The organism is Microbispora sp. GKU 823 (assembly GCF_002027145.1).
In the GTDB taxonomy this organism is placed as follows: Bacteria; Actinomycetota; Actinomycetes; order Streptosporangiales; family Streptosporangiaceae; genus Microbispora; species Microbispora siamensis.
The window spans coordinates 1-53331 of sequence record NZ_MWJN01000061.1 but is presented as its reverse complement, the minus strand read 5'-3'; the positions used below and the strand labels follow the sequence as shown (position 1 = coordinate 53331).

At 71.5% G+C, this 53331-nt stretch carries 48 protein-coding genes and 1 pseudogene; 20 read left to right on the top strand and 29 right to left on the bottom strand.

The window, feature by feature from the left end:
* Window positions 1-858: ricin-type beta-trefoil lectin domain protein (locus B1L11_RS27845; RefSeq protein WP_179155352.1), on the top strand; the 858-nt coding region annotated here is incomplete at its 5' end.
* Window positions 859-1020: 162 nt separating this feature from the next.
* Here B1L11_RS27845 and B1L11_RS27840 read toward each other — a convergent pair.
* Entirely contained in the window at window positions 1021-1860 is an 840-nt protein-coding gene (locus tag B1L11_RS27840; RefSeq protein ID WP_079317612.1) for an SAM-dependent methyltransferase, read from the bottom strand.
* Between the two features lie 409 nt (window positions 1861-2269).
* Between B1L11_RS27840 and B1L11_RS27835 the strand changes: the two genes are divergently transcribed.
* Both B1L11_RS27835 and B1L11_RS27830 read left to right on the top strand, forming a co-directional pair.
* A complete protein-coding gene (locus tag B1L11_RS27835; RefSeq protein ID WP_079317610.1) occupies window positions 2270-2818 on the top strand; it encodes a GNAT family N-acetyltransferase in 549 nt (182 codons plus the stop codon).
* Between the two features lie 21 nt (window positions 2819-2839).
* The gene (locus B1L11_RS27830) at window positions 2840-3760 is read left to right on the top strand and encodes an alpha/beta hydrolase family protein (protein WP_179155351.1); all 921 of its coding nucleotides are present in this window, start codon (window positions 2840-2842) and stop codon (window positions 3758-3760) included.
* 41 nt (window positions 3761-3801) lie between these two features.
* On the opposite strand, the gene B1L11_RS27825 is transcribed toward B1L11_RS27830, so the two are convergent.
* From B1L11_RS27825 to B1L11_RS55215, 3 genes are read right to left on the bottom strand one after another with little or no spacing between them, the layout of a single operon-like run.
* Window positions 3802-4962, bottom strand: coding sequence for a transposase (locus B1L11_RS27825; protein ID WP_256862946.1), 1161 nt, complete (start codon window positions 4960-4962; stop codon window positions 3802-3804).
* 16 nt (window positions 4963-4978) lie between these two features.
* A complete protein-coding gene (locus B1L11_RS55220) occupies window positions 4979-5239 on the bottom strand; it encodes a transposase (protein ID WP_372974737.1) in 261 nt (86 codons plus the stop codon).
* Window positions 5229-5396, bottom strand: a complete 168-nt coding sequence (locus tag B1L11_RS55215; protein WP_372974736.1) for a transposase — start codon at window positions 5394-5396, stop codon at window positions 5229-5231. Before B1L11_RS55215 ends, B1L11_RS55220 begins: the two co-directional genes overlap by 11 nt.
* Before the next feature lie 129 nt (window positions 5397-5525).
* Between B1L11_RS55215 and polX the strand changes: the two genes are divergently transcribed.
* Entirely contained in the window at window positions 5526-7211 is a 1686-nt protein-coding gene (polX, locus tag B1L11_RS27815; protein WP_079317606.1) for a DNA polymerase/3'-5' exonuclease PolX, read from the top strand.
* Between the two features lie 2 nt (window positions 7212-7213).
* Here the strand turns inward: polX and B1L11_RS27810 are convergent, their stop codons facing one another.
* Complete coding sequence (locus tag B1L11_RS27810; protein WP_079317628.1) at window positions 7214-8038, bottom strand: helix-turn-helix transcriptional regulator; 825 nt, start codon at window positions 8036-8038, stop codon at window positions 7214-7216.
* Between the two features lie 307 nt (window positions 8039-8345).
* Here B1L11_RS27810 and B1L11_RS27805 point away from each other — a divergent pair.
* Together B1L11_RS27805 and B1L11_RS27800 are read left to right on the top strand one after the other, a co-directional pair.
* Window positions 8346-9159, top strand: a pseudogene (locus B1L11_RS27805) (SAM-dependent methyltransferase).
* 280 nt (window positions 9160-9439) lie between these two features.
* Window positions 9440-10993 carry a wax ester/triacylglycerol synthase family O-acyltransferase gene (locus B1L11_RS27800; protein WP_079317604.1) on the top strand — a complete coding sequence of 518 codons (1554 nt, stop codon included), beginning with the start codon at window positions 9440-9442 and terminating at the stop codon, window positions 10991-10993.
* A gap of 67 nt (window positions 10994-11060) precedes the next feature.
* On the opposite strand, the gene B1L11_RS27795 is transcribed toward B1L11_RS27800, so the two are convergent.
* From B1L11_RS27795 to B1L11_RS27745, 11 genes are all read right to left on the bottom strand, one after another.
* Window positions 11061-11660, bottom strand: a complete 600-nt coding sequence (locus tag B1L11_RS27795) for a TetR/AcrR family transcriptional regulator (RefSeq protein WP_256862945.1) — start codon at window positions 11658-11660, stop codon at window positions 11061-11063.
* 160 nt (window positions 11661-11820) lie between these two features.
* Window positions 11821-13431, bottom strand: a complete 1611-nt coding sequence (locus B1L11_RS27790) for a cation acetate symporter (protein WP_079317600.1) — start codon at window positions 13429-13431, stop codon at window positions 11821-11823.
* Complete coding sequence (locus tag B1L11_RS27785; RefSeq protein WP_079317598.1) at window positions 13428-13772, bottom strand: DUF485 domain-containing protein; 345 nt, start codon at window positions 13770-13772, stop codon at window positions 13428-13430. Before B1L11_RS27785 ends, B1L11_RS27790 begins: the two co-directional genes overlap by 4 nt.
* Window positions 13773-13975: 203 nt before the next feature.
* A complete protein-coding gene (locus B1L11_RS27780) occupies window positions 13976-15421 on the bottom strand; it encodes a cation acetate symporter (RefSeq protein WP_079317624.1) in 1446 nt (481 codons plus the stop codon).
* Window positions 15422-15473: 52 nt separating this feature from the next.
* On the bottom strand, window positions 15474-15908 hold the full coding sequence (locus B1L11_RS27775) for a hypothetical protein (protein ID WP_256862943.1): 435 nt from the start codon (window positions 15906-15908) through the stop codon (window positions 15474-15476).
* 18 nt (window positions 15909-15926) lie between these two features.
* Window positions 15927-16676 carry a LytTR family DNA-binding domain-containing protein gene (locus B1L11_RS27770; RefSeq protein WP_079317622.1) on the bottom strand — a complete coding sequence of 250 codons (750 nt, stop codon included), beginning with the start codon at window positions 16674-16676 and terminating at the stop codon, window positions 15927-15929.
* Window positions 16677-16786: 110 nt separating this feature from the next.
* Complete coding sequence (locus B1L11_RS27765; protein ID WP_079317596.1) at window positions 16787-17965, bottom strand: sensor histidine kinase; 1179 nt, start codon at window positions 17963-17965, stop codon at window positions 16787-16789.
* Window positions 17966-18045: 80 nt separating this feature from the next.
* Window positions 18046-18951 (bottom strand): haloalkane dehalogenase, encoded by a 906-nt coding sequence (locus B1L11_RS27760; RefSeq protein ID WP_079317594.1) that lies wholly within the window; start codon window positions 18949-18951, stop codon window positions 18046-18048.
* Between the two features lie 10 nt (window positions 18952-18961).
* Window positions 18962-19408, bottom strand: a complete 447-nt coding sequence (locus B1L11_RS27755) for an HIT family protein (protein ID WP_306291720.1) — start codon at window positions 19406-19408, stop codon at window positions 18962-18964.
* Entirely contained in the window at window positions 19405-20565 is a 1161-nt protein-coding gene (locus tag B1L11_RS27750; protein ID WP_079317592.1) for an acyl-CoA dehydrogenase family protein, read from the bottom strand. The genes B1L11_RS27755 and B1L11_RS27750 overlap by 4 nt, the downstream gene beginning before the upstream one ends.
* Window positions 20565-21083, bottom strand: a complete 519-nt coding sequence (locus B1L11_RS27745) for a MaoC family dehydratase (RefSeq protein ID WP_079317590.1) — start codon at window positions 21081-21083, stop codon at window positions 20565-20567. Before B1L11_RS27745 ends, B1L11_RS27750 begins: the two co-directional genes overlap by 1 nt.
* Before the next feature lie 214 nt (window positions 21084-21297).
* Here B1L11_RS27745 and B1L11_RS47165 point away from each other — a divergent pair, with 214 nt between their 5' ends.
* Window positions 21298-21444, top strand: coding sequence for a hypothetical protein (locus B1L11_RS47165; RefSeq protein WP_179155350.1), 147 nt, complete (start codon window positions 21298-21300; stop codon window positions 21442-21444).
* 227 nt (window positions 21445-21671) lie between these two features.
* On the opposite strand, the gene B1L11_RS27740 is transcribed toward B1L11_RS47165, so the two are convergent.
* Both B1L11_RS27740 and B1L11_RS52095 read right to left on the bottom strand, forming a co-directional pair.
* Entirely contained in the window at window positions 21672-22577 is a 906-nt protein-coding gene (locus B1L11_RS27740; protein WP_079317588.1) for a phosphotriesterase, read from the bottom strand.
* Window positions 22574-22702: a hypothetical protein gene (locus B1L11_RS52095; RefSeq protein WP_256862942.1), complete on the bottom strand. Its 129-nt coding sequence runs from the start codon at window positions 22700-22702 to the stop codon at window positions 22574-22576. Before B1L11_RS52095 ends, B1L11_RS27740 begins: the two co-directional genes overlap by 4 nt.
* A gap of 84 nt (window positions 22703-22786) precedes the next feature.
* Here B1L11_RS52095 and B1L11_RS27735 point away from each other — a divergent pair, with 84 nt between their 5' ends.
* Window positions 22787-23410, top strand: a complete 624-nt coding sequence (locus B1L11_RS27735; RefSeq protein WP_079317586.1) for an ABATE domain-containing protein — start codon at window positions 22787-22789, stop codon at window positions 23408-23410.
* Between the two features lie 73 nt (window positions 23411-23483).
* Here B1L11_RS27735 and B1L11_RS27730 read toward each other — a convergent pair whose 3' ends face one another.
* Genes B1L11_RS27730 through B1L11_RS27720 form a run of 3 tightly spaced genes read right to left on the bottom strand, consistent with a single transcriptional unit; the run spans window position 23484 to window position 25751 of the window.
* Window positions 23484-24488, bottom strand: a complete 1005-nt coding sequence (locus B1L11_RS27730) for a YihY/virulence factor BrkB family protein (RefSeq protein ID WP_079317584.1) — start codon at window positions 24486-24488, stop codon at window positions 23484-23486.
* Window positions 24485-25357 carry a DUF3618 domain-containing protein gene (locus B1L11_RS27725; RefSeq protein WP_079317582.1) on the bottom strand — a complete coding sequence of 291 codons (873 nt, stop codon included), beginning with the start codon at window positions 25355-25357 and terminating at the stop codon, window positions 24485-24487. Before B1L11_RS27725 ends, B1L11_RS27730 begins: the two co-directional genes overlap by 4 nt.
* A 16-nt stretch (window positions 25358-25373) precedes the next feature.
* The gene (locus B1L11_RS27720) at window positions 25374-25751 is read right to left on the bottom strand and encodes a phage holin family protein (RefSeq protein WP_079317580.1); all 378 of its coding nucleotides are present in this window, start codon (window positions 25749-25751) and stop codon (window positions 25374-25376) included.
* 367 nt (window positions 25752-26118) lie between these two features.
* On the opposite strand from B1L11_RS27720, the gene B1L11_RS27715 reads away from it, so the two are divergent.
* The 3 genes from B1L11_RS27715 to B1L11_RS27705 all read left to right on the top strand — a co-directional run bounded on the left by B1L11_RS27715 (window position 26119) and on the right by B1L11_RS27705 (window position 31573).
* Window positions 26119-28593: a glycoside hydrolase family 48 protein gene (locus B1L11_RS27715; RefSeq protein ID WP_079317578.1), complete on the top strand. Its 2475-nt coding sequence runs from the start codon at window positions 26119-26121 to the stop codon at window positions 28591-28593.
* Window positions 28594-28746: 153 nt separating this feature from the next.
* Complete coding sequence (locus tag B1L11_RS27710; protein WP_079317618.1) at window positions 28747-31071, top strand: glycoside hydrolase family 9 protein; 2325 nt, start codon at window positions 28747-28749, stop codon at window positions 31069-31071.
* Window positions 31072-31171: 100 nt separating this feature from the next.
* The gene (locus B1L11_RS27705) at window positions 31172-31573 is read left to right on the top strand and encodes a cellulose binding domain-containing protein (protein ID WP_079317576.1); all 402 of its coding nucleotides are present in this window, start codon (window positions 31172-31174) and stop codon (window positions 31571-31573) included.
* Window positions 31574-31698: 125 nt separating this feature from the next.
* Here the strand turns inward: B1L11_RS27705 and B1L11_RS27700 are convergent, their stop codons facing one another.
* The 5 genes from B1L11_RS27700 to B1L11_RS27680 all read right to left on the bottom strand — a co-directional run bounded on the left by B1L11_RS27700 (window position 31699) and on the right by B1L11_RS27680 (window position 36768).
* A complete protein-coding gene (locus B1L11_RS27700; protein ID WP_079317574.1) occupies window positions 31699-31962 on the bottom strand; it encodes a hypothetical protein in 264 nt (87 codons plus the stop codon).
* 91 nt (window positions 31963-32053) lie between these two features.
* On the bottom strand, window positions 32054-32773 hold the full coding sequence (locus B1L11_RS27695) for an MFS transporter (RefSeq protein ID WP_179155349.1): 720 nt from the start codon (window positions 32771-32773) through the stop codon (window positions 32054-32056).
* A gap of 181 nt (window positions 32774-32954) precedes the next feature.
* Window positions 32955-34469 (bottom strand): bifunctional serine/threonine protein kinase/MFS transporter, encoded by a 1515-nt coding sequence (locus tag B1L11_RS27690; protein ID WP_143737602.1) that lies wholly within the window; start codon window positions 34467-34469, stop codon window positions 32955-32957.
* Between the two features lie 59 nt (window positions 34470-34528).
* The gene (locus B1L11_RS27685; RefSeq protein WP_079317568.1) at window positions 34529-36043 is read right to left on the bottom strand and encodes a cell wall metabolism sensor histidine kinase WalK; all 1515 of its coding nucleotides are present in this window, start codon (window positions 36041-36043) and stop codon (window positions 34529-34531) included.
* Window positions 36040-36768 carry a response regulator transcription factor gene (locus tag B1L11_RS27680; RefSeq protein ID WP_079317566.1) on the bottom strand — a complete coding sequence of 243 codons (729 nt, stop codon included), beginning with the start codon at window positions 36766-36768 and terminating at the stop codon, window positions 36040-36042. The genes B1L11_RS27685 and B1L11_RS27680 overlap by 4 nt, the downstream gene beginning before the upstream one ends.
* A gap of 147 nt (window positions 36769-36915) precedes the next feature.
* On the opposite strand from B1L11_RS27680, the gene B1L11_RS27675 reads away from it, so the two are divergent.
* Genes B1L11_RS27675 through B1L11_RS27665 form a run of 3 tightly spaced genes read left to right on the top strand, consistent with a single transcriptional unit; the run spans window position 36916 to window position 39601 of the window.
* On the top strand, window positions 36916-38289 hold the full coding sequence (locus B1L11_RS27675; protein ID WP_079317564.1) for a ferric reductase-like transmembrane domain-containing protein: 1374 nt from the start codon (window positions 36916-36918) through the stop codon (window positions 38287-38289).
* Between the two features lie 20 nt (window positions 38290-38309).
* Window positions 38310-38879: an FMN-binding protein gene (locus B1L11_RS27670; protein ID WP_079317562.1), complete on the top strand. Its 570-nt coding sequence runs from the start codon at window positions 38310-38312 to the stop codon at window positions 38877-38879.
* Window positions 38876-39601, top strand: a complete 726-nt coding sequence (locus tag B1L11_RS27665; protein ID WP_256862941.1) for an FAD:protein FMN transferase — start codon at window positions 38876-38878, stop codon at window positions 39599-39601. Before B1L11_RS27670 ends, B1L11_RS27665 begins: the two co-directional genes overlap by 4 nt.
* On the opposite strand, the gene B1L11_RS27660 is transcribed toward B1L11_RS27665, so the two are convergent.
* On the bottom strand, window positions 39561-40859 hold the full coding sequence (locus B1L11_RS27660; RefSeq protein WP_079317560.1) for an FAD-dependent monooxygenase: 1299 nt from the start codon (window positions 40857-40859) through the stop codon (window positions 39561-39563). The genes B1L11_RS27665 and B1L11_RS27660 overlap by 41 nt on opposite strands.
* A gap of 86 nt (window positions 40860-40945) precedes the next feature.
* Here B1L11_RS27660 and B1L11_RS27655 point away from each other — a divergent pair, with 86 nt between their 5' ends.
* The 4 genes from B1L11_RS27655 to B1L11_RS27640 all read left to right on the top strand — a co-directional run bounded on the left by B1L11_RS27655 (window position 40946) and on the right by B1L11_RS27640 (window position 47029).
* Window positions 40946-41596: a TetR/AcrR family transcriptional regulator gene (locus B1L11_RS27655; RefSeq protein ID WP_079317558.1), complete on the top strand. Its 651-nt coding sequence runs from the start codon at window positions 40946-40948 to the stop codon at window positions 41594-41596.
* A 469-nt stretch (window positions 41597-42065) separates the two neighbouring features.
* A complete protein-coding gene (locus B1L11_RS27650; protein ID WP_079317556.1) occupies window positions 42066-42626 on the top strand; it encodes a cysteine hydrolase family protein in 561 nt (186 codons plus the stop codon).
* Between the two features lie 716 nt (window positions 42627-43342).
* The gene (locus tag B1L11_RS27645; protein ID WP_256862940.1) at window positions 43343-46147 is read left to right on the top strand and encodes a DEAD/DEAH box helicase; all 2805 of its coding nucleotides are present in this window, start codon (window positions 43343-43345) and stop codon (window positions 46145-46147) included.
* On the top strand, window positions 46148-47029 hold the full coding sequence (locus tag B1L11_RS27640; RefSeq protein WP_079317554.1) for an SWIM zinc finger family protein: 882 nt from the start codon (window positions 46148-46150) through the stop codon (window positions 47027-47029).
* A 3-nt stretch (window positions 47030-47032) separates the two neighbouring features.
* Here the strand turns inward: B1L11_RS27640 and B1L11_RS27635 are convergent, their stop codons facing one another.
* Both B1L11_RS27635 and B1L11_RS27630 read right to left on the bottom strand, forming a co-directional pair.
* Entirely contained in the window at window positions 47033-47962 is a 930-nt protein-coding gene (locus B1L11_RS27635; protein ID WP_079317614.1) for a diacylglycerol kinase family protein, read from the bottom strand.
* Window positions 47963-48080: 118 nt separating this feature from the next.
* The gene (locus B1L11_RS27630; RefSeq protein ID WP_079317543.1) at window positions 48081-50834 is read right to left on the bottom strand and encodes an immune inhibitor A domain-containing protein; all 2754 of its coding nucleotides are present in this window, start codon (window positions 50832-50834) and stop codon (window positions 48081-48083) included.
* A gap of 197 nt (window positions 50835-51031) precedes the next feature.
* Between B1L11_RS27630 and B1L11_RS27625 the strand changes: the two genes are divergently transcribed.
* On the top strand, window positions 51032-52372 hold the full coding sequence (locus B1L11_RS27625) for an FAD-binding oxidoreductase (protein ID WP_079317541.1): 1341 nt from the start codon (window positions 51032-51034) through the stop codon (window positions 52370-52372).
* Window positions 52373-52423: 51 nt separating this feature from the next.
* A partial coding sequence (locus tag B1L11_RS27620; RefSeq protein ID WP_143737600.1) for a serine/threonine-protein kinase occupies window positions 52424-53331 on the top strand: 908 nt, incomplete at its 3' end.

Here is a 53331-nt window from a genome sequence, read left to right as displayed (position 1 = left end):
GACTACAACATCGACAACTGGACCTGGGCCAAGACGCAGGGCGTCTACAACATGGTCAAGGACTTCAAGGCCCGCGGCGTCCCGATCGACTGCGTCGGCTTCCAGTCCCACTTCAACAGCAACAGCCCCTACCCCTCCAACTACCGCCAGACCCTGCAGAACTTCGCCGCCCTCGGCGTCGACGTGGCCATCACCGAGCTGGACATCCAGGGCGGCTCGGCCACGACGTACGCCAACGTGGTCAACGACTGCCTGGCCGTGCCGCGCTGCATCGGTATCACCGTCTGGGGCGTGCGCGACAGCGACTCGTGGCTCGGTGCGAACACCAGCCCGCTGCTGTTCGACAGCAACGGCAACAAGAAGGCCGCCTACAACTCGGTGCTGAACGCCCTCAACGCCGCCACGCCGAGCACCTCGCCCAGCCCCGGCACCTCGCCGAGCCCCGGCACCTCGCCCACCCCCGGTGGCGGGAACGGTACCGGGCCGATCAGGAACGTCGGCTCAGGCCGCTGCCTCGACGTGCCCAACGCCAGCACCACCGACGGCACCCAGGTGCAGATCTGGGACTGCAACGGCCAGACCAACCAGACCTGGACCTACACCTCCGCGCAGGAGCTCCGGGTGTACGGAAACAAGTGCCTGGACGCCGCCGGCACCGGCAACGGCGCCAAGGTCCAGATCTACTCCTGCTGGGGCGGCGACAACCAGAAGTGGCGCCTCAACTCGGACGGGACCATCGTCGGCGTACAGTCGAACCTGTGCCTGGACGCCGTCGGGCAGGGAACCGGCAACGGCACCCAGATCCAGCTGTACTCCTGCTGGGGCGGGAACAACCAGAAGTGGACCTTCACGCAGTGAGCCCGGCGGGGCCGCCGACCCAGGCCGGCTCCACCTGCTGACCCTTTCCCCCTAGCAAGCGATGGCCTCCGGTGCGCGCGACCCGCCGCACCGGAGGCCATCGCCACTTGCCGGCGCGGCCGCCACGCGGGTGGGACCGCACCATGCCTCGTCGTTCCCCGGTCAGGGCTTCGCCGCGACGGCGCCGTAGGCCCAGGCGTGACCCCCGGGAATGCGCTCCCGGCCTTCGTGCTCGTCAGGCCGCCAGCGCACCACCTCGACCACGCCGGGATCGATCACCTGCCAGCCCTCGAAGAACCGCAGCACCTGGTCGAGGGTGCGGGGCACCATGGGCGCGGTGCTGTTGTCGTACGGCTTGGTGAACTCCTCCTCGCGCACCTGGGGGGCGAAGTCGAGCGTGATGTGCGACAGCAGCAGACGGCTGCCCGAGGGCACGGCGGCCTTGAAGGTCTCGACCAGGCCGTACGGGTCCTCCTCGTCGGTGACGAAGTGCAGGACGCCCGCCATGATGACGGCCACCGGACGGTCGAAGTCGATCACGGCCCGGACCTCCGGGTGGGACAGGATCTTCTCCGGCTGCCGCATGTCGGCCTCGATCACCGAGGTCATCCCCTTGGCGCTGCCGCTCAGCAGAGCACGGCCGTGCACCAGGACGATGGGGTCGTTGTCCACGTACGCCACCCGGGCCTCGGGGTTGGCCTGCTGAGCGATCTCGTGGGTGTTGCCCTGAGTGGGGATGCCCGTGCCGATGTCGAGGAACTGCGTCATTCCCGCCTCGGCGGCGAGATGGTGCACCGCCCGGCGGAGGAAGGCGCGGTGGGCGCGAACGCCCTCACGAGTACCCGGCGAAACTTTCAGGAGGTGTTCGGCCGCCTCACGGTCGGCCGCGAAGTTGTCCTTGCCGCCCAGCAGGTAGTCGTATATCCGGGCCGGATGCGGAACCGTGGTGTTGATCTGCGGGACGGGCTTGGCGACCGGCTCGGGGTCCGTCAGCTCTGGCATGAGTGCTCCTTGCTGTTGTCTCTCAGTCGACAGGGGAAACATCAGCGGCCCCGTGACCACGACGAGATGGTGATCAGCGTCGGCGAACCGCCACCGAAACTTTCATGATATTTATAGTAATTTTCGGAGAGACGGTATTCGCCTACCGGGGCCCGGTCAAGCCGGGCGGCCGATCATCGATCGGCTGCGCCCCCGCCCGCATCCAGCCGAGCCCGAAATTTCGAATTTCGCGCCAATCCGCTCACAAAGCGTCAAATGTGGCTTTTGTAGCGGCGATGCGGTCACTTATCGCCAAATTTCGCCTCGGTCGCGCGAAGAAGCTCACGACCGCGCGTTCCGGTCCGCTCTCCCCCGGGCTCGGCCCGTTAACTCGTTGCCGGGTCGCGGGGACGGGCGGCAGGCTGGGCGGATGCTGATCCGACGGGAGAACCCCGGCGACGTGGAGGCCGTCCGCGCGGTCGTCGCCGCCGCCTTCGCGCCCTACGAGGCTGCCCGCAACCCCGACCGGCCGGACGGACTGCCGGTCGAGGTGACGTTGCTCGACGAGCTGCGCGCCGACCCCGGCTGGCTGCCGGAGCTGTCGCTCGTCGCGCCGGCGCCGGACGGCGGGATCGCAGGTCACGTCGTCTGCACGAGGGCCCACGTGGGGACCGTGCCCGTGCTCGGGCTCGGCCCGCTGGCCGTGCACCCCGCCCACCAGCGGCGGGGCGTGGGCTCGGCGCTCGTGCACGCCGTGCTCGGGGCGGCCGAGGCGCTCGGCGAGCCGCTGGTCGCGCTGGTGGGCAGCCCCGCCTACTACGCGCGCTTCGGCTTCGAGCACTCCGAGACGTACGGCGTGACGGCGCCGGACCCGAGGTGGGGCGAGTTCTTCCAGGTCCGGGTGTTCGAGCGGCCGGTCCCGCCGCCGGCCGGGCCTTTCGCCTACGCGGAGCCCTTTTCCAGGGTTGACGCGGGTTGATCGGTATGACATTCAGCTCTGGTGAAGAAGATCCTGACGTGGCTCGTGCTCGTCGTCACGGTGACCGGCTGCCAGGGCACGGCCGAGTCCGCGGCGCCGCCGCCCGTCCGTTCCCCGTCCGCGGCCACGGTCGTCTCACAGGAGGCCGTGGACGGGCGGACGGACAGACTCGTGATCGACTCCCCGGCCGCGGGTGGGCGGCGCTCGGTGTGGGTGCTGAAGCCTGAGGCGTGGAAGCCGGGTTCCACCGGCTGGCGCGCGCTGTACCTGCTGCACGGCTGCTGCGCCGGCGGCGGCTGGGACTGGCTCAGGACGGGCGAGGTGGCCCGGCTGACCGCCCGCCTCGACGCCGTCGTCATCGTCCCCGAGGGCGGTTGGATGGGCTGGTACGCCGACTGGCGCGACGGCCCCGCCTGGGAGACGTTCCACATGACCGAGGTGCCCCGCCTGGTCGAGCCGCGGTACGGCGTCGGGACGCGCCGCGCGGTCGCCGGTTTCTCCATGGGCGGCCTCGGCGCGTTCGTCTACGCGGCCCGGCATCCGGGTGTGTTCGAGGCCGCGGCGTCGTTCTCCGGGGTGCTCGACACCCGCGAGGACGTCCCCGGATACCGGGCGTTCATGGCGGACAACGGCGTGGACACCGAGGACCTGTGGGGCGACCCGAGCGCCTGGCCGGAGCACAATCCCGCCGACCTCGTCGGGCGGCTCAAGGGCGTGCGCCTCTACGCGTCCTCGGGCGACGGCGAGCCCGGTCCGCTGGACCACGGGGACGGCCCGGCCGATCGCACCGAGGCTGCGATCATGCGGCAGAACCTCGACTTCGCCAAGGCCGCGGAGAAGGCCGGGGTGACGGTGACGACGGATTTCTACGGAAACGGCACCCACACCTGGCCGTACTGGATACGTTCGTTCGAACGCGCGCTGCCGCTTCTCCTACCCTGAGACCCGTGACTCCTCCGCTCCCTGAAGGGAGCGGCTTCTCGCTAGGCCGCTTCCGCAGCGTCGCGAAGGGCAAGCCCTGCCCTGAGAATGTTCTTGGCCGCGTTCACGTCGGCGTGCGCGGTATGCCCGCACACCATGCAGCGGAAGGCAGCTTGGGTGACACGGTTCTCCTTCGCGACGTGGCCGCATCGGGCGCACGTGCGGGAGGTGTTGACAGGGTTCACCGCGATCAATTCACGACCGGCGCTTTCAGCCCTGTGTGCGAGGACCTGCAGGAACACCCCCCAACCCGCGTCGAGGATGCTTCGGTTGAGGCCGGACTTCTGTGCGACGTTCCGGCCGGGCTGCTCGACCGTGCCGGACGCACTGCGGGTCATGTTCGCGATCCGCAGATCCTCATGCACGATCACGTCGTAGCCGCGGACCAGCGTGAGCGCCTGCTTGTGCGCGTAGTCCAGGCGCTGCCTGCGCACCTTCGCGTGCAGGGCCGCCACCTGGGCAACGGCCTTGCGGCGGCGAACCGAGCCGCGCGTTTTACGAGCGAGTGCCTGCTGCGCCGCCACGAAGCGGCCGGCGGACCCGGCCAGGTGGCGCGGGTTGTCCAGGTGATCGCCGTCACTGGTCGTGGCCAGCGACGCTACGCCCATGTCCAGGCCGACGGCTGCGCCCGTCTGCCGAAGCGGCTCGGCGGGTACGTCGTCACAGGAAAGGATCACATACCAGCGGGCGCCTTCCCGCTTGACGCTGATCGTCTTCACCCGGCCCTTGACGGGGCGGTGCTGATGCACCCGCACGTGGCCGATGCCCTGAAGGCGGACGAACGTCGCCGTGGGGTGCTCGGGCTGGGAGTCCCACCGGCAGCCGTCGCCGTCCTTGGGCCATTCCACGGTGTCGAACCAGCCGCGCCCCTTGAAACGGGGGAAACCAGGCACGCGCCCCTCATGGACCCGGGCGAAGAACGCACGGAACGCCTTGTCCAACCGCCGCAGCGTGGCCTGCTGGGAGGAGAACGACCACGGGCCCTGACCCTCGGCGTCATCGGCGCGGATGTGCTTGAGGTCCGCCGACTGGTCGCCGTACCGAACCGTCACACCCGCCTTGCGATAGGCGGTCCGCCGGTGCTCCAAGGCGGCGTTGTAAAGCTGCCGGTGATCTTTCAGGCAGGCGGCGAGCGCGGCAGCCTGCTTGGCCGTGGGGCGCAGCAGGAACTTGTACGACCTACGGACGGCCGCCTCCCTTGGGAAGTCGCTCGTACTGCGTCTGGATGTACCGCTGCACCGTCTCGGCCGGCACCGCGCCGGCGGTGGCCACAAAGGAGGACCTCGACCACAACGTGGGCAACTGCGAGCGCAGGCGGGCGAACTCGGCGCGCAGGTGGTGGGAGTTGAAGCCCTTGAACTGGGTGGCCGCGTACGACGGCGAGCTTTTGCGCGACTTGACGAACAACAGCTCGCGGTCGGGCATCACCTCAAGCGCCACGATCTCCCAGCCGTTCGCTCGCCTTGGCGCGGATCAGCTCCTCCAGGCGCGCCTTCACCCGGCCACCGAGGACCGGGCGGCGGTACTTCGGGCACCGCACGACGTGGCACCCGAGGTTGTATCCCGTGCCGGGGTAGGTGCGGACCTGGCGAGTCACACGATCATTATCACAGCACTGTCTGTCCAACCGCAGGTGAAAGGCATCCGCAATGAGCCCAGAGAGAAGAACAGTCAGGGACGGCGTTCCCCCGTCGTCTGAAGGCGCCGGTCCCCTGCAGAGGTTCTGATGGGACGGGCCAATGACGAGGCAGCCGCGGCGCTGCAGGAGTACGCCGAGCTTTTCGCGCTGAACGGCGGAGACGCCTTCCGCGTGCGCAGCTACCAGAAGGCGGCCAAGTCGATCGCGGGATTCCCCGGGGATCTCGGGGAGACCGACGTGCGGTCGATCCCGGGCGTGGGCGAGGCGATCGCCAAGAAGGTCGAGGAGTTCCTCCAGCGCGGCAGCTTCCGCCAGCTCGACGACCTGCGGGGCAAGGTGCCCGAGGGCGTGCGCAGGCTGACCCGGATTCCCTCGCTCGGCCCGAAGAAGGCGCTGTTCCTGTTCCAGGAGCTCGGCATCGACTCCCCCGGCGCGCTGGCCGACGCGATCAGGGCCGGCCGCCTGAAGGGCCTGCGCGGCTTCGGCGCCAAGACCGAGGAGAACCTGCTCAAGGGCATCGAGCACATGGAGCGGTCGGGCGACCGGGTCCACCTCGGCGTCGCGACGGATCTCGCGGAGCGGGTCATCGCCTCGCTGCCCGCCGACCGGATCGCCTTCGCCGGGTCGCTGCGCCGGATGAGCGAGACGATCGGCGACATCGACATCCTCGCCGTCGGCGACCCCGCCCTGATGGAGCTGTTCGCGCGGCAGCCGTACGTCACCGAGATCGTCGCGAAGGGCGAGCGCAAGACCTCGGTCAGGACCGATCGCGGCCTCCAGGTCGACCTGCGGCTGATCCCCGCCGAGTCGTGGGGCGCGGCCATGATCTACTTCACCGGCAGCAAGGAGCACAACGTCCGCATCCGGGAGATGGCGGTCAAGAAGGGCTGGAAGCTGTCGGAGTACGGCCTGTTCGACGGCGACCGGCTCATCGCCTCCGAGACCGAGGAGGAGATCTACCAGGCGCTCGGCATGGCGTGGGTGCACCCGGCGCTGCGCGAGGACGGCGGCGAGGTCGAGGCCGCGCTGCGGGGCGAGCTGCCGCGCCTGGTCGAGCTGCACGACCTGCGGGGCGACCTGCACACCCACACCGACCTCACCGACGGGATCGCCTCACTGGAGGACATGGTGGCCGCCGCCGCGATGCGCGGCTACTCCTACTACGCGGTGACCGACCACGCGCCCGACCTGGTCATGCAGCGGATGACCCTCGACAAGGCCCTCGCCCAGCGCGCCCGCATCGCCGAGCTGCAGGCGAGATATCCGTACATGCGGCTGCTGCACGGCAGCGAGCTGAACATCGCCCCGGACGGCTCGGTGGACTGGCCGGCCGATGTGCTGGCCGGATTCGACGTCTGCGTCGCGTCGGTGCACTCGCACTTCACCCAGTCGCGGGAGGAGATGACCCGCCGTTTCATCGCGGCGTGCGAGAACCCGCACGTCCACGTCATCGGCCACCCCACGACGCGGAAGATCGGCAAGCGGCCGCCGGTGGACGCGGACTGGGACGCGGTGTTCCGCGCCGCCGCCAGGACCGGCACGATCATGGAGATCGACTCCTACCCCGACCGGGCCGACCTGCCCTCCGACCTCGTACGGCTCGCGCGTCACCACGGCGTGAAGTTCTCCATCGACAGCGACTCCCACGCCGTCCCGCATCTGGCCCACCAGAGGTTCGGCGTGGGCATCGCGCAGCGGGCCTGGCTCACCCCGGACGACGTGGTGAACACCTGGCCCCTCGACCGCCTGCTCGCCCACCTGGGCAGGGGCTGACCTCACAGCTCCTCAAGCATCGCGCGCAGCATGGTCACGGTGTCGCGGGCCGACTCGGCCTGCACGCTGAGGTCGTTCATCACCGCCGTGTAGTCGTCCACGTCCTCCTGCTTGTCGAGGTACAGCGCGCTGCTGAGCTGTTCGAGGTAGACGACGTCGGGCAGGTCGGGCTCGGCGAACCGCAGGATGGTGAACGGGCCGCCCACGGCGGGGTGACCACCGGCCCGGAAGGGCAGGATCTGCAGGGTGACGTCCGGACGCGCGGCGGCCTCGATCAGGTGCTCGATCTGGCGGCGCTGCACGGCCCGGCCGCCCAGGGGACGGCGCAGCGCCGACTCGTCCACCACCGACCACAGCCGGGGGCCGTCGGCCTGGTCCAGGAGCCGCTGACGCCGCATGCGCAGGCCGACGCGGCGCTCGACGTCGTGCTCGGGCGTCCCGCGATGCCGCAGCCGGATCGCCGCGCGCGCGTAGTCCTCGGTCTGCAACAGGCTGTGCACGAACTGGACCTCGTACGTGCGGATGGTGGCCGCCGCCTCCTCCAGCCCGACGTAGACCTCGAACCAGCCGGGCAGCAGGTCGTTGTACTGGTGCCACCAGCCGGGGGTGCCGGCTTGCTCGGCGAGCGCCAGCATCGTCTCGCGTTCGCCGCTGTCGACGACGCCGTACAGGGTGAGCAGGTCGGCCACGTCGCGCCGTTTGAAGGGAGTGCGGCCCAGCTCCAGCCGGCAGATCTTCGAGGTGGAGGCGCGGATCGCGTGCCCGGCCTGCTCACGGGTGATGTTCCTGGCCTCCCGGAGCCGGCGTAGCTGGGCCCCGAGCATCATGCGCACCACCGTCGGCCGCCCCGCGGCTGAACCGGCAGTCCGTCCGGAGAAGTCGCCGCCTCCGGTCGAGCCGAGATCATCCCTGTCCTCCCCGATACGGGTCTCGCCGGCGCCGGCCGTACGCCGACGCCTCCGGGACGGGATGGTATCGGGGTGAACGCGACCGTAATCGTGCTTTCAACCCCGGCCGATGTGTTGCGTGCCGGGGCTTGATCGGAAAGGATGGGCGCGACGCGCGATCTGCCACGAGCGGAGATCACTGACGCGGGTGCGGTCGTCTCTCCGTTCCGACCACTCCGAGGCCCCCATGAGTGACACCCCTCCCGCCGACGATCCCGGCGTCCGCAGGATCGACAGCAGCGTGCCGCACTCGGCTCGCGTCTGGAACTACTTCCTCGGCGGCAAGGACCACTACCCCGTCGACAGAGAGGCGGGGGAACGGATCCGCGCCGTCTTCCCCGGGATGGTGGACATCGCCCGCCAGTCCCGGCAGATGCTCGTGCGCACCGTCGGATACCTCGCCGGTGAGGCGGGAATCCGACAGTTCCTGGACATCGGCACGGGTCTGCCCACCGTCGACAACACCCACGAGGTCGCCCAGCGGCTGGCCCCGGCGTCCCGGATCGTCTACGTCGACAACGACCCCCTGGTGCTGGTGCACGCCCAGGCGCTGCTGACCAGCACGCCCGAGGGGGCCACCGACTACATCGAGGCCGACGTGCGCGACCCCGGCCGCATCCTGCGGGAGGCGGCCAGGACGCTCGACTTCGAACGCCCGACCGCGCTGATGCTGATGGGCATCCTCGGCCTGGTGGCGGACTACGACGAGGCGCGGGACATCGTGAGCCGGCTGCTGGCGGCCCTGCCCTCGGGCAGTTATCTCGCGCTCTACGACGGCTCCGACAGACCCGGCGTACGTCGAGGCGCTCGGCCGCTACAACGCGGGCAGCGGCGCCACCCCCTACACACCGCGAAGCCCCGAGCAGATCGAGGGCTACTTCACCGGCCTGGAACTGCTCGAACCCGGCATCGTGTCGGTGTCGCGGTGGCGGTCGGAGGACAACCCGTGGGGCGAGCCCCGCGAGGTGGCCTGCTTCGGCGGCGTCGCGCGCAAACCTTAGCCCGGACGCACCTCGCGGACGACGCCGGTTCCCCCTGCGCCGGTCACGGGCGCGCCTGAACATCCCCCGGCGGCACGTGGGAGAAATGCGGCGGTAACGCGGCGCGGCGATGATGGTCACGGTGCGCAGGCGGGTGATTATCGTGCGCCAGGGATCGCCGCGGGTGCGCGGCTCCCGGCGACGACGCCCGGCGCCGGGGCCGCATCCCAGGTGGCGGTCCCGGGCGGCGGGACCGGCCGCGGACCGGCGGATCGGGCGGCGTGAGCGGGAGGATGACGAGATGCGCCAGTTGACGGCACTCGACGCGCAGTTCCTGAGCGTGGAGTCGGCGACGACCGCGGCCCATGTGGCGGGTGTCGCCATACTCGACCCGTCGACCTCGCCCTCCGGAGCCCTGACCAGGGAGGCCCTGCTCGCCCTGCTGCGTGAACGGCTGCACCTCGCCCCGCCGCTGCGGATGCGGCTGGCCGACGTGCCCTTCGGGCTCGACCGGCCGTACTGGCTGGACGACCCGGACGTGGACCTCGACGCGCACGTGCACGAGACCACCCTCCCGGCGCCCGGCGGGGAACGGGAACTGGCGGCGTACGTGGCGGGCGTCCACGCGCGGCGGCTCGACCGCGGGCGGCCGCTGTGGGAGGCGCACCTCATCCACGGCCTGGAGGGCGGCCGATGCGCCCTCTACACGAAGGTGCACCACTGTGCGATCGACGGCGTGTCGGGCTCGGAGATCCTGACCGCGCTGCTCGATCCGTCACCGCAGCCGCGCCGGGTGGAGGCGCCCCCGGCCCCGGTGTCGCCGCAGCCGCCCGGGCTGCTCACGATGCTCGCCGGGGCGATCACCCGGTCGATCGTCCAGCCGGTGGAGACGCTCTGCTCGCTGGCCCGCGCCGCCGCCGACCTGGACGCGATCCCGGTGGTGGCGGCGCTGCCCGACGCCCGGCTCGTGGCCCAGGCCGCCCGCGCGCTCGCGGGAGACTCGCGCCCGCTGCCCGAGACGCCGCCGCTGGTCGCGCCGCGCACGCCGTTCAACGGCCCGATCTCCGGCATGAGGGAGGTCGCCCTCGGCTCGGTGCCGCTGGCGGAGGTCAGGAGGGTGGCCAGGGCCTTCGGCATGGGCCCGAACGACGTGGTGATGACGCTGTGCGCCTCGGCGCTGCGGCGCTGGCTGCTCGCCCACGACGCGTTGCCCGACCGGCCACTGGTGGCGGCCGTGCCGGTGGCGTTGCGGTCGCCGGGCGCGGGCGGGTCGTCCCGGGACGCCGCGGACGGGCGGGTCGGCAACCGGATCTCGGCGATGATCACGCCGCTGGCCACGGACGTCGCCTCCCCCAGGGAGCGCCTGGCGGCCGTCCGCTCGACGCTGGCCGCCGCCAAGCGGCGCTTCGCCGTCTCCCACCGCACCTGGCTGGACGACGTGTGCGCGATGGTGCCGAACGCCTTCGCGGCGCTGGCCACGCCGGTGGTCTTCCGCCTCGCCGGGGTGGCGGGGGCGGGCGTCAACCTCATCGTGTCGAACGTGCCCGGTCCCCGCCTGCCGCTGTACCTGTGCGGCGCCCGGATGCTCGCCTACCACCCTCTGTCGGTGGTCACCGACGCCACCGGGGGGATCAGCATCACCTGCGCGTCGTACGACGGGCGGCTGGACTTCGGCGTCGTCGCCTGCCCGACCCGGTTGCCGGACGTCTGGAGCATGATCGGCCACCTGCGCGAGGCGATGGACGAACTCCTGGCCCTGCTCGACGACTCCCCGCACGATGCCCCGCAGGGCGACGCGGCTGCCGTACGGCCCCTGGAGGAGCGGCAGGAGCGGGAGGAGATGGTCCCCGCCTGACGACCGTCCGGAGTCGCGCCGGGGGCGGCGCGCGAGACAGGCGCGCCGGGAAGGGGTGCGGCCCGCGTCAGTGCAGGGCGTTGGCGATCAGTTCGGCGACCGCGTCGGGGTCGATGTGATGGCCGGTGAGCAGGGAGATGCTCTCCTGGTACAGCAGGACCGCGGCGAAGGTCGCGGCGGCGGCCTCCAGCCGGGCGGCGTCACCGCGCCCGCCCGGCAGGGCGAGCTCCAGGGCGAACCTGGCCCGGCGGATGATCTCGGTGTTCAGGCGGCCCAGGCGCTCCCGTACGGACAGGTGGGTGTCGGCCTCCCGGAACAGGATGCGCCGCATCGCGGGGGACGCGCGCAGCGGCAGCCTGCGGGCGAGCCGTGACAGCGCGCCGGCCGCGTCGCCGGGGACCGCCTCGACCTCCTCCTCGATCACCACGGTCCGCTCGTCCACCAGCGAGATCAGTACGTCGATCTTGCGGGGGAAGTAGTGGAAGACCAGGCCCTTGGGCACGCCGGCGAGTTCGGCGATGCGCGCGGTCGGCGTGGCCTCGTAGCCGCCGCCCGCGAACAGTTCCTCGGCGGCGTCGAGAATGCGCGTGCGGGCGTCGCCGTCGGGCGGCTGCTTCCTTCTCCGCGAGCGCGACCACGCCTTGGCGGTCTGGAGAGGGCTGTCCACGGACCGAACCATAACCAGAGTGGGTGCCCCAACACCATGACGCGAGGGACAGGGCAGGCATACGCCCGGCCGGCGACCGGGCGTATATGAGTGCGCCGGCTCCCCGGCGGCGGTGGGTGGCACCGCCGGGAAACCGGCGACGTGTGGCCGGGAGCCGGCGTCAGTGACCCGTGGCCCGCTCGGCGCCGAGGCCGGTGAGCGAGCGGACCTCGATCTCGGCGTACTTCGACGCGTTGTACTCCTTGCTCAGGATCGTGCCGAGGTAGCCGCACAGGAAGCCGATCGGAATCGAGAAGATGCCCGGGTTCGACAGCGGGATCAGGTGGAAGTCGGCGTCGGGGACCATCGCCGTCGGCGCGCCGGAGACGACCGGGGAGAAGATCACCAGCACCACGGCGGAGATCAGGCCGCCGTAGATGGCCGAGACCGCGCCCGCCGTGTTGAACCTCTTCCAGAACAGGCTGTAGAGGATCGCCGGCAGGTTGCCCGACGCGGCGACCGCGAAGGCCAGCGACACGAGGAAGGCCACGTTGAGCGACTGGGCGAAGATGCTCAGCGCGATCGCGACCGCGCCGATCACGAACGCGGCGACGCGGGCGACCACTACCTCCTGGCGCTCGGTGGCGGCGCCCCGCTTGAACACATGGGCGTACAGGTCGTGGGCGAAGCTGGAGGAGGACGCGAGGGTCAGGCCCGCGACCACCGCGAGGATCGTGGCGAACGCGACCGCCGCGATGACCGCCAGCAGGACCGTGCCGCCGACGTCGCCGAAGATGTCCTGGCCCACCTTCTGGGCGAGCAGCGGGGCCGCCGTGTTGCCGGCCTTGTCGGCCGCGGCGATCGTCTTCGAGCCCACCAGGGCGGCGGCGCCGAAGCCGAGCACCAGCGTCAGCAGGTAGAACACGCCGATGATGCCGATGCCCCAAAGGACCGACTTACGGGCGTCCCTGGCGGTCGGCACCGTGTAGAAGCGGATGAGGACGTGCGGCAGACCGGCGGTGCCGAGCACCAGCGCGAGGCCGAGGCTGATCAGGTCGATCTTGCCCCAGGTCCCCTGCGCGGCGGTGCCGTACTTGAGGCCCGCGTTGAGGAAGGCGTCGCCCTTGCCGCTCTGGGTGGCGGCGTCGCCGAGCAGCCCGGACAGGTTGAAGCCGAACTTGCCGAGCACCAGCAGGGTGATCAGCGCGGCGCCGACCATCAGCATGACGGCCTTGACGATCTGCACCCAGGTGGTGCCCTTCATGCCGCCGAAGACCACATAGATGATCATCAGCAGGCCGACCGCGATGATCGTCCAGATCTTTCCGGCCTCGGAGTGGACGCCGAGCAGCAGGCCGACGAGCGCGCCCGCGCCGACCATCTGCGCGAGCAGGTAGAAGATGCTGACGACGATCGTGGACACGCCGGCCGCCGTACGGACAGGGCGCGGCGACATCCGGAACGCGAGCACGTCGGCCATCGTGTACTTGCCGGAGTTGCGCATCAGCTCGGCGACGAGCAGCAGCGCCACCAGCCAGGCGACGAGGAAGCCGATCGAGTAGAGGAAGCCGTCGTAGCCCGACAGCGCGATGATGCCGGCGATGCCGAGGAACGACGCGGCCGACATGTAGTCGCCGCCGATCGCCAGGCCGTTCTGCAGGCCGCTGAACGACCGGCCGCCGGCGTAGAAGTCCGCCGCGCTCTTGGTGTTGCGGCTGGCCCAGAACGTGATCGCCAGCGTGAGGGCGACGAAGACCAGGAAGAGGATCGTGGACAGCGTCTCGTGACTCACTTGGCGCCCTCCCCGACCTCGTCGCGGCTCTCGGTCGCGCCGCGCAGTTCGTCGGCGATCGGGTCGAGCTTGGCCGCCGCGTGCCGCGAGTACGCCCACGCGATCAGGAACGTCGACACGAACTGCAGCACACCGAAGACCAGGGCGACGTTGATGTTGCCGAACAACTTGGTGCCCATGAAGTCCCGGGCGAAGCCGGACAACACGACGTAGAGCAGGTACCACACCAGGAAGGCGATGGTCATGGGGAAGGCCCAGGACCGGTAGCGGCGGCGCAGCTCCTGGAACTGCTCACCCGCTTGTATACGCTCGTAGACCGATGGATCGTGCTGGACGGTCACAAGATCTCCTTCGGCAAGTGATCTGGATCACTTCAACGTAGGAGCGCGCCGTGTCCGCCGACGAGTCCCGGGGGCCGCCGAGTCGCCCAGCCGTACCGCCCGCTCGTTCACATGGCGCATCGGTGCGACGAGTGGTCGGTTGTACGCGCCGAGCGGTCACGCACCGCGTTACATGAAACGCGCCGCGCACGCGAACAACAGGACTACATGAAACGCGGTCGCCAGTCGCCCCGGTCGACGTTCAGCGTCTCCGGCGTGTGCAGGCGGACCATCGTGCGCGCCACGCCGCGCGGCACTCTCGACGGCGTCAGCAGCGACACCACCACCATGACCGAGAACGACACGGGCACCGTCCAGGCCGCCGGCTCTGCCAGCAGCGACCCCGCCCACCCGGTGTGCGGGCCGCCGATGATCGTGATCGCCACCGCCGCGCAGGCCAGCCCTCCCCCGGCCAGCAGCCCGGCCATCGCCCCCGCCGTCGTCAGCCTGCGCCACCAGATGCCGAGCACGAGCAGCGGGCAGAACGACGAGGCGGCCACGGCGAACGCCAGCCCCACCACGGTCGCCACCGGCAGCGACCTGGCCACGCCCGCGAGCGCGAACGGCACGAGCACCGCGAGCACGGTCGCGACTCGGAACGCGCGCACCCCGCCGCGCAGGATGTCCTGCGCGATCACCCCGGCGACCGACACCGTCAGGCCCGACGAGGTCGACAGGAACGCCGCGAACGCCCCCGCGGTCACCAGCGCGGTCAGGAACTGGCCCACCGGCCCGCCCACCAGCCGCCCCGGCAGCGCGATGACCACGGTGTCGCTCTCCGGCATGCCGTAGACGTGGCCGAGGTAGCCGTACACCGCGGGCATCAGGTAGAAGGCGCCGAGCAGCGTCAGGACGACGAGCGTGGTGCGGCGGGCGGCCCGGCCGTCCGGATTGGTGTAGAAGCGGACGAGCACGTGCGGCAGCCCCATCGTCCCGAGGAACGTCGCCAGGATCAGCGAGTACGTCTCGTAGACCGGGTGGTCGCGGCCGTGGAGCGGCAGCACCCACTCGTCGCCCGGGGCGAGCCCCGGCCTTCCGTCGGACCACCAGGCCACCAGCATGAACGCCAGCGGAACCGCCAGCGCGGTCAGCTTCAGCCAGTACTGGAACGCCTGGACGAACGTGATCGACCGCATGCCGCCCGACAGCACGTTGGTCGCGACCACCACCGCCACGAGCAGGCTGCCCGTCCACGGCGGCGCCCCGGTGATCGCACGGAAGACCAGCCCGGCGCTCTGGAACTGCGGCATGAGGTACAGCCAGCCGATCAGCACGACGAGCACGCTCGACAGCCGCCGCACCGCCATCGACTCCAGCCGCGCCTCGGCGAAGTCGGGCAGCGTGTAGGCCCCCGACCGCCGCAGCGGCGCCGACACCAGCACCAGCAGCACGAGGTAGCCGCCGGTCCAGCCGACCGGCAGCCACAGCATGTCCGCGCCGAAGGTGAGGATCAGTCCCGCGATGCCGAGGAAGGAGGCCGCCGACAGGTACTCCCCGCCGATGGCCGAGGCGTTCCACAGGGGCGAGACCGTGCGGGAGGCGACGTAGAAGTCCGACGTGGTGCGGGACACCCGGATGCCGAACGCCCCGATGAGGACGGTCGCCAGCATCACCAGGACGACCGCGGCGATCTGGCTCACCCGCGCACCGTCCGTGGTGTCCTCACCGGCGCTCCACGAGGTCGGCGAAGTCGCGCTCGTTGCGCTCGGCCTGCCGCACGTACAGCCAGGCGCCCCCGACGAGCGCGGGGTAGATCAGGCCCGCGAGCACGACCCAGGGCAGCGGCAGCCCGAACAGCTCGGCCGCGCGCAGCTCCGGGGCCAGCAGGAACAGCAGCGGCAACCCGCCCACGACGCAGGCCAGCAGGCTGCACACGAACAACGCCAGGCGGAACTGGGTCCGCACCAGGGAGCCCATGTAGACCTCGCCCAGACGGGTCTGCTCGTCGATCTCCCGGGTGAGCGGGTGCCGCGGCCTGCGGGCCGCCGCCGTGCGCGGACTGGTCACCACCACCCTGCGGGGCTTTCCGGTCGTCGCCGCCCCCTCGCCCTGTCCGCGCGTGCCGGTCGCCGCCGCCCTGCGGGGCTTGCCGGTCATCGCGCCCTCACCGTCCGCTCACCGGGTCTGGCCTCTGCGAGCCCGGCGGACGAGCAGGTCGCGCAGCTCCCGGGTGTGGCGGCGGCTCACCGGGATCTCGGTGTCCCCCACCCGCACCACGCACTTGCCCGAGTCGATGTGCAGCTCGTCGATGTGCTTGACCGCGACGAGGTGGCTGCGGTGGACGCGCAGGAACCCGGCCGAGGCCCAGCGTTCCTCCAGCGTGGCCAGCGGGATGCGGACCAGGTGGCTGCCGGTCGCCGTGTGCAGCCGGGCGTAGTCGCCCTGCGCCTCGACGTAGCGCACTTCGGTGCTCGCCACGAACCGGGTGACGCCGCCCAGCTCGACCGGGATCGTGTCCGCCTGCGGCCCATCCCCAGGATCGCCCCGGCTGCCGCACACCCGGCGGATCGCCTCGGCGAGCCGCTCCGGCCGTACGGGCTTGAGCAGGTAGTCCTCGGCCTTCAGCTCGAAGGCGTCCACGGCGTGGTCCTCGTACGCCGTCACGAAAACGATCTTCGGGGGCCGGGTGAACTGGGTCAGCAGCCGGCCCAGCACCACCCCGTCGAGCCCGCGCATGCGGATGTCGAGGAAGACCGCGTCCACCGGCCTGCCGTCCGCGATGGCGCGGTCGAGCAGCCGGAGCGCGGCGGCCCCGTCGCGGGCGGTGAGCACGTCGCCGATGCGGGGATCCGCGCGCAGCAGGTAGGCGACGTCCTCCAGCGCGGGCTGCTCGTCGTCCACCGCCAGAACCCGCAGACCGCTCACGATCACCCCTTTCACCGACCGATCCCCTAGAGAGTGATGACCGGAACGTGCGGAAGTCAACGCCTCCCCATCACGACCGCATCACGGCTGGGATCGCGGCGATCCTCGACTCAGGTCTGGACGCCGGGGTGATACTTGGGGATCCGCACGGTGACCTTGGTGCCGGCGCCCTCGCCAGTCTCCACCACCAGGCCGTACTCGTCGCCGTAGACCTGGCGCAGCCGCTCGTCCACGTTGGCCACGCCGATGCCGCCCGCGCCCGAGCGGTCCTCCCCGGCGAGCACCCGCCGCAGCCGTTCCGGGTCCATGCCGACGCCGTCGTCCTCGACGGTGATGCCGCACTCCGCGCCCGCGTCCTCGGCGACGATCGCGATGCGGCCCACCCCCGGCTTGGCCTCCAGGCCGTGCCGTACGGCGTTCTCCACCAGCGGCTGCAGGCACAGGAACGGCACGGCCACGGGCAGCACCTCCGGCGCGATGCGCAGCGTGACCTGGAGCTGGTCGCCGAACCTGGCCCGCTCGAGCGTGAGATAGCGGTCGATCGAGCGCAGTTCCTCGGCCAGCGTGGTGAAGTCGCCGTGCCGCCGGAAGGAGTAGCGGGTGAAGTCGGCGAACTCCAGCAGCAGCTCCCTGGCCCGCTCGGGGTCGGTGCGGACGAACGACGCGATGGTGGTCAGCGAGTTGTAGATGAAGTGGGGCGAGATCTGCGCCCGCAGCGCCCGGACCTCCGCCTCCATCAGCATCGTCCGGGACCGGTCGAGCTCGGCCAGCTCCAGCTGGGAGTCGACCCACCGCGCGACCTCCTGCGCCGCCCGCACGAGCCCGGCCGAGGCGTGGTCGCCGTACGCCGCGAGCGAGCCGACGACGCGGTCGTCGGTGGTGAGCGGCACGACGACGGCATGCCTGACGGGGCACTCTGGCCGCGGGCAGTCGAGCGCGAGCACCTGGGTGCGGCCGTCCTTCAGCGTCTCCGCGGCGTGCTCGAACGCCTCGGCCGCGTGGTGGTCGCCCGCGCCGTCGTAGACGAGCAACTCCTCGCCGTTGGTGATGGCGATGGCCGGGGAGCCGAGCAGCTCACGCAGGTGCCGTGACGCCTTGAGGGCCCCGGCCTGGGTCAGCCCGGCGCGCAGCGGCGGCGCGGCCAGCGACGCGGTGTGCAGCGTCTCGAACGTCGCCCGCTCGGCGGGGCTGCTGCCGAGGTCCCGCCGGCCGCGCAGCACCCGCCACAGCACGACGGCCGGCACGGCGACGAGGACGGCGACGACGAGCGCGGTGACGACCGGTTCCACGCCGCCGCAGCCTACTCCCGAGCCGGGTGGGGACGACGCGCCCGGCCCGCAGGGGCGATCGGAGAGAAGGGCGGGGCGGCCTACCGGTCGGAGGTCTGGCGGACGAAGGCGGCGACGGCCTCGCCCAGCTCGCGGCCGGCGTCCTCCTGCAGGAAGTGGCCGGCGCCGGCGATGACGGGGTGGTCGAGCCCGGCCGCGCCGCGCATGGACTTCTTCAGGATCGGCGCCATCCCGCCGGTGATGGGGTCGCGGTCGGAGAACGCGACGAGGAACGGCAGGTCGAGGGTGACGAGCGTCTGCCAGGCGGCGCGGTTGGCGGGAGCGGCCGGGTCGTCGGGGGTGATCGGCACCAGACCCGGCATCGCCCGCGGCCCCGCCTTGAACTCCTCCGAGGGGAACGGCGCGTCGTAGGCCCGCCGTACGGGCTCGGGCAGCGCGGTGACGCAGCCCGACTGGATGAACCGGGCGATGTCGAGCACGGGCGCCTTCTCGACGGCCTCCCGGAAGCGGTGCCACACCTCGGGCATCGGGATGTCGCCGGTCGGCAGGCCGGTGTTGGCGGCGACGACCCGGGCGAAGCGGTCCGGGTGCTCGGCCACGAGCCGCAGCCCGATCAGCCCGCCCCAGTCCTGGCCGACCAGCGTCACGCCGCGCAGGTCGAGCGCGTCGAAGGCGAGCGACCGCGTCCACTCCACGTGCCGGGCGTACGAGTGGTCCTCCGGGCGGGACGGCTTGTCCGACCGGCCGAAGCCCAGCAGGTCGGGGGCGACGGCCCGGCAGCCCGCCTCGGCCAGCACGGCCATCACGTGCCGGTAGAGGAACGACCAGCTCGGCTCCCCGTGCAGCAGCAGCACCGGCGGGCCGTCCGCCGGGCCCGCCTCGACGTACGCCATGCGGGCGCCGCCGATGACCTCGGCGTAGCGGGGTTCGTAGGGGAAGCCGGGCAGATCGGCGAAGCGCTCGTCGGGGGTGCGCAGAAAGTCCATGCCTTGGCCTTTACGTTGTAGATTCACGGGCGGGAGGCTCGTCCAGGGCGGCGCGGATGCGGGCGGCGTAGTCCCCGATCTCGGCGTCGCCGTCGTACTTGACCCGAGGCCAGAAGAAGCCGCGCAGGCCGTCCTTGCGGTTGCGCGGCACGACGTGGACGTGCAGGTGGGGCACGCTCTGACTGATCCGGTTGTTCATCGCGACGAATGTGCCGGCCGCGCCGGTGCCCGCCTCGACCGCCCGCGCGACGGCCTGGACCCGGGCGAAGAACGGTCCGACCTCCTCCGCCGGAAGGTCCGGCAGGGTCTCGACGTGGCCCCGCGGCACGACGAGCACGTGGCCCTTGAACACCGGCCGGGTGTCGAGGAAGGCCGCCGCCACCTCGTCGTCGAGCACCACGTGGGCGGGCCGCTCCCCCGCCGCGATCTCGCAGAACACGCAGCCGTCCACGGTCACCAGCCGAGCGTGGCGTCGCCCTCGACGAGGGCCTTGGCGATGATCAGCCGCTGCACGTCGTTGGTGCCCTCCCCGATCGCCATGAGCGGCGCGTCCCGATAGAGACGCTCGACCACGAACTCCTGCGAGTAGCCGTATCCGCCGTGGACCCGCATCGCCTCCATCGTCACCCTGAGCGCCACCTCCGAGGCGAAGTACTTCGCCATCGCGGCCTCGCTGCGCACCGGCCCCGCCTCCGACCGCACGGCGGCCCAGTACGTCATGAGCCTGGCCGCCTGGATGTCGGTCGCCATGTCGGCCAGCTTGAGCTGGATCGCCTGGAAGCCGGCGATCGGCTGCCCGAACGCCTGCCGTTCGCGGGCGTAGCCCAGGGCCGCGTCGTAGGCGCACTGGGCGACGCCGACCGCCCGGGCGGCGATGTTGAGACGGCCGAGTTCGAGCGCCGACAACACCTGCTGCATGCCGCGCCCCTCAGTGCCGCCGAGCAGCCGCGACGCCGGCACCCGCACGCCGTCGAGGACGACCTCGCACGTCTCGGTGCCCTTGTAGCCCAGCTTGGGCAGGTCGCGGCTGACGGTCAGGCCCTCGCTGCCCGCGTCCACCAGCAGCACCGACATCCCGCGGTGGGCGGGCGTCTCGATCGAGGTCTTCACCAGGACGGGCAGCGGGTCGGCGTGCCGCGCGTTGGTGATCCACGTCTTGGTCCCGGTGACGACGTAGTGGTCGCCGTCGCGGACCGCCCGGGTGGCGATGCCCTGCAGATCAGTGCCCGCGCCCGGCTCGGTCAGCGCGATCCCGGTGCGGCGGGCGCCGGTGGCCAGGTCGGGCAGGTAGTGGCGGCGCTGCTCCTCGGTGCCGTACTTAGCGATCATCCAGGTGGACAGGGAGTGGGAGCCGAGGATGCCCGCCACGCCCATCCAGCCCCGGGCGATCTCCTCGAAGACGAGGGCGAACGACACCCGGTCGAGGTCGAGCCCGCCGTACTCCTCCGGGACGGTGATGCCGAACAGTCCCAGTTGTGCGAACCGCCGGACGATCTCCTCCGGATAGCGCCCGGTGCGCTCCCACTCGGACGCGACGGGGACGATCTCCTTGTCCACGAACTCCCGCAGCGTCTGCCGGAACAGCCGCTGCTCCTCGTTCAGCTCGAAGTCCACTACGCCTCCATCGGGCCGGTCTTGGCGCGCGGGAAGTACCCCTTGTCGTGCGGCGCGTCGCGCCTGTAGACCATCACCGCGCGCCGCCACGACATCACCTCGTCCCCGTCCTGGTTCAGGCCGCGGGTGCGGCAGGTGACGATGCCGGCGTACGGCCGGGACTTCGACTCGCGCTTGTCCACCACGATCGACTCGGCGTACAGCGTGTCGCCCACGAAGACCGGATGGGTCAGCCGGATCTCGTCCCAGCCGAGGTTCATCATGGCCGTCTGGCTGACGTCGATGACCGACAGCCCGAGCACGATCGCCACCGAGAGCCCCGAGTTCACGATGATCTTTCCGACCGGAGCCCGAGCGGCGAAGTGCGCGTTGAAATGGTTCTGGTTGGTGTTCATCGTCAGCAGCGTGAACCAGGTGTTGTCGGCCTCGCTGATCGTCCGGCCGAGCGGGTGCTGGTAGACGTCGCCGACCACGAAGTCCTCGTAGTAGCGCCCGATGCGGGCTTCATGGACCGTCACACCAGAATACTATTCTGGATCAGCTCCCGGCGGGGTGAGCCCGGTCCGCGCCGTCACGCGTCCTGTTCGCCGTTGTTCCATCGCCGAAATTCGGCAAAGCGGCAGCGTTCCGAATTTTTCCGGACATCCGGATACCTGGCGTCCACAGCCCGCACCTCCAACAGTGGGGATCGCTTCGCGACGACTTCGCCGGACGCGGCGGAGTCCCGCACCCGTGTACATCGCAGGCAAGAAGGAGCTCGTCATGCGCCGCCGCATCGCCGCCGCCGTACTCACCGCCCTCATGTCCATCGGCGTCACCGCCGCCATCACCGCGGCATCGTCCACCCCCGCCAGCGCAGACGATGCGCACTGCTGCTGACCTAACCGACACCCAGGCTCAAACCCGGAAAAGGAGCTCTTATGCGCCGCCGCATCGCCACCGCCGTACTCACCGCCCTCATGTCGATCGGCATCACCGCCGCCATCACCGCGGCATCGTCCACCCCCGCCAGCGCGGACATGGTGCACTGCTGCTGAGCGGACCCGGCCCCGTCCTTTCTCCTGGTCGAGAAGGCGGGGCCTGCGCCGGCCGGGCTTCTCCCGGGTTCATGGCCGCCGCCAGTGGGCGGCGAACGCCCGGGCCGGATTGTCGACGAAGATCGCCGAGGCGACCCCCGGGCCGAGCTCCCGCTCGATCCGCGGGCGCAGGCCGCCGAGCAGGAACGGCATGCCGGGACCGTCCGCGCCGGACCGGGCCGCCGCGGTGACCGTGTCACCGCCGAGCAGGATCTGGCGGGAGTGTCCCGCGCCGGCCAGCGCCTCGAGGCAGTCCAGCAGGCGCCAGTCGCCGCCGTGATGCGCCCGCGACGGACCGTCGAACGCCAGGAACGCACCGGCCTCGGCGGCCTCCCGGTGGACGCGCGTGTCCGGGAACCGGTGCAGGTGCCCGAGGATCACGCGGCGCGGAGGGACCCCGTGCGTACGGCACAGCAGGTCGAGCACGTCCATGGCCGCGGTTCCGGCCTCCAGGTGGACGCCGATGGGCGCGTCTGTGACGTGGTGCGCCTCGGCGGCGGCGGCCATGACGTGCCGCGCGTGGTCGTCGAGCCGATGGTAGGCGCCGGCGACCTTGATCAGGCCCGCTCTCACGGGGGCGGCGGTGAGCTCGCGGACGAACAGGCCGGCCAGCCCGCCGCGGACGCGCCGCAGTTCGTCCGGGTCGTAGTGCCTGGCCTGGTGCAGACCGGTGGCGGACACGATGTGCACGCCGGACCGCCGGGACAGGCCCGGCAACTCTCCCGCTCGCGGCCCCAAGCCCCAGGGGGTCCACTGCACCACCGCACGCCCGCCGAGAGCGGCGAAGGCGTCGAGCTCGGCGAGCGCGGCCCCGGCGTCGTCCAGCTCCTGACCGGGCAGGGCCGGCGAGGCGAAGAACAGATGGTCGTGGGAGTCACAGACCCCAAGGTCCTCGGGTGGTACGTCCCCGAGCACGGTGCGGACGGTCGCCGTCATCGTCCGGACTCCCGCTCCGCGTCGCCGAGCGCCTCGTCGCGCAGGAGACCGAGCAGCCGGCATCCCTCCTCGCGGTCCGGCCGGGTCCATGTCAGCCGCTCCGGCGGCGCCTGCCTCGTCGTCATGTCCCACTCCTCATGGACGTAACGCTTTGGGCGTTACGAGGAGGACTGTAGTGGATGTAACGGCTGAAGCGTTACCCTGGTCTCGTGACCAATGACGACAAGCTCGCCTTCCGCTTCGACTGCGGCGCCGTCTGGTTGAACCTGCTCGCCACCACAGGCCGCACGTTCAGCGCGGCGCCGGTCGAACGGCTGGCCACTCCCGCCCGCCTGGCGGAATGGCTGGAGCGGTGCGAGCTGTCCCCGGCCCGGCCACCCGGCCAGGACGACCTGCACCGCACGTGGGCGCTGCGGGAGGCGCTGCGTACGCTCGCGCTGGCCACCGTCGAGGAGCGGCCGCCACCGGCGGACGCCGTGGCCCACCTGGCCGCCTTCCTCGGCGAGCACGACGACCCCGTCCGGCTCAGCGCGGACGACCGGCTGCGGCGCGAGCCCCCGGCGACCACGGCGCACGCCCTGGCCCGGATCGCCCGCCAGGCGGTGGACCACATGACCGGCTCCGACCGGCTGGCCCTGAAGAGCTGCCCCGAACCCGACTGCAGGGGCGTCTTCGTCGACCCGCCGGGGCGCCGGCGCTGGTGCCCGTCCCCCGCGTGCGCGAGCCGGGGCAGGGTCCGCGCGCTGCGCGCTCGCCGCAACGCCGCCCCGTCCACCACCACGGCCACCCCGTCCGGCGCGGACGACGGCCGGACACCGGCGCCGCGGTCATGAGAGAGGCCCGGCACGGGCCGGGCCTCTCTCAGATATCTCTCGGTCGGGGGCTTCGATACCGCGGGCGCACCGCCTACGGCGCGTCGGCTTCCTGGCGCTCTTCGCGCCGGGGCTCGGGAACCTCGCTCAGCCCTTCCTCGGGCTCGGGGTTCTTCGGGGGATCACGGGGGTCGACGTACGGCTCCGCGGGGGACTCGCCCTCGGCGATCCTCCGGCCGCGCTGGAGCTCGGCGTCGAGTTCCGCGCCGCTGAGGATGACGAGGTTCGACAGCCACAGCCAGATGAGGAAGACGACCACGGCCGCGAGCGTGCCGTACGTCTTGTTGTAGGAGCCGAACCGCGCGACGTACAGCCCGAAGCCGGCGGACACCACGACCCAGGCCACGACGGCGAACAGGCTGCCGGGGCTGAGCCACCGCACGCCGGGCTGGCGGACGTTGGGCGCGGCGTAGTAGAGCAGGGTGATCATTCCCGCCGCGAGCAGCACGAGGACCGGCCACTTCACGATGCCCCAGACCGTCACCGCGGCGGGCCCGAGGCCGAGCAGGTTCCCCGCGATCTCGGCGAGGCGACCGGTGAAGGTGACGGCGAGCACGGAGGCCGCCATCAGGATCACCAACAGGAGCGTCAGCCCCACCCGGAGCGGGGTCACCTTCCAGAACGGACGGCCCTCGCGGATATCGAAGATCGCGTTGGTCGCCCGGATGAACGCTCCCATGTAGCCGGAGGCCGCCCACAGCGCGAGCAGCAGACCCGTGACGGCGAACACCCCGGCGGTGCCCTGGTGCTCCTGGACGTTGGCGAGGCCGGTCTGCAGCATCTGCTGGACCGGCCCCGGCGTCAGTGACTTGATGTTCCCGAGCAGCGGGTCGGTGGCGCTCTGCCCCAGCAGGCCGAGTATCGACACCAGCACGATGAGCCCGGGGAAGATCGAAAGGACGGCGTAGTACGTCAGCGAGGCCGCCCAGTCGGGGACGTTGTCCTCCTTGAACTCCTTGGCCGTGCGCTTGACGACTCCGATCCAGTCGCGGCGCGACAGCCTCTCCAGCGGCCCCTGCTCGTCCTCGGGGTCGGTCATCGGTGCGCGAACCTCCGCATGAGCGTGCGACGTGCCTGCGGGAACATCCGGCGACCGCCGAACATGCCGGACCGGCCGAACATGCCGCGCATGCTCGTCCCGCCGAACATGCCCTTGCGGCCGAACATGCTCATGCCACGCGTTCTCTTCCCGCCGAACGTCCCCTTGCCGCCGAGCGGGCCAATGCCGCCGAACCTGCTCCTGGCGCCGAACGTGCGGGCACCGCCACGCGGCATGCCGATCTTGCCGGAGGTGCCGAACATCCCCCTGCCCATGCGTGCGCTGCCGAGGCCGCGGATCCCCCGCGTGCCTGCCTTGCCGGAGATGCCCGGCTTCTGGAGCATGCCGGACACGCCGGGCCTCGCCGTACGGCCCTGGCTCCGGGTGATCCGGCGGAGCAGCAGCAGCGCGGTGCCCGCGGCTCCGGCGGCGGCGATCAGGCCGGAACGGCGCTTCGCCTGCTCGCCGACCTTGCCGGCGGCTCCGCGCAGCGGCTCCGGCGTCGCCTCGCGTACGCGCCCGGTGACACCGGCCACCCTGGTCCGCGCGGCCGCGGTCGTCGCGTGCACGCGTTCCTGCACCCGCCCCTTCACGTCGGCCTTGGCGGCCAGGGCCTCGATAGTGTCGCCGAGATGGTCGCGGGTCCGCTCGATCTCCTGGCGGACCTCGGCGATCTCGTCGTGCCCCTTCTCCTCGTGTTCCCGTCCGGTCTCGGTGTCCCGGGCCGCGGCGACGGGCTCGGGACCGGGCCGCGACTGCCGTACGGCGTTCAGCGACTCCGGCTCGGTGACCGGCTCGGACACGTCCTGTCTGTGCACACCCACGGTCCCGGCGTTCGGCCGGGCCGCTCCGGGGTCGGTCTCGGTCATCTGCGCGCACTCTCCTTCATGACGTCGATGTCTGCTTTGAGGCTGCGCATCGCCTCGTCGGGAGTGGGCGCGCCGCCCGGGACACCTGCTCCTTGCCCACCAGGGCGATCAGCCCGGCGAGCGCCAGCAGCGCGGCGCCTATGATCAGGGCGCTGGCCCAGGCCGGCAGCACCAGCGCGAGCGCCAGGATCGCCGTGGCCACGAGGGCTCCTCCGCCGTAGAACGCGATCAGACCCGCGGCGCCGAGCAGGCCCGCGCCCATGCCCGCGCGTTTGCCCTTGCGAGTCATTTCCAGCCGCGCCAGCCGCAGTTCGTCGCGGATCAGCCGGGAAACGTCCTCGGACAGCCGGCGGACGAGTTCGCCCGTGGACGGCGACTCCTTCTGGATGGTCATGGCCTGCCTCCCTTCCAGGGTTGGGAAGCGCCTACCCGCAGCCGAGAGCCCTAACCACGGGCCTCGCCGGGGTGAACGGCCAGGCTGTTACAGATGAAAGTTTCAGTTATGAATCAGTGCCACATCCGCCGTAGGCGGGCAAAAGGCCAGCAAGGGGCCCCGGCTCACCGCCCGAGGGCGTCACCGCGTGAGGTCTCGGCAACCCGTCATTGACATACCGGGGGTCCAATCCACAATCCTGTGGTGGGAGCGCTCCCATCGTATCGGTTCAGATCCACCCTTGCCCGCATCGGCCACGGAATCCGCCACCTGGCATTTCTTCACCCGATGCTCCCACCCCCAACCCACTTTTGGAGACCCTCCTCAAATGCGAACGAGAGCTCTGAGTACGGGAGCGCTCCCACGATCGCGGAGACGGCTCGCCCTGCTGGCGGCCGCCTCCGTGTCGGGCGGCCTCCTCGTCGGGCTGGCGCAGACTCCCGCGTCCGCCGCCGTGGCCTGCGACGTCCAATACGCGCTCAACTCCTGGGGTTCCGGATCGGGCGGCTTCACGGCCAGCCTGGACATCAAGAACCTGGGCGACCCGATCAGCAACTGGACCCTCAAGTTCGACTTCCCCAACGGGCAGAAGCTGTCGAACGGCTGGTCGGCGAACTGGAGCCAGAGCGGCGCCACCGTCACCGCCACGAACATGTCGTGGAACGGGAACCTCGGCACCGGCGCCACGACCAACATCGGGTTCCAGGGAACGTGGTCGGGCAGCAACGGCAAGCCCGCCTCGTTCTCCATCAACGGCGTGACCTGTGGGGCGACCGTCAGCCCGTCCCCGAGCCCCTCGGTCAGCCCGTCCGCGTCCCCGTCCGCGTCGCCCTCGGCGTCCCCCTCGGCGTCCCCCTCCGCCTCGCCTTCGGCGTCGCCCTCCGCGTCGCCGTCGACGAGCCCCTCGCCGGGGAACAACCAGTACATCAACAACTTCATGACGATGTACAACAAGATCCACGACCCGGCCAACGGGTACTTCTCGCCGCAGGGCGTGCCGTACCACTCGGTCGAGACGCTGCTCGTGGAGGCTCCCGACCAGGGCCACGAGACGACGTCCGAGGCGTTCAGCTACTACCTGTGGCTGGAGGCGATGTACGGCAAGATCACCGGTGACTGGACGAAGTTCAACACCGCGTGGACGACGATGGAGAAGTACATCATCCCGTCGCACGCCGACCAGCCCACCAACGACAAGTACGACGCCAGCAAGCCGGCGACGTACGCGGGTGAGTGGAACGACATCAGCCAGTACCCGTCGAAGCTGGACAACAGCGTCAGCGTCGGCAGCGACCCGATCGCGGGCGAGCTGAAGTCCGCCTACGGCACCTCCGACATCTACGGTATGCACTGGCTGCTGGACGTCGACAACGTCTACGGCTACGGCCGCTGCGGCGACGGCACCACCAAGCCGGCGTACATCAACACCTACCAGCGCGGGCCCGAGGAGTCGGTCTTCGAGACCATCCCTCAGCCGTCGTGCGACACCTTCAAGTTCGGCGGCCCGAACGGGTACCTCGACCTGTTCACCGGCGACAGCAGCTACGCCAAGCAGTGGAAGTACACCAACGCGCCGGACGCCGACGCCCGCGCCGTCCAGGCCGCCTACTGGGCGCTGACCTGGGCGACCGAGCAGGGCAAGCAGTCGCAGATCTCCACCGCGGTGGCCAACGCCGCGAAGATGGGTGACTACCTGCGCTACTCGATGTACGACAAGTACTTCAAGCAGCCGAACTGCACCAGCACCTCCTGCCCGGCGGGCACCGGCAAGAACGCGTCGAACTACCTGCTGTCCTGGTACTACGCCTGGGGCGGCGCGTACGACACGTCGGCCGGCTGGGCCTGGCGCATCGGTTCCAGCCACAACCACTCGGGCTACCAGAACCCGATGGCGGCCTGGGCGCTGTCGAACGTCAGCGCGCTGAAGCCCAAGGGCGCGACCGCGGTCACCGACTGGTCGACCAGCCTCACCCGCCAGCTGCAGTTCTACAAGTGGCTGCAGTCGGCCGAGGGCGGCATCGCCGGTGGCGCGACCAACAGCTGGGAGGGCCACTACGCCGCCCCGCCGTCGGGGCTGCCGAAGTTCTTCGGCATGGCCTATGACTGGCAGCCGGTCTACCACGACCCGCCGTCCAACCAGTGGTTCGGCTTCCAGGCGTGGTCGATGGAGCGCGTGGCCGAGTACTACTACGCCACGGGCAACGCCGACGCCAAGAGCATCCTCGACAAGTGGGTCGCCTGGGCGCTGGCCGGCACCACGATCAACTCCGACGGCACCTTCCAGATCCCGTCGACGCTGCGGTGGACCGGCCAGCCGGACGCCAGCTTCAGCGGCACGGGCATGCCGCCGGCCAACACCGGCCTGCACGTGACCATCGCCGACTACACCGACGACATCGGCGTGGCCGGTTCGTACGCCAAGACGCTGATGTTCTACGCGGCCAAGTCGGGCAACGCCCAGGCCAAGAGCACGGCCAAGGCGCTGCTCGACGGCATCTGGAAGAACAACCAGGACGCCAAGGGCGTGTCGGTCAACGAGACCAAGGCCGACTACAACCGCCTCGACGACCCGATCTACGTCCCGTCCGGCTGGAGCGGCAAGATGCCGAACGGCGACCCGATCAACAGCAACTCGACCTTCATCTCCATCCGGTCCTGGTACAAGAACGACCCGGACTGGCCGAAGGTCCAGTCGTACCTGAACGGCGGATCGGCGCCGGTCTTCCGCTACCACCGCTTCTGGGCGCAGACCGACGTGGCCACCGCGCTCGGACAGTACGGCCTGCTCTTCCCCAACGGCTGAGCACGCCCCGTAAGCCGGGGTGCGGTGTCGCCTGACCCTTCACCGCACCCCCAGGAAGTGTCCCGGCAGGACACGACCGAGTAAGCCGGGGCGCGGCGGCGCCTCGACCCGCCGCCGCGCCCCCGACCCCCCACCTATGTGAGGCACACCTTCATGCGGCGTACGTTCCCTGCACTGGCGGCGCTGATCATCTCCACGGCGGTCGTCCCGGCCGCTGTCCCGCAGTCGGCTTCCGCGGCCCCGGCGTTCAACTACGGCGAGGCGTTGCAGAAGTCGCTCTTCTTCTACGAGGCCCAGCAGTCCGGCACGCTGCCGTCCACCAACCGCGTCACCTGGCGCGGCGACTCGGCGCTGAACGACGGCAAGGACGCCGGTCTGGACCTGACCGGCGGCTGGTACGACGCCGGCGACCACGTCAAGTTCGGCCTGCCGATGGCGTTCAGCGCGACGATGCTCGCGTGGGGCGCGGTGGACTACCGCGACGCCTACGCCTCGTCCGGGCAGCTCACCTACCTGCTGAACAGCCTGCGCTTCGTCAACGACTACTTCGTCAAGGCGCACCCCTCCCCCAACGTGCTGTACGGCCAGGTCGGCAGCGGCAACGCCGACCACGCCTGGTGGGGGGCGGCCGAGGTGCTGCCGATGAGCAGGCCCTCGTACAAGATCGACTCCTCGTGCGGCGGATCCGACCTGGCCGGTGAGACGGCGGCCGCGATGGCGGCCTCCTCGATCGTCTTCCGGCCCACCGACCCGGCGTACGCCGACAAGCTCCTCACCCACGCCAAGCAGCTGTACACGTTCGCCGACACCGTGCGGGGCAAGTACAGCGACTGCATCACCGACGCGGCCAACTTCTACAAGTCCTGGAGCGGCTACAACGACGAGCTGGTGTGGGGCGCCATCTGGCTCTACCGCGCCACCCAGGACTCCTCCTACCTCGCCAAGGCCGAGTCGTACTACGCCAACCTCGGCACCGAGCCGCAGTCGACCACCAAGTCGTACAAGTGGACGATCGCCTGGGACGACAAGTCGTACGGCTGCTACGCCCTGCTGGCCAAGCTGACCGGCAAGCAGCAGTACGCCGACGACGCGAACCGGTGGCTCGACTGGTGGACGGTCGGCGTGAACGGGCAGAGGGTGAACTACTCCCCCGGCGGCCAGGCCGTGCTCGACTCGTGGGGCTCGCTCCGCTACGCCGCCAACACCGCGTTCGTCGCGCTCTACTACAGCGACTGGCTGACCGACGCCACCCGCAAGGCCCGCTACCACGACTTCGCCGTGCGGCAGATCAACTACGCGCTCGGCGACAACCCGCGCAAGTCGTCGTACGAGATCGGCTTCGGCACCAACCCGCCGCGCAACCCGCACCACCGCACCGCGCACGGCACCTGGACCAACAACCTGAACGGCGAGCCGGAGCAGAGCCGGCACATCCTGTACGGCGCGCTGGTCGGCGGCCCCAAGTCGGCCGACGACGCCTACACCGACAGCCGGGCCGACTACACGATGAACGAGGTCGCCACCGACTACAACGCCGGCTTCACCAGCGCGCTCGTGCGGCTGTACAAGGAGTACGGCGGCACGCCGCTGGCGAACTTCCCGGTCGCGGAGACCCCCGACGGCCCGGAGATCTACCTCCAGGCGGCGCTCAACGCCACCGGCCAGAACTTCACCGAGATCAAGACGCTGGTCTACAACCACTCGGCCTGGCCCGCCCGCGCGCTGACCGACGGGTCGTTCCGCTACTACTTCACCCTCGACGGCGACACCACGCCGAGCCAGATCACGCTGACGGCCAACTACAACCAGTGCAAGCCGCCGACCGGGCCCACGCAGTTCTCCGGCAAGGTCTACTACGTCACGATCGACTGCTCCGGCCAGGTCATCGCCCCGCAGGGACAGTCGGAGTCGCGGCGTGAGGTGCAGTTCCGCATCGCCAGCTCGGGTGCGTGGGACCCGTCGAACGACTGGTCGTACACCGGGGTGTCCACTACGCCGTCCACGCCGGTGACGGTGCAGAACATGACGCTGTACTCGGGATCGACCAAGATCTGGGGCAACGCGCCCGGGACCGAGCCGTCCCCCTCGCCCAGCCCCTCGGTCTCGCCGTCCGCGTCCCCGTCGCCCTCGGCCAGCCCGTCGGCCTCGCCGTCGCCCAGCCCGTCGCCGGTGACGGGCAAGGCCTGCACCGCGACGTACAAGGTCACCAACTCGTGGCAGGGCGGCTTCCAGGCGGACGTCACCGTACGCAACTCCGGCACCTCGGCCGTCTCCGGCTGGACGGTGGCCTGGTCGTTCCCGAACGGCCAGACCGTCTCCCAGTTGTGGAGCGGCACCGTCAGCCAGAGCGGGTCGAACGTCACGGTGAAGAACCTGTCCTGGAACGGCAGCCTGAGCCCCGGCGCCACCACGAGCTTCGGCTTCACCGGCACCGGCTCGGGCACCGCTCCCTCGACCGTCACCTGCACCCCCGCGTAGCCCGCGCTCCCGGGCTCGCCCGAGTCGCCCGCCTTCCCCGGACGGACCCCTCTCCGGGGAAGGCGGGCATCCACGTCAGCGCCGAGAAAGGGTGAGATCGATGATCAGGAAGACGATCGCCACGGCGGCCCTGGTCCTGGCGGCCGCGGGGCTCACGGCCGCCCCTGCGGCCGCGGACTCGATCGGCTGCACGGCGACCTACACGATCACCACCGTGTGGGGCGGTTCGCAGAGCCACGGCGCGATCGCACAGGTGACCGTGCGCAACAGCGGGTCGTCGGCGATCAAGGGCTGGCGCGTGTCGTTGCGATACACCGACGGCACCGTCGTCACCCAGGTAGGGGGAGCCGTGTCGCTTCCTGTGATCGGCCTGCCGGGCATCTACGCGTTCGGCAACGAGAGCTACAACGGCGACATTCCGATGGGCGGCTCGACCGCCTTCGGCCTCATGACCAGCGGGCGCGGCGACAGAGCTCCCAGCATCACCTGCACGCCCGTCTGACACCCCGCGCGGCGGCAACCAGCCACGCCTACAAGACGATCCCCCGGGACACACTCCCGGGGGATCGTCGTCTTGCGTTATACGAACGGGACGCGACCGGACATGTCACGTCGTGACTTACGGGATCACCACGCCTCGGGAGGCAGGTTCACGTCGCCGACACGGTCGTAGATGACGGTCTCGTCCGCCAGCCTGACGACCACAACGCGGCGGGCCAGTCCCGCTCTCTCCAGTGCCTTCGCCGACTCCACGGCGTTCTTGGCGTAGTGGTAACGGTCACGGCTACCGGTGAACGGGCTCTCCCTGTCGCACCTGACCTCGTAGCGGTCATCCGGCCATGGGTGGGTAAGCCCGTCAGCAGTGCGGCGCTCGGTAGCGGTCGCGGTCATTGCACACCTCTCTTGTCGCGGAGGGACCTCCGCTCAGAAAGACCCCCCTGCCCCCCCAACGACTAAGTATTCCTCATATGCAACATTTGTTTCACAGCACCCCCTCGACAGCACCCTTTGGATTGCGGTCGAGGTCAGGAGCCCGTCCGGCGGGGCCGCGCGCCGGCAGGAACAAGACGGGGACCACGGTGAGCGCGACGACCACCAGCGTCACCCAGAACGCCGGGCGGTATCCCGAACTCCAGGTGCCGGAGACGGCGAACCACCCCAGCACCACCGCCGTCATCGCCGTCCCCGCGGCGCCGCCGAACTGCAGGCCCATGGCGTTCGCCGTCGTCGCCGCCGGAACCTGCGCATCCGGCAGCGACTGGTAGAGACTCGCCATCAGGGGCGTGCCCACGAACGCGAGCCCGACGCCCCGGACGAACAGTGCCGCGACCAGCATCAGCGTCAGATCCGAGGGCGCCGGGGCGAGGGCGAAGGGAAGCGTGCCGGCCGCGACCAGGGCGAGGCCGGCGAGGACCGGCAGGCGCGCGTTGCGGGAGACGTCGGCGAGCCAGCCGGCCGGGAGCACCGCGACGAGCGTGCCCACCCCCTGTGCGGCGAAGATCCACCCGGCCTGCAACGCCGACAGGCCGCCTGCGGTCTGGAGGTACAGCGGCACCAAGAACGCCGCCGCGAAGACGAAGTGGTGGAGCAGCGACGCGGAGGCCGAGGCGGCGAACGCGCGGTCGCGGAACAGGCGCACGTCCACCACCCGCGGCCTGGTGGACCTGGCCGCCCACCCCGCGTAGGCAGCGAGCAGCCCCACCCTGCCGTCAGGGGGAGTGCGACCTGGAGCGTGGCGACCGAGGCGGGCCCGCCGACCTGACTCAATCCGAAGACGACCGCGGTCAGCCCGCCGCTCAGGCAGATCAGCCCGCCCATGTCGATCCGCCCGGTGGCCGCCGGGTCGGGTGCCGAGGAGGGGATCACGGCGGACAGAAGGCTCGTCAGCAGCAGCAGGGGGACGCCGAGCAGGGAGATCCACCGCCACGACAGCACGTCGACGACCACTCCCGCGACGGCGGGCCGGCGATGGGCGCCACCTGCACGGCCGCCGCGATCAGGGCCATGGCCCGGCCGAGCCGTTCGCGGCCGGCGACCTCCACGGCGAGGATGCGGCTCAGCGGGAGGATCATTCCGGCGCCGAGTCCCTGCAGCACCCGGAAGGCGATGAGGGCGCCGAGCGACCAGGCCAGCCCGCACAGGACCGAGCCGGCCAACGACAGGACGAGCGCGGTGATCCACACCGCCTTCGCCCCGAACCGCTGAGCCAGCCATCCCGTGACGGGAATGATCATCGTCGAGGCCGGCAGGTAGGCGGTGATCACCCATTGCGCGCCCTCGTACGACCCCCCCAAGTCCCTCCAGATCGTGGGCAGGGCCGTTCCCATCATGGTGCCGTCCAGAAGCATCGTGAACCCGCCCAGCGCCAGCACCGCCGCGACGATCATCGGCGGCGCGCCGCGTACCCGGCCGGCGGGAGGCCGCGGGCCGGCGGCGGCCGGGGACGCGGAGGACGGCGGCAGCGTGCGCGGCGGCGGGACATCGGAGGGCCGCGTCCCGTCGTACGGCGGCGGCGTGGCGGCGGGACCGGAGCGGGCGGCGGCGCGGGCGCCTTCTTCGAGCAGGGTGTCGGCGGGATGGCCGGCGCCGAGGAGGCTCAGCAGGATCTGCCGGGCGGAGGGGCGGCGGCCGGGGTCCTTGGCCAGGCAGGCGGTGAGGATCTCGCGCAACGGGCCGGTCAGTGCGCCGTCGAGGGGGCCCAGGTCGGGGTCGGCGTGCAGGATGCGATGCATGACCGCAGGGATGGAGTCCTGCCCGAACGGGGTGGCCCCATTCGCGGCGTAGGCCATCGTGCAGGCCCAGGCGAAGACGTCGGCGGCAGGACCGACCGCCTGCCCCGCGATCTGCTCGGGCGCCATGTAGGCGGGGGTGCCCACGACCACGCTGGACATGGTGCCGGTGGCGTCCAGCGCCCGCGCGATCCCGAAGTCGATCACCCGCGGCCCGTCCGCGCCCATGATCACGTTGCCCGGCTTGAAATCCCTGTGCACCACGCCGGCCTCGTGGATCGCCGCCAGCGCGGTCACCGTCGCGATCGCCAGCCGCTCCAGCCCGCTGCCCCGCACCGGCCCGCCCGAGGCGATCACCTCAGCCAGCGACGGCCCCGCCACGAACTCGCTGACGATGTAGGGACGATCCCCCGCCACGTCGGCGTCCAGCACCCGGGCCGTGCAGAACGCCGCGACCCTGCGCGCGTGGTCCAGCTCGGCCGCGAACCGGGCACGCGCCCGGTCGTCGCCGGCGAACCGCGCGTGCAGCAGTTTCACCGCCACCGGCTCACCGCTCGGGGCCAGGCCCTGGTAGACGGTCCCCTGGCCGCCCTCGCCGAGCAGGCCGACCAGCCGGTAGAGGCCCACCTGCCGCGGATCGTCGGTACGAAGCGCCCGTAACCCCGCCATGTCCCTCTCCCCGTATCGGACGGGGGCGACACTACCGGAACCGATCATCACGGTCCGGATCAATCGAGAAGCTCTTTGCCCGACTCCACAGGGCCGGCGGGCAGCACCACGCGGAACGCCGTACGGCCGGGACGACTCTCGACGTCGACGGTGCCGCCGTGCGCGGCCACCACCGCCTTGACGATCGCGAGCCCAAGGCCGCTGCCGCCCAAGGCCCGGGTGCGGGCCTTGTCCGCGCGGACGAACCGTTCGAAGATCTCGCCCTGCAGGTCCCCGGGGATGCCGGGGCCGTCGTCGGTCACGGTCAGCTCCGCCTTGTCCGGGCCGGGCACACGCAAGGCCACGGTCACGGTCGTGCCGGGCGGGGTGTGCGCACGGGCGTTGCCCAGCAGGTTGGCCACCACCTGGTGGAGCCGGTCGGGGTCGCCGGGCACCGTGACCGGCTCCTCGGGCAGGTCGAGTCTCCAGCGGTGGTCGGGCCCGTAGGCGCGGGCGTCGCCGGTGGCGTCGATGGCCAGGCGGGTCAGGTCGACCTCCTCGCGCGCCAGCGGGCGGCCGGCGTCGAGCCGGGTCAGCAGCAGCAGGTCGTCCACGAGCGTGCCCATGCGGGCCGACTCGGCGTCGATGCGCTCCAGGGCGTGCCGTACGGCGCCGGGGACGGCCTCCTCGTCGCGCCGGGCGAGCTGGACGTGGGCGCGGACGGTGGCGAGCGGGGTGCGCAGTTCGTGGCTGGCGTCGGCGGCGAAGGTGCGCATCCGCTGCTCGCTGGCGTGGCGGTGGGCGAGGGCCCGGCCCACGTGACCGAGCATGCGGTTGAAGGCCTCCCCCACCTGGCCGATCTCGGTGCGGGGGTCCTCGTCGGGCACCCCCTCGGGCAGCGCCACCTCGCCGTCGGCGAGCGGCAGGCGGGCCACGCGCCGGGCCGTGGCCGCGACCCGGTCGAGCGGGCGCAGCGACAGCCTCACCCAGACGGCCCCGGCGATCCCGGTCACGAGTACGACGACGGCGAACACCCCGATCTCGGCGATCTGCAGGCGCCGCACGGTGGCGTGCACGTCGTCCAGCGGCAGGCCGGTGACGAGCAGATCCCCGTCGGGATCGCGGACGCCCGTCACCCGGTAGTCGCCGAGGCCGCCCGAGGACAGTTCCACCGGGTGCCCGAGCCCGTCGGCCGGGACGGCCGCCAGCGCCTTCCGGTCCGCGGCCGACAGGACCGGGTCGGCCCGGCCCACCACCGCGGCGCCCACCTCGCCGTCCCGGACGAACGCGCCCAGCGTGCCGGTCGCCTGCCCGCGCGAGTCCCCGCGCTCGCCGTACGGATTGCGCGGATACCCGTGCTCGTGCTCCTCGTGGACCAGGCTCGCCGCGAACCGCCCGGCCGTCACGGACAGCTGCTGGTCCAGCCGTTCGACCATGAACCGTTCGAGCAGGAGGGACGAGGCCGCTCCGGCCGCGGCGCAGGCGAGCACGAGCAGCACCAGCGTGCCCACCACCAGGCGGGCCCGCAGCGTCGTGGGCACCAGGCGAAGGAGGCGGCGCCGGCGCGGCGCGGCCAGGCGCGGCGGAACGGTCACGGCCGCAGGACGTATCCCACGCCCCGCACCGTGTGGATCAGCGGCCTGCGGCCGGCGTCGATCTTCTTGCGCAGGTAGCTGATGTACAGCTCGACCACGTGCGCCTGCCCGCCGAAGTCGTACGACCAGACGCGGTCGAGGATCTGCGCCTTGCTCAGCACACGCCGGGGGTTGCGCATGAGGAAGCGCAGCAACTCGAACTCGGTCGGCGTGAGCTCGACCAGCTCCCCGTCCCGGGTCACCTCGCGGGCGTCCTCGTCCATCATCAGGTCGCCCACCACCAGCCGGTCGCCCTCGGCGCTGCGCGCCATGCCGGCGCGGCGCAGCAGCCCGCGCAGCCGGGCGAGCACCTCCTCCAGGCTGAACGGTTTGGTCACGTAGTCGTCCCCGCCCGCCGTGATGCCCGCGATGCGGTCCTCCACCGCGTCACGCGCGGTCAGGAACAGCACGCACACGTCCGGGGCCTCGGCACGCAGGCGGCGCAGCACCTCCAGCCCGTCGAAGTCGGGCAGCATCACGTCCAGCAGCACCGCGTCGGGCTGGAACTCCCGTGCCTCCTGCACGGCCGACGTCCCGTCGCCAGCCGTGCGCACCTCCCATCCCTCGTACTTCAGCACTGCGGCGAGGACCTCGACGAGGTCCGGTTCGTCGTCGACCACGAGGACGCGTACGGGGTTTCCGTCGGGGCGGACCAGACCGGGCTGGTCGTTCGAAGTCTTACGCATGATGGTTACAGGGTCCTCCCCGCTCACCGGGCCTACCCTGTGAGCCGCCTCAGAGAATCCTATGAATGGTCCGCAATCGTCCCGGTTCATAGGAAAACAAGAGGTTCGGTTGGCACGGTGGGTCGCGTGATGACGACGAGGACATCCGTGACCACCACTTTCCCGGGGACCGCGGTGACGACCGGGCACGCGCATCCGCCGCGACGGAGCGCGCGCGCCCGGCCCGAGGTCGTCCTGGCGCTCATCGCCGCGGGCGTGGTCGCGGTCATCGGCATGTGGTGGGCGAACACGCCCAGCGTCGCGGGCTTCGACGACTGGCTGACGAACGCGGGGCGCATCACCGGGCTGCTCGCCGGATACGCGATCGCCGTGCTGCTGGCGCTGATGGCCCGGGTCCCGGCGCTGGAACGCGGTGTCGGGTCCGACCGGCTCGCCCGGTGGCACTCGATGGGCGGCCGCTACGTCGTGGGCCTGGCGGTGGCGCACATGCTGCTGATCATCTGGGGCTACGCGCTGACCGACCGCACCGACGTGGTGAGCGAGACGGTGACGCTCAACCTCACCTATCCCGACGTGCTCAAGGCCACCGTCGCACTGCTGCTCCTGGTGGGCGTCGGTGTCGTCTCCGCTCGGAGGATCCGCCCGAAGCTGCGCTACGAGACCTGGTTCCACCTGCACTTCTACACCTATCTGGCGGCGTGGCTGGCCTTCGGGCACCAGCTCGCCACGGGCGCGGAGTTCGCCGTGGCCCCGGTCGCCCGCACGTCCTGGTACGTCCTCTACTGGGGGGTCGCGGCGCTGATCGTGTGGTATCGCTTCCTCACGCCCGTGCGGCTGGCCGTACGGCACCGCCTGAGGGTCTCCCGGGTGGTGCCGGAGGCTCCGGGGGTCGTCTCCGTGTACGTCACCGGGCGGCGCCTGGACCGGCTGCGGGCCGAGCCCGGCCAGTTCTTCCGCTGGCGGTTCCTGACCAGGGACCTGTGGTGGTCCCCCAACCCGTACTCGCTGTCCGCCCCGCCCGGCGCGAGCGAGATGCGGATCACGGTGAAGGACCTGGGCGACCAGAGCCGCTCTCTGGCCGGCCTGCGGCCCGGCACCCGGGTGCTCGCCGAGGGGCCGTACGGCGCGTTCACCGCGAGCGGGCGCCGGGCGCGCAAGGTGCTGCTCGTCGCGGGCGGCGTCGGCATCACGCCGCTGCGCGCGCTGTTCGAGTCGGTGCCGGCCGCCCCCGGCGACCTGACCCTCCTCTACCGTGCCCGGGGCGAACGGGACCTGGTGTTCCGCGCCGAGCTCGAGGAGATCGCCACCGCGCGCGGCGCGACCCTGCACTACTGCGTCGGCCCCCGGGCCGTGATCGGCGACCCGTTCACGCCCGCGACGCTCGCCGGGCTGGTGCCCGACCTGCCCGGCCACGAGGCGTACGTCTGCGGGCCGGCCGAGATGACGAGCGCCGTCACCGTCGCCCTGCGGGCCGCCGGGGTGCCGAAGCGCCGTATCCACCACGAATCGTTCGAGTTCTGATCGCCCTGGATGGGAGTTCCATGCGCAGAGCCATACTGGCCGTGCTCGCGACCGCCGTCGGTCTCGTGCTGCTGCTGTCGTTCAAACCGCACGAGGTGACCCCGCTGGCCGAGCGTCCGGCCGCCGTCACCCAGGGCGGGGACTCCGGCGACAGCGTTCAGGGCGGGCAGGGGCCGGGCGACGGATTCTTCGGCCACGACCACGACGAGTTCGGCGACGGGAATGGGGACCGCTTCGGCGGGGGCTCCCCGGATTCCTCCGGTTCCGGGTCGGCGTGGACCGGGCAGGGCGCCACCGCGGGCGCCACCAGCGGCGAGAAGACCGTCACCGGCGACTCCGCCGACACCCGCTGGGGCCCCGTGCAGGTGCAGATCGTGATCTCCGGCGGGAAGCTGGCCGGGATCAAGGTGCCGGTGGCTCCCGCGAACAACCGCCGCGACCTTGAGATCAACAACGAGGCGCTCCCGATCCTCAACGAGGAGGCGCTGTCGGCGCAGTCCGCCCAGATCGACACGGTCTCCGGCGCCACCTACACCAGCGACGGGTACATCCGCTCCCTGCAGAGCGCGCTCGACAAGGCCGGCCTGTGACCCGCCACGTCGAGCACGTGATGGGCACCGTCTTCTCCTTCGACGTACGTCACCAGGACGACGCCGCACCATGTGTCGCGGAGGCGGTGGCGTGGCTGCACCACGTCGACGAGGTCTTCTCGACCTACAAGCCGGACAGCCCGGTCAGCCGGCTGGGCCGGGGCGAGATCACGCCGGCCGACTGCCCGCCGGAGGTGGCCGACATCCTCCGCATGTGCGAATCGGTGAGCGACCGGTCCCACGGATACTTCACCGCCTACCCCGGAGGCCGGCTCGACCCTTCGGCCATCGTCAAGGGATGGGCGGTCGAACGGGCCTCCGCCATGCTGCGCGAGGCGGGCGTGCCGGACCACTGCGTGAACGGCGGCGGGGACGTGCGGCTGTCCGGCTCGGCGGGCCCCGGCCGCTCCTGGCGGGTCGGCGTCGCCCACCCGCTCCGCCCGGGACACCTGGCCGCCGTGGTGTCGGGCAACGACCTCGCCGTCGCCACCTCGGGCACGGCGGAGCGCGGAGCGCACGTCATCGACCCCCACACCGGCAGGCCCGCGACCGAGCTGGCCTCGGTGACGGTGATCGGGCCGGACCTCGCCCTGGCCGACGCGTCACGCCACCGGCGCCTTCGCCATGGGCGGCGCCGCCGGGAGTGGGTGGAGGAGCTGGACGGCTACGAGGCCTTCGCCGTCACCGCCGCCGGCGCCACCTGGCGGACGTCCGGCCTCTGAGGGGACGACCCGCGGGTTCGGCGCCGGTGGCGGCTGGGCCTGTGTGGCCGGCCGGGCCCGCCGCCGACCCCATGCCCTCGCTCACCACGCCTCGCTCTTGCCCTCGCTCACCATGCGAGAGCGTGCTTGAGCCGCGTGGCGGCGGCCACGGCGGCCACAGGCGGGTGGCCAGGTTCCGGGCGAGGATGCCGCCTCGCGTCGCGGGGACAAGGAGTGCCGACGCCTGCGCGACGTTGCGCTGCTTGGGGTCCACCAGGCGCCGGTGCGCGGCCTCGTACGCGCGGAAGGCCGCGCCGGGATCGCCAGGGTGGGCGGCCAGTGCCTCGGCGAGGGTGAACGCCCCCGCCATGGCCAGGGTGGAACCGTCCCCGAACAGCGACACGCACGAGGCGGCGTCGCCGAGGAGCGCGACACGGCCCTTCCACCACCGCGGCAGGCGCACCTGGCTGACCGAGTCGAAGTAGAGGTCGTCGGCGGCGCGTACGTGTTCGAGCAGTTCCGGCGCCCGCCAGGACACGTCCGCGAAGGCGTCGATCAGCATCCGCTTGTGCTGCTCGCTGTCGCGGTGGTCGAAGCCGGGCTTCTCGGGGCTCCGGTAGAGGAAGAACGCGACCGCGGGCTTGGGATTGACGGCGATCGCCTTGCCGGGCGTGTTGTGCATGACAACGTCCCGGCCCGCTCCGGCCGCCCCGTCCGCCAGCGGCGTGGTCGCGACGTACAGGCCCATGTGGCGCACGAGCCCGCTCTGCGGCGTCCCCGTCTCCCGGTGGAACGTCAGGCGCCGCGTCACCGAGTGCAGGCCGTCGGCTCCGATCACCAGGTCGAAGCGGCGGGGTGCGGCGCTCTCGAAGGTGACGTCCACCCCGTGCTCGTCCTGGCCGAGCGCCGTGATGGAGTCGTCGAAGAGGAACTCGGCGCGGTCGCGGCTCGCCTCGTACAGGATCGACGCGAGGTCGCCGCGCGGCACCTCGACCTCGTCCGGCCGCTGCACGGCGCGCATGTCCATCCGGCCGACCCGCCTGCCCGCCGCGTCGACGAAGCTGACCCCCGTCGTGCCGGTGGCGGCTTGGCGCAGCCGGGGCAGGACGCCCATCCGTTTCACGACCGGGACGGCGGGTCCCCTGACGTCCACCGGGTTGCCGCTGGACCGCGGCTTTCCCCCGCGTTCCACGACCGTGACCCGGAATCCGTGCCCGGCCAGCCAGTAGGCCAGCGTCGGCCCCGCGATCCCGGCCCCCGAGATCAGCACTCTGCTCATGACATACCCCTAACCGGAAGGTTTTCCTCCGCATAACGACGGTATCCTAACCGGAGGAAAATCGTCCAGATCCCGCTCGAAGAGAGGTGGCAGTGGAGAAGGGGCTGCGCGCCGACGCGCGCCGCAACCGGGACCTGATCGTCGCCGCGGCCCAGGAACTGTTTCTGGAGCAGGGCGTCGACGTGCCGCTGGAGGAGGTCGCCCGCCGGGCCGGCGTGGGCGTCGGCACGCTCTACCGCCGCTTCCCGGACCGGGACGCGTTGCTCCGGGCGGTCGGCGAGGAGAGCCTGCGCCGCCTGGTGGACCTGGCGGAGACGGCCTGGCGCGAGGAGCCGGACGCCTGGCACGCGCTGTGCCGTTTCCTGCGCGGCTCGGTCGCGCTGCGGCTGGGCGTGCTGCCGGCGAAGCTCGAACCGCACCTGCATCAGCGGATGCGCGTCGGCCCCGACCTGCACGAGATGCGGCAGCGGGTGATCGCCGCCGTCCTGCGGATGATCGAACGGGCGCAGGCGGACGGCGCGCTGCGCGCCGACGTCGGCCCCGGCGACATCGCCGTCCTGATGACCCTGAACGTCTACACGCCACCGGCCCTGCCCGGCGAGCCGGCCATGGCACGCGTGGTGGAGATCATGCTGGACGGCCTGCGCGCCGACCGGGGATCACCCCTCCCCGGAACTCCGCTCGACGGCGACGACCTGCGCCGCTACACCGCCGTACGGCTCCCGCCCACCGAGTGACGCCCGGGCGATGACGAGCCCTCAGGAAGGGGATGCCGGCGCTCTGGACGACCGGGCCTGCAAGCAGGGTCTGGCGCGAAGATCGCGAATCCGCGAGATCCTTGTCGGTGCCGAATGAGATCTGAGTGTGGTCCCACCTCGGGGGGCCTCCTGCTGAGCTCGCCCACGCCATCGATCCCGAGACCCTCACAGTGGAGGCCCCATGGCAGGCTCTGGTGTCGGGGCAGATCGTTATGGGCCGGGAGGGCGGGGCGATGCTCGGCACTCGTGCCATCGTGGTTTGAGCGGGTCAGGGACCGGTGGTGGATAGAGCCTGACAGCACGGCCTGCGCCCAAGCCGCCTATGCCGCGGCCGATGGCCCTTATGAGGAATCTGTCCCACTATCGTCGTACCAGATCAACGACAACAGCCCCAAGGGTACGGTCGTGGAGGATGGCCGTCGGCGTGCCGTACAGACAAGGAAACCGCATGACCACCACCGCACTCATCGTCGGCGACATGCAGGCGGGCATCGTGGACAACTACCCCTTCGCCGCCGCCGTGCTGCCCGTTGTGGACAAGGTTGTCTCTGCGGCCAGAGCCGCCGGAATCCCAGTGATCTTCATCCGTTTCGGGCTGCGGGCCTCAGGCCTTGATGTTGCAGCGGGAAACCGGTTGATCAGCGACCTGCACGGGGCGGGGACGCTGTTCCACGAAGATTCCCCCGAGACGCTCGTGCACCCGCGTATCAAGCCGTTGCCGGATGAGGCCGTCGTTCTCAAGCGCCGGGCCAGCGCCTTCGCGGCGAGCGACCTCGATCGGCTCCTGCGCGCTCAGCACATCGACTCGATCGTGCTGACCGGTGTCGCCACCGGAGCGATGATCGCCGCCACCCTCTACGACGCCTCCGACCGCGACTACCACGTGACCGTGCTCAGCGACGCTTGCGCCGACGGGGAGCCGGACGTGCACGACTTCCTGATCAACCGCGTCTTCCCGGCCAGGGGTGCTGACGTGCTCACGGGCCAGGAGTGGATCGCCCGCCTGTGACCCGGCCGCGTGCGCCAGCTCGCCGCCCAGCTGTTCGCGCCGTACGTCGCGCCGCCCGACGGGATGGCTTCGAGCAGGACCCGATGATGCCGCGACGATCGCCGGCGACGGCCGGCGACAATGGTCGGCTTCACGGGGCACCCCGAGCGGGGCCGCGGCGCCTGACGCCGTCCCGCTCCGGCCAGGCGACGGGGCGTCGTCCACAGGTGCCGACGGGAGCGGATCGGGAGCCCCGTTTCCGCTGCTAGCGTTCCGAATTGGCAGAGGGAGACGGCCTGCTCGTGATTCACGCGGCCGGCGACGGTAGGCGGCTCGCACTCAGAGTGAAGGAAACGGCGTGCTCGTGATCCATGTCGCCTGGAACGGCGGGAGACTCGTGCTCTGGGCGGAGGAGACCGGCGGCTCGCAGCCGCACCCCTCCCCGGCTCGGGCGCGGGACAGGGCCGCCCCGGACACCTTCACCGCACCGCAGGACCGAACGGCGTCACGGGACGGGCGGGCCTCGCGGGACGGGGCCCGTCCCCACCCCTTCGCCGCTCCCGCGAGCACCCTCGCCGCCGAACTGCCGCGCTGGGGGGACGCCGCGGCAGAGGCGGCGGGCAAGGCCGTGTCGGCGAGGCGGTGCTGCTGCTGCCGAGTTCGGCGGCGAGTCCCCTTCCTCGCCGGAGACCGGCCTGCGGATCACCGCGCGCCGCCCGAGGATCAGTCCGTGGCGGGTGCCCGCGTTGCTGGTCGAGCCGGGGCCCGCGCTGCGGCTGCTGACGGGGGCGTTCGAGCCGCCACCCGCCGCCGGGCCGTCCCTGCGTTATCTCGCGATCGTCGCCGCCCACGCCCGCGACCTGGTGCGGCGCGGCCGGGTGCTGCCCCAGCTCGTCGCCGAGGACGGCGGCTACGCGGCGCGCTGGCGGCCGGTGCTGACCGGCGCGCACGCCGACCGCGTCCGCGAGCTCGCCGCCGCCATGCCGCCGGTCTGCCGGGCCGTGGGCGAGGAGCGGCCGTCCGCCCATGTGCTGATCGAGGCGCTTGCGGGCCTGACCGACGCCGCCGTACGGCAGGCGCTGCCGGAACGCCTGCTCGGCGGGCACCGCCCCGGGCAGCGCAGCCCCCTGGCCGACCGGTGGACGGTGGCGCTCACCGGGGACACGGCGGCCCTTCCCGGCGCACGCCGGGAGGAGGCGGAGGCGCTGGCCCGGCCGCTGGAGGACTGGTTCAGGGCGGCCCACCAGCTCGACGGCCCGGTCAAGGTGTGCTTCCGCCTCGTCGAGCCCCTCCTGGCCGACGAGCAGCCGGGCCAGGAGACGACCGCGAGCCCGGGGGTGGCAGCCGACGCCGCGGCCCGAGCGGATACCGCACCACGCATGGACGCCGACGCGGGCGCAGGGGCGTGGCGGGTCGAGTTCGCCCTCCAGTCGGCCGAGGACCCGAGCCTCTACGTGCCCGCTCCCCTCGTCTGGGCGGGCGAGACCGTGCCCGGCCTGCCCGGGCGGCCGGACGAGACGCTGCTCGCCGGCCTGGGCCGGGCGGCCCGTCTCTACCCGAGGATCGACGACGCGCTCCGGGAGGCCCGGCCGGCGCACGTCGCCCTCGACGTGGAGGGGGCCTTCCACTTCCTCCGGCACGCCGCGCCCCTCCTCCAGTCGGCCGGATTCGGCGTGCAGCTGCCCGCGTGGGCGGGCCGCGCCCGGCTCGGCCTGAAGCTCACCGCGCGGTCCCGCTCCGGGCCGGGCGCCGCCGCCGACCAGGGGTTCGGGCTGGCGCAGCTCGTGGACTTCCGGGCCGAGCTGGCCGTCGGCGACGAGACGATCAGCGAGGCGGAGCTGGCCGAGCTGGCCCGGCTCAAGGTGCCGCTGGTCCGGCTGCGCGGGCAGTGGGTCGAGCTGGACGCCCGGCAGCTCGGGGCCGCGCTGAAGGCGGTGGAGCGCCGCGGTTCCGGTCAGATGACGATCGGCGAGGTCATCCAGGAGGTGGTCCACGGCGGGGACGACGAGCTTCCGCTCGTGGAGGTGGACGCCGACGGCCTGCTCGGCGACCTGCTGTCCGGCGAGGCCGACCGCCGTCTCGAACCCGTCGCGACCCCGGCCGCCTTCCACGGCACGCTGCGGCCCTACCAGGAACGCGGTCTTGCCTGGCTCAGCTTCATGTCCCAAATCGGACTAGGCGGCATTCTTGCCGACGACATGGGACTTGGTAAGACTCTTCAGACATTGTCCCTTCTTCTCCGCGAACGCGAGCAAGGAGAGCAGGTAGGGGCGACGCTGCTGGTGTGCCCGATGTCGCTGCTCAGCAACTGGCAAAAGGAGGCCGCCCGCTTCGCGCCCTCGCTGGACGTCTACCTCCATCACGGCACGAGCCGCCTGCGCGGCGAGGAACTGGCCGAGCGGGTCGCCGCGGCCGACCTCGTCCTCACGACGTACGGCACGGCGTTGCGCGACCGCGACGCCCTGGCCGGGTTCACCTGGGCCCGGGTCGTCTGCGACGAGGCCCAGGCCGTCAAGAACGCCGCCGCCCGGCAGGCCCAGGCGGTGCGCTCGCTGCCGGCGCGGACGAGGCTGGCGCTGACCGGCACCCCGGTCGAGAACCATCTGGCCGAGCTGTGGTCGATCATGGAGTTCTGCAACCCCGGCCTGCTCGGATCGGCGAGGGCCTTCCGCGACCGCTATCAGGAGCCGATCGAACGGCGGGGCGACGAGACGGCGACCGCCGCGCTCAAGCGGGCCACGGGCCCGTTCGTGCTCCGGCGCCTCAAGACCGACAAGACGATCATCTCCGACCTGCCGGACAAGATGGAGATGAAGGTCTGGTGCACGCTCACCCCCGAGCAGGCGAGCCTCTACCAGGCGGTGGTCGAGGACATGATGGACAGGATCGCCGGCAGCGAGGGCATCGAGCGGCGGGGGAACGTCCTGGCGGCGATGACCAGGCTCAAGCAGGTCTGCAACCACCCCGCGCACCTGCTCAAGGACGGCTCCCGGCTGACCGGCCGGTCGGGGAAGCTGGCGCGGCTGGAGGAGCTGGCCGAGGAGATCCTCAGCGAGGGCGACAAGGCCCTGGTCTTCACGCAGTACGCCGAGTTCGGCTCGATGCTGCAGCCCTACCTGGCGGCGCGTCTCGACCGCCCGGTGCTGTGGCTGCACGGCGGGCTGCCGAAGAAGACGCGTGACGCGCTGGTGGAGCGGTTCCAGACCGAGGACGAGCCGATGATCTTCCTGCTGTCGCTCAAGGCCGCCGGCACCGGGCTCAACCTCACCGCCGCCGGTCACGTCGTGCATGTGGACCGGTGGTGGAACCCGGCCGTGGAGAACCAGGCCACCGACCGGGCGTTCCGCATCGGGCAGACCCGCAACGTGCAGGTCAGGAAGTTCATCTGCGCGGGGACCCTGGAGGAGCGGATCGACGAGATGATCGAGCGCAAGCAGGCCCTGGCCGAGAGCGTCGTCGGGACGGGCGAGGACTGGATCGCCGGGCTGTCCACGGCGGAGCTGCGCGAGCTGTTCCGCCTGTCCCCCGAGGCGGTGAGCTGAATGCCGGTCGGGCGGGACGGCTGGTTCGAGGCCGCGCGGCCCATCAGGGTCGAGGGCGGCATCAAGGCGCGCTCGAAGCGGGGGTCCATCGGCGAGCGGTGGTGGTCGCGACGCTTCATCGACATCCTGGAGCACGTCTGCGACGCGGGCCGGCTGACCCGGGGGCGCGCGTACGCGCGGCGGGGCCAGGTGCTCGACCTCGACCTCGGTCCCGGCCTGGTGAAGGCCCGGGTGCAGGGCTCGCGCCCGGATCCGTACGACGTGAGCGTGCGGATCACGGCGTACGGCGCGGACGAGTGGGCGGGGCTGGTCGAGGCGCTGGCCGCGCAGGCCCTCCACCGCGCCAAGCTGCTCGCCGGGGAGATGCCGCAGGAGATCGAGGAGGTCTTCTCCGGGTGCGGGCTGCCGCTGTTCCCCGGCGAGCGCGGCCTGGACATGGCCTGCTCCTGCCCCGACTGGGGCTTCCCGTGCAAGCACCTGTCGGCCGTGCTCTACCTGCTGGCCGAGGCGTTCGACGACGATCCGTTCCTGGTGCTGGCCTGGCGGGGCATGGGCAGGGAGGCGCTGCTCGACGCCCTCCGCGCCACCGGCGGCGGGCGGACTTCGGGTGAGCCGGGAGGTGGCGGGATGCCCGGACTGCTCGACGTGGCCGACGTCCCGTTCGCCGAGCGGGCCGGCGACTTCTACGAGTCCGGCGCCTCACCGGCCCGCCTCGGCCCGCCGGCCGATCCCGGGTCGCCTCCCGACCTGCTGCTGCGCGCGCTGGACCCGCCGCAGGTCAAGGCCAGGCACATCCCGCTGCTCGACCTGCTGCGGCCCGCGTACCGGACCCTCGCGGCTCAGGAGAACGAGGGGTCCCGGGAGAACGAGGGGGCCGAGTAGGGATCAGGTGTCCTCGAAGCTCTGCGGAACCATCACGCGGACGCCGTTCGGGATGGTCCTGAGCACGAGCGGCGTGCGCAACCGCACCTCGCCGTCGATGTCGGCCGCCATCGGCGGGTCGGTCTCCAGCAGCATCTCCTGGCCGGTCACGAACGGCCCGCCCGCGAGGCTGGTCCACCTGCCGGTGGTCGCCCGTACGAGGGTCTCCCCGAGCAGGCGCAGCCGCTTACCGGAGCCGAGCTGGTAGGCCACCAGCTTGCGGTTGTCGATGCTGACGTCCCTGGCGATCTGCCAGCCGCCGTGGAAGCGGCCGTTGGCGATGTTGAGCTGGTGGGTCAGCAGCTCGTGACGCTTGCCGTCCACCGTGATGTAGGCGCGGAACGGCCGGTGCCTCGGCAGGATCGTGAGCGCGGTCAACGGGTAGGCCGCCCGGCCGAGCATCCGCTTGAGCCACGGCTTGACGGTGCCCGCCACCTCGACCGAGACGCCGAAGCTCGCGAGGTTGGCGAAGGGCCGGTCGCCGCAGACGCCGAGGTCGATGTCGGCCACCTTGCCCTCGGTGAACACGCCGATCGCCCCGGCCAGGTCGAGCGGCAGCCCGAGGCTGCGGGCGAAGTTGTTGGTGGTGCCGAGCGGCAGCACGCCGAGGGCGACGTCGCGGCCGGCCACGTGCTTGACCGAGCTGCTCAGCGTGCCGTCGCCGCCGCCGACCACGAGCAGGTCGGGGCCGGAGTCGAGCGCGCGGGTCAGGATGTCGCGCAGCCGCGAGGGGTCGGTCACCGGGTGGACGCCGGTGAGCCGGAAGTCCCGCTCCTTCAGCAGCCGCAGCACCTCTGCGTAGTGGCGGCGGCCTCGCCGGGACTTCGTGTTCACGACGACGGCGGCCTTCCGCTCCCGGTGGACGGCCGCCGTGTGATCCGCCTTGCTCCGCACGCTCACATGCTAGGGGCCGCCGGGCGCGGGCGCGCAGTCCGCGGAAGGCGGACATGAGTGTGCCCGGCTGCCGTCCGGAGCGGACGGCGGCCGGGCACGGGCACCACCTGAGAGGTGGTTACTTCTTGGCGGGGGTGATCTGGACGATCGCGCCCATGTTGGCCGGCAGCGGGCTGATCAGCTTGATCTGCACGCCGAGCTGCTTGCCCTCGTCGCCGGGGTTGCCGGTGCCGAGGATCGCGCCGCCGATGTCGGTGCCGTACAGCTCCGTCGCCGGGGTGCCGTCCGCGTGGACGATCCGGGTCGAGTACGGCTGGTTGTCCTTGGACGGGACGACGGCCGAGGAGTCACGCTGGCGGTAGTAGAGGCTGCCGTCGCGGACCTCCAGGCCGGGGTACCAGCCCTTGGCGTCCGTGAACGACGTCACCGCGGCCTGCTTGCCGAACGAGGTGCAGTACTCGGTGAACGGCTCGCCCTCGATGCACTCCTTGAACGGGTAGGTGCCGACGAAGTTGAACGCCGCGTTGGACGACTGCGGACGGGACTGCAGGTTCTTCAGCGTGCTCGGGTCGTGCGCCGCCGCCTCGCCCGTACGGCGCAGCGGGTCGAAGTGCGAGTCCACGATGAGGAGCTCGCCCTTCGGGCCCACCGACGGCAGGTCGAACGTGCGGCCCGAGACGTCGTTGTTGGCCACGGAGGTGTCGCGGTACCACACGAGCAGGCCGGGGGCGTTGTACTTGACCTTCTCGACCTTCCAGGCGCCGTCGCGCAGCCAGGTCGTGTCGTAGGCGTACTGCAGGCCCTTGTCGAACCCGTCGAAGTTGCGCCACTCGGCCAGGTAGTACTGCGCCGCCTGCTCCTGACCGGAGTGGATGACCCAGCCGGCGCCGCTGGTGTCGGTGAACGTGCCCTTGGTGGCCGTCCAGCCGTTGGCGCCGCCCTCGACGTCGTCGGTCCACACCGCGGTGGCGCCGTTGTTCAGCGAGAAGTCGTCGTTGAACCAGCCGCGCTGCACGGACGCCGCGTCCGTGGCGTAGCGCAGGCGGATCTGGACGGACTTGCCCGCGAACGGCGCGAGGTCGACGTACAGGTGGTGCCAGCCGCCGCTCTCACCGGTGAGGCCGTACTTCTTGTTGCCGTAGTCCTTCAGGCGGCCGTTGGGGTCGGTGTAGTCGTCGCCGGTGCTGGCGAGGCTGCCGTCCTCGTTGTAGATCTTCTGCTCGGTCCAGGTGGCGCCGCCGTCGGCGGAGATCTCGAAGAAGCCGAAGTCCCAGTCGGCCTCGATGCCCCAGTCGCTCCACCACCAGAACTTCGCGTCCGGTCCGGCCGGGACGTCGACGGTCCTGCTCAGCTTGTTGTCGGCCCAGTCCTGGTCGCTGTTGGACCACCACAGGTTCGACCCGCTGTGCGGGGTGGACATGATGTTCAGCTTGTCCGGCAGGTTGATCCGGACGCCGTCCTCGGTGCCCTTCGGCGTACGCGAGGTCTGGCCGACCGCCACGAGCTCGTTCTTGCCGCCCGGCTCGATGATCTTCGGGTTGGCCCAGCCGAGCACCCACTTGTCCCACAGGCCCATGTGGGTGGGCAGGGACTGGAAGATCGGCCCGGAGTGCGAGCCGCTCGACATCAGGTCCCAGAAGTCGACGTCGGAGTCGCCGGCGCCGGTGGTGTCGTACAGGTCCGGCAGGCCGAGGTCGTGGCCGTACTCGTGGGCGAACACGCCCACCCCGGCGTCCTCGGGCTGGAGGATGTAGTTGGAGATCTTCACGTTGGTGCCCGGCACCGTGTAGCCGCCGGCCACGTCGCTGGAGTGGGCCCACAGGGCCATCGTGCCCTCGGCGCCGCCGCCGCCCGACTTGTCCTCGCCGGCGTGGATCAGCACGAGGTGGTCGACGACGCCGTCCGGCTCGTCGTAGTTGCCGTCGCCGTCGGCGTCGGAGGTGTCCTCCACGTCGTAGTCGGCCCACGGGAAGTTCGGGTTCGACTTCACGAGCGCGTCGACCGCGTCGACCGCGAGCTGGGCGGCGCCGCGCGGGTTGTCCGGGTGGCCGGTCATGTCCTGCGGGTAGGTGTGGCACTTGCCCGCGCCGTACCAGGCCTCGGAGTGCGGGACCTTGATCCAGCCGACGGCCTCACCGGTGACGGTGTAGGCGCCCTTCGACATCTCCTCGTACATGTTCTTCATGGTGGAGCCGGAGATGTCGATGCCCTTCTTGCCGTCCCGGGGGTCGGTCAGGTCCGGGCGGACCCGGGTGGTGATCCCCTTGGAGGTGTAGAGCATGTTGTTGTAGTGGGCCGTGTTGAAGTCGGCCACCCACATGGAGTTGTTGTCCTTCGCCCCCACCGCCGGCGTGGCGGGGTTGGGGATCTTGTTGTGCAGCGGGCCGTTCAGCTTGGTGCCCGGCGGCTCGGTCACGCAGTCGTCGACGTCGTCGATCGTCTTCGGGTGCGACCAGCCGGAGAAGTCGTCGTTGGCCTGGTCGTTGAACTCGACCAGCAGCGTGAGGAGCTTGGCGGTCCTGGTCGTGTTCGCCTTCTTGTAGATGAAGTCGAAGGGGTTCTTCCCGGTCCTGATCGCCTGCTTCTCGTGCTTGGCCAGCACCCGCGCCGCGACCGGGTTGCCGCTCGCGAACTTGTGGTCGACGGCCTGCGCCAGGGCCGCGGTGCGCTTGGCGCCCTTGGCCGGGACCTTCTCCTCGGTCGTGGTGAAGTCGCCCTGCACGCGCGGCGGCGCGTAGTTGATGTAGTGGTCCTTGGCGGAGGGCTGGTAGCCCGCCGTGGGAGCCGCAGCCGCACCGGCCGCGGCCAGACCTCCTGCCGCCAGCCCGAGCGCGGGCACGATCGCGGCGAGACGCCGGATTCTTCTGGACAACGAGATCCCTTCCCGTCCGGGTTCCCCGGACACCCATGCACGGCGCGCCGGGATGAGCGCGCATGCGGGACCTTAAACGAGGGGGTAAAGGGCGGGTAAAGAGGCATCCGGCATGGTTGTCAAAATGTGATCTGTACCGAAAACCGTTAATAATTCCGGATGGCACCCGATACCGAACCGTGCCGTAAAGTCCAATCGTGACCGAGCTGACCTCCGCGCTCGCCGCGGCGCTGCCGGACGGGCGAGTCCTCACCGATCCCGACGTCGTCGACTCGTACGCCAGGGACCGCACGTTCGTGCCGCCGGGCAGGCCGCTCGGCGTGGTGCTCGCGCAGTCGCGCGACGACGTCGTGGCCACGATGCGCTGGGCGAGCGAGCACCGCGTGCCGGTGGTCCCGCGCGGCGCGGGCACCGGGCTCGCCGGCGGGGCGACGGCCGTGGACGGCTGCGTCGTGCTGTCCCTCGCGCGGATGACCGCGATCCGCGAGCTGTCGCCGCAGGACGAGATCGCGGTCGTGGAGCCCGGCGTCATCACCGCCGACCTCGACCGGGCGGCCCGCGAGCACGGCCTGATGTACGCCCCCGACCCCTCGTCGTACGAGATCTCGACCATCGGCGGCAACCTGGCGACCAACGCGGGCGGCCTGCGGTGCGTGAAGTACGGCGTGACCCGCGACTCGGCGCTGGGCCTGGAGGTCGTGCTGGCCGACGGGCGGGTGCTGAACACCGGCCGCCGGACCATGAAGGGCGTGACCGGCTACGACCTGACCGGCCTGTTCGTCGGCTCGGAGGGCACGCTCGGCGTGATCACGGCCGCGACGGTGCGGCTGCGGCGGGCGCCGCGCGAGCTGGCCACGGTCGCCGCCGAGTTCACCTCGCTGCGCGACGCCGCGGCGGCCGTGTCGGCGATCGTCGCCGCGGGCTGCCAGCCGTCGATGCTCGAACTGATGGACCGCACGACCCTGCAGGCCATCGACGACTGGAAGAACATCGGGCTGGAGCCCTCCACCAGGGCGATGCTCATCGCCCAGGCCGAGGGCTCGGCGGACGAGATGGCCGCCTTGTGTGGAGCCGCGTCATTCGTCGCGGTCTCGTCCACGCCGGAGGAGGCCGCCGAGCTCATCGGCATCAGGCGCCTGGCCTACCAGGCCAAGGAGCGGCTGGGCCAGTGCCTGGTGGAGGACGTGTGCGTGCCCCGCTCGGTCCTCCCCGAGATGATCACCACGATCGAGGAGGTGGCGGCCCGGCACGGCGTGATGATCGCGACGGTCGCCCACGCGGGGGACGGCAACGTGCACCCGGTGTTCGTGTTCGACCGGGGCCTCGCCGAGCCGCCGGAGGAGGTCTGGACCGCGGCCGACGAGGTCTTCCGCGCCGCGCTCGACCTCGGCGGGACGCTCACCGGCGAACACGGTGTCGGCCTGCTGAAGAAGCGCTGGCTCGGCCTGGAGACCGGCCCGGTGGCCGCCGAACTGCACCAGGGCATCAAGCAGGTGTTCGACCCGCTGAACATCCTCAACCCCGGTAAGGCGATCTGACCACTGGTAGCGTTTGGTGCCATTGTCAGGTTGCAGGGGTAATCGGGGGCGATGGTGGCGTTAGAGGCTGGGGATCCCGACCGCCTGGGCCCGTTCACGCTCGTCGACCGGCTCGGTGAGGGCGGCCAGGGGGTCGTCTTCCTCGGGCGCGGCCCGGCGGGCGAGCAGGTCGCGGTCAAGTTGCTGCACACCCGGCTGACGGCCGATCCCGAGGCACGGGAGCGGTTCCTGCGCGAGGTCGCGCTGGCGCAGCGGGTCGCGCCCTTCTGCACGGCCCCCGTCCTGTACGCCGACCTCGCCGGCAACCAGCCGTTCATCGTCAGCGAGTTCGTGCCCGGGCCGTCGCTGCGGCAGCTCGTGGACCGGGAGGGGCCGCGCCGGGGCGCCGCGCTCGAACGGCTCGCCATCAGTACGGCGACGGCGCTGGCCGCCATCCACCGGGCGGGGATCACCCACCGCGACTTCAAGCCGGCCAACGTCCTGATGGGCCCCGAGGGCCCGGTCGTCATCGACTTCGGGGTGGCCAGGGCGCCCGACTCGCCCCAGTCCACCGCGACCGGCGCGTCCATCGGCACGCCCGCCTACCTGGCCCCCGAGGTGCTCTCCGGCGGCACGGCGGGCGCGTCCGCCGACATGTTCGCCTGGGGCGTCACGATGGTGTTCGCCGCCACCGGCAGGCCCGCCTTCGGAGCGGACTCGATCCCCTCGGTGATCACCCGGATCCTGCACGCGCAGCCCGACCTCGGCGACCTCGGGGCGCCCCTGCGGGACATCGTCGCCGCCTGCCTGTCCAAGGACCCCGCGCTGCGTCCCTCGGCAGAGGCGGTGGTCGCGCGGCTCACCGGGCAGCCCACCGTGCCCGTACGGCCCGCCGCCGCAGCGCAGGCACCCGCAGCGCAGGCGCCCGCGCCGCACCGCCCACGCCGGACCGCAGGCCCCCGAGCCCGGGCCGCCAGGCC

Bases quoted from the DNA above. Each gene is read 5' to 3' on its own strand.
- B1L11_RS27840 (WP_079317612.1), bottom strand. From the start codon at position 1,860: ATGCCAGAGCTGACGGACCCCGAGCCGGTCGCCAAGCCCGTCCCGCAG.
- B1L11_RS27835 (WP_079317610.1), top strand. From the start codon at position 2,270: ATGCTGATCCGACGGGAGAACCCCGGCGACGTGGAGGCCGTCCGCGCG.
- polX (WP_079317606.1), top strand. From the start codon at position 5,526: ATGGGACGGGCCAATGACGAGGCAGCCGCGGCGCTGCAGGAGTACGCC.
- B1L11_RS27810 (WP_079317628.1), bottom strand. From the start codon at position 8,038: ATGATGCTCGGGGCCCAGCTACGCCGGCTCCGGGAGGCCAGGAACATC.
- B1L11_RS27800 (WP_079317604.1), top strand. From the start codon at position 9,440: ATGCGCCAGTTGACGGCACTCGACGCGCAGTTCCTGAGCGTGGAGTCG.
- B1L11_RS27780 (WP_079317624.1), bottom strand. From the start codon at position 15,421: ATGCTGGCGACCGTCCTCATCGGGGCGTTCGGCATCCGGGTGTCCCGC.
- B1L11_RS27775 (WP_256862943.1), bottom strand. From the start codon at position 15,908: ATGACCGGCAAGCCCCGCAGGGCGGCGGCGACCGGCACGCGCGGACAG.
- B1L11_RS27760 (WP_079317594.1), bottom strand. From the start codon at position 18,951: ATGGACTTTCTGCGCACCCCCGACGAGCGCTTCGCCGATCTGCCCGGC.
- B1L11_RS27740 (WP_079317588.1), bottom strand. From the start codon at position 22,577: ATGACGGCGACCGTCCGCACCGTGCTCGGGGACGTACCACCCGAGGAC.
- B1L11_RS52095 (WP_256862942.1), bottom strand. From the start codon at position 22,702: ATGACGACGAGGCAGGCGCCGCCGGAGCGGCTGACATGGACCCGGCCG.
- B1L11_RS27730 (WP_079317584.1), bottom strand. From the start codon at position 24,488: ATGACCGACCCCGAGGACGAGCAGGGGCCGCTGGAGAGGCTGTCGCGC.
- B1L11_RS27725 (WP_079317582.1), bottom strand. From the start codon at position 25,357: ATGACCGAGACCGACCCCGGAGCGGCCCGGCCGAACGCCGGGACCGTG.
- B1L11_RS27720 (WP_079317580.1), bottom strand. From the start codon at position 25,751: ATGACCATCCAGAAGGAGTCGCCGTCCACGGGCGAACTCGTCCGCCGG.
- B1L11_RS27715 (WP_079317578.1), top strand. From the start codon at position 26,119: ATGCGAACGAGAGCTCTGAGTACGGGAGCGCTCCCACGATCGCGGAGA.
- B1L11_RS27710 (WP_079317618.1), top strand. From the start codon at position 28,747: ATGCGGCGTACGTTCCCTGCACTGGCGGCGCTGATCATCTCCACGGCG.
- B1L11_RS27705 (WP_079317576.1), top strand. From the start codon at position 31,172: ATGATCAGGAAGACGATCGCCACGGCGGCCCTGGTCCTGGCGGCCGCG.
- B1L11_RS27700 (WP_079317574.1), bottom strand. From the start codon at position 31,962: ATGACCGCGACCGCTACCGAGCGCCGCACTGCTGACGGGCTTACCCAC.
- B1L11_RS27690 (WP_143737602.1), bottom strand. From the start codon at position 34,469: ATGGCGGGGTTACGGGCGCTTCGTACCGACGATCCGCGGCAGGTGGGC.
- B1L11_RS27680 (WP_079317566.1), bottom strand. From the start codon at position 36,768: ATGCGTAAGACTTCGAACGACCAGCCCGGTCTGGTCCGCCCCGACGGA.
- B1L11_RS27670 (WP_079317562.1), top strand. From the start codon at position 38,310: ATGCGCAGAGCCATACTGGCCGTGCTCGCGACCGCCGTCGGTCTCGTG.
- B1L11_RS27660 (WP_079317560.1), bottom strand. From the start codon at position 40,859: ATGAGCAGAGTGCTGATCTCGGGGGCCGGGATCGCGGGGCCGACGCTG.
- B1L11_RS27650 (WP_079317556.1), top strand. From the start codon at position 42,066: ATGACCACCACCGCACTCATCGTCGGCGACATGCAGGCGGGCATCGTG.
- B1L11_RS27640 (WP_079317554.1), top strand. From the start codon at position 46,148: ATGCCGGTCGGGCGGGACGGCTGGTTCGAGGCCGCGCGGCCCATCAGG.